This is a genomic window from Amycolatopsis lexingtonensis (assembly GCF_014873755.1).
Classification (GTDB): Bacteria; Actinomycetota; Actinomycetes; order Mycobacteriales; family Pseudonocardiaceae; genus Amycolatopsis; species Amycolatopsis lexingtonensis.
The window spans coordinates 4,388,807-4,444,646 of record NZ_JADBEG010000001.1; the positions used below are offsets into that span (position 1 = coordinate 4,388,807).

59 protein-coding genes (2 of these 59 cut by a window edge) are annotated in these 55,840 nt (G+C 72.1%); 12 read left to right on the forward strand and 47 right to left on the reverse strand.

Annotated elements, in window-relative coordinates; translation table 11 throughout:
• The 15 genes from H4696_RS19370 to H4696_RS19440 form a co-directional block, all read right to left on the reverse strand.
• A protein-coding gene (locus H4696_RS19370; protein ID WP_086856342.1) for a putative quinol monooxygenase crosses the window boundary here: on the reverse strand, nucleotides 1-547 show its 5' portion. 98 nt of this gene lie to the left of the window's left edge; the window shows 547 of its 645 coding nt (coding positions 1-547); its start codon is at nucleotides 545-547; the stop codon falls past the left edge of the window.
• On the reverse strand, nucleotides 544-1,425 hold the full coding sequence (locus H4696_RS19375; protein WP_086856343.1) for an SDR family oxidoreductase: 882 nt from the start codon (nucleotides 1,423-1,425) through the stop codon (nucleotides 544-546). Before H4696_RS19375 ends, H4696_RS19370 begins: the two co-directional genes overlap by 4 nt.
• A gap of 32 nt (nucleotides 1,426-1,457) precedes the next feature.
• Nucleotides 1,458-2,558 (reverse strand): carboxyl transferase domain-containing protein, encoded by a 1,101-nt coding sequence (locus H4696_RS19380; protein WP_211299594.1) that lies wholly within the window; start codon nucleotides 2,556-2,558, stop codon nucleotides 1,458-1,460.
• Nucleotides 2,555-3,748, reverse strand: coding sequence for an MFS transporter (locus tag H4696_RS19385; RefSeq protein WP_086856345.1), 1,194 nt, complete (start codon nucleotides 3,746-3,748; stop codon nucleotides 2,555-2,557). The genes H4696_RS19380 and H4696_RS19385 overlap by 4 nt, the downstream gene beginning before the upstream one ends.
• Nucleotides 3,749-3,753: 5 nt before the next feature.
• Nucleotides 3,754-5,712 (reverse strand): SDR family oxidoreductase, encoded by a 1,959-nt coding sequence (locus H4696_RS51285; RefSeq protein WP_086856346.1) that lies wholly within the window; start codon nucleotides 5,710-5,712, stop codon nucleotides 3,754-3,756.
• Nucleotides 5,709-6,638, reverse strand: a complete 930-nt coding sequence (locus tag H4696_RS19395; RefSeq protein ID WP_086856347.1) for an aromatase/cyclase — start codon at nucleotides 6,636-6,638, stop codon at nucleotides 5,709-5,711. Before H4696_RS19395 ends, H4696_RS51285 begins: the two co-directional genes overlap by 4 nt.
• Before the next feature lie 27 nt (nucleotides 6,639-6,665).
• Nucleotides 6,666-7,451 carry an SDR family NAD(P)-dependent oxidoreductase gene (locus tag H4696_RS19400; RefSeq protein WP_086856348.1) on the reverse strand — a complete coding sequence of 262 codons (786 nt, stop codon included), beginning with the start codon at nucleotides 7,449-7,451 and terminating at the stop codon, nucleotides 6,666-6,668.
• A 32-nt stretch (nucleotides 7,452-7,483) separates the two neighbouring features.
• On the reverse strand, nucleotides 7,484-7,744 hold the full coding sequence (locus H4696_RS19405) for an acyl carrier protein (protein WP_086856349.1): 261 nt from the start codon (nucleotides 7,742-7,744) through the stop codon (nucleotides 7,484-7,486).
• Nucleotides 7,745-7,753: 9 nt separating this feature from the next.
• Nucleotides 7,754-9,022, reverse strand: a complete 1,269-nt coding sequence (locus H4696_RS19410; RefSeq protein ID WP_086856350.1) for a ketosynthase chain-length factor — start codon at nucleotides 9,020-9,022, stop codon at nucleotides 7,754-7,756.
• Nucleotides 9,019-10,287, reverse strand: coding sequence for a beta-ketoacyl-[acyl-carrier-protein] synthase family protein (locus H4696_RS19415; RefSeq protein WP_086856351.1), 1,269 nt, complete (start codon nucleotides 10,285-10,287; stop codon nucleotides 9,019-9,021). The genes H4696_RS19410 and H4696_RS19415 overlap by 4 nt, the downstream gene beginning before the upstream one ends.
• On the reverse strand, nucleotides 10,284-10,610 hold the full coding sequence (locus H4696_RS19420; protein ID WP_086856352.1) for a TcmI family type II polyketide cyclase: 327 nt from the start codon (nucleotides 10,608-10,610) through the stop codon (nucleotides 10,284-10,286). The genes H4696_RS19415 and H4696_RS19420 overlap by 4 nt, the downstream gene beginning before the upstream one ends.
• 23 nt (nucleotides 10,611-10,633) lie before the next feature.
• Complete coding sequence (locus H4696_RS19425) at nucleotides 10,634-12,097, reverse strand: FAD-dependent monooxygenase (protein WP_086856353.1); 1,464 nt, start codon at nucleotides 12,095-12,097, stop codon at nucleotides 10,634-10,636.
• Between the two features lie 259 nt (nucleotides 12,098-12,356).
• Nucleotides 12,357-13,034 (reverse strand): response regulator transcription factor, encoded by a 678-nt coding sequence (locus H4696_RS19430; protein WP_211299595.1) that lies wholly within the window; start codon nucleotides 13,032-13,034, stop codon nucleotides 12,357-12,359.
• A 142-nt stretch (nucleotides 13,035-13,176) separates the two neighbouring features.
• The gene (locus H4696_RS19435; protein ID WP_143264917.1) at nucleotides 13,177-13,410 is read right to left on the reverse strand and encodes a hypothetical protein; all 234 of its coding nucleotides are present in this window, start codon (nucleotides 13,408-13,410) and stop codon (nucleotides 13,177-13,179) included.
• Between the two features lie 157 nt (nucleotides 13,411-13,567).
• On the reverse strand, nucleotides 13,568-14,893 hold the full coding sequence (locus H4696_RS19440; RefSeq protein ID WP_086856355.1) for an MFS transporter: 1,326 nt from the start codon (nucleotides 14,891-14,893) through the stop codon (nucleotides 13,568-13,570).
• Nucleotides 14,894-15,021: 128 nt separating this feature from the next.
• On the opposite strand from H4696_RS19440, the gene H4696_RS19445 reads away from it, so the two are divergent.
• Nucleotides 15,022-15,900 carry a PaaX family transcriptional regulator gene (locus H4696_RS19445; protein ID WP_249026837.1) on the forward strand — a complete coding sequence of 293 codons (879 nt, stop codon included), beginning with the start codon at nucleotides 15,022-15,024 and terminating at the stop codon, nucleotides 15,898-15,900.
• A gap of 9 nt (nucleotides 15,901-15,909) precedes the next feature.
• Here H4696_RS19445 and H4696_RS19450 read toward each other — a convergent pair whose 3' ends face one another.
• The 15 genes from H4696_RS19450 to pyrR form a co-directional block, all read right to left on the reverse strand.
• On the reverse strand, nucleotides 15,910-18,006 hold the full coding sequence (locus H4696_RS19450; protein WP_086856356.1) for a primosomal protein N': 2,097 nt from the start codon (nucleotides 18,004-18,006) through the stop codon (nucleotides 15,910-15,912).
• A gap of 105 nt (nucleotides 18,007-18,111) precedes the next feature.
• Nucleotides 18,112-19,314, reverse strand: a complete 1,203-nt coding sequence (metK, locus tag H4696_RS19455; RefSeq protein ID WP_169734812.1) for a methionine adenosyltransferase — start codon at nucleotides 19,312-19,314, stop codon at nucleotides 18,112-18,114.
• A 93-nt stretch (nucleotides 19,315-19,407) separates the two neighbouring features.
• Nucleotides 19,408-20,628, reverse strand: coding sequence for a bifunctional phosphopantothenoylcysteine decarboxylase/phosphopantothenate--cysteine ligase CoaBC (gene coaBC, locus H4696_RS19460; protein WP_169734808.1), 1,221 nt, complete (start codon nucleotides 20,626-20,628; stop codon nucleotides 19,408-19,410).
• The gene (gene rpoZ / locus H4696_RS19465) at nucleotides 20,621-20,890 is read right to left on the reverse strand and encodes a DNA-directed RNA polymerase subunit omega (RefSeq protein WP_072480291.1); all 270 of its coding nucleotides are present in this window, start codon (nucleotides 20,888-20,890) and stop codon (nucleotides 20,621-20,623) included. The genes coaBC and rpoZ overlap by 8 nt, the downstream gene beginning before the upstream one ends.
• Nucleotides 20,887-21,540: a guanylate kinase gene (gmk, locus tag H4696_RS19470; protein WP_143264918.1), complete on the reverse strand. Its 654-nt coding sequence runs from the start codon at nucleotides 21,538-21,540 to the stop codon at nucleotides 20,887-20,889. Before gmk ends, rpoZ begins: the two co-directional genes overlap by 4 nt.
• The gene (gene mihF, locus H4696_RS19475) at nucleotides 21,537-21,854 is read right to left on the reverse strand and encodes an integration host factor, actinobacterial type (protein ID WP_003096398.1); all 318 of its coding nucleotides are present in this window, start codon (nucleotides 21,852-21,854) and stop codon (nucleotides 21,537-21,539) included. The genes gmk and mihF overlap by 4 nt, the downstream gene beginning before the upstream one ends.
• Nucleotides 21,855-21,961: 107 nt before the next feature.
• Nucleotides 21,962-22,810 (reverse strand): orotidine-5'-phosphate decarboxylase, encoded by an 849-nt coding sequence (gene pyrF, locus H4696_RS19480; protein ID WP_086856358.1) that lies wholly within the window; start codon nucleotides 22,808-22,810, stop codon nucleotides 21,962-21,964.
• Nucleotides 22,807-26,121 (reverse strand): carbamoyl-phosphate synthase large subunit, encoded by a 3,315-nt coding sequence (gene carB, locus H4696_RS19485; RefSeq protein ID WP_086856359.1) that lies wholly within the window; start codon nucleotides 26,119-26,121, stop codon nucleotides 22,807-22,809. Before carB ends, pyrF begins: the two co-directional genes overlap by 4 nt.
• A complete protein-coding gene (locus tag H4696_RS19490; RefSeq protein ID WP_086856360.1) occupies nucleotides 26,121-26,717 on the reverse strand; it encodes a DUF4276 family protein in 597 nt (198 codons plus the stop codon). Before H4696_RS19490 ends, carB begins: the two co-directional genes overlap by 1 nt.
• Entirely contained in the window at nucleotides 26,714-27,886 is a 1,173-nt protein-coding gene (locus H4696_RS19495) for an AAA family ATPase (protein ID WP_086856361.1), read from the reverse strand. The genes H4696_RS19490 and H4696_RS19495 overlap by 4 nt, the downstream gene beginning before the upstream one ends.
• Nucleotides 27,883-29,004: a glutamine-hydrolyzing carbamoyl-phosphate synthase small subunit gene (gene carA, locus H4696_RS19500; RefSeq protein ID WP_086856362.1), complete on the reverse strand. Its 1,122-nt coding sequence runs from the start codon at nucleotides 29,002-29,004 to the stop codon at nucleotides 27,883-27,885. Before carA ends, H4696_RS19495 begins: the two co-directional genes overlap by 4 nt.
• A complete protein-coding gene (locus H4696_RS19505) occupies nucleotides 29,001-29,495 on the reverse strand; it encodes a PH-like domain-containing protein (protein ID WP_086856363.1) in 495 nt (164 codons plus the stop codon). Before H4696_RS19505 ends, carA begins: the two co-directional genes overlap by 4 nt.
• A complete protein-coding gene (locus H4696_RS19510; protein WP_086856364.1) occupies nucleotides 29,495-30,781 on the reverse strand; it encodes a dihydroorotase in 1,287 nt (428 codons plus the stop codon). The genes H4696_RS19505 and H4696_RS19510 overlap by 1 nt, the downstream gene beginning before the upstream one ends.
• Entirely contained in the window at nucleotides 30,778-31,710 is a 933-nt protein-coding gene (locus H4696_RS19515; protein ID WP_086856365.1) for an aspartate carbamoyltransferase catalytic subunit, read from the reverse strand. The genes H4696_RS19510 and H4696_RS19515 overlap by 4 nt, the downstream gene beginning before the upstream one ends.
• Nucleotides 31,707-32,306, reverse strand: coding sequence for a bifunctional pyr operon transcriptional regulator/uracil phosphoribosyltransferase PyrR (gene pyrR / locus H4696_RS19520; protein ID WP_086856366.1), 600 nt, complete (start codon nucleotides 32,304-32,306; stop codon nucleotides 31,707-31,709). The genes H4696_RS19515 and pyrR overlap by 4 nt, the downstream gene beginning before the upstream one ends.
• A gap of 249 nt (nucleotides 32,307-32,555) precedes the next feature.
• Between pyrR and bldD the strand changes: the two genes are divergently transcribed.
• Entirely contained in the window at nucleotides 32,556-33,044 is a 489-nt protein-coding gene (bldD, locus tag H4696_RS19525) for a transcriptional regulator BldD (protein WP_003096372.1), read from the forward strand.
• A 100-nt stretch (nucleotides 33,045-33,144) separates the two neighbouring features.
• Here bldD and nusB read toward each other — a convergent pair whose 3' ends face one another.
• The 3 genes from nusB to H4696_RS19540 are packed head-to-tail and all read right to left on the reverse strand — an operon-like array spanning nucleotide 33,145 to nucleotide 35,297.
• Entirely contained in the window at nucleotides 33,145-33,600 is a 456-nt protein-coding gene (gene nusB / locus H4696_RS19530; RefSeq protein WP_086856367.1) for a transcription antitermination factor NusB, read from the reverse strand.
• Nucleotides 33,600-34,163 carry an elongation factor P gene (efp, locus tag H4696_RS19535; protein WP_086856368.1) on the reverse strand — a complete coding sequence of 188 codons (564 nt, stop codon included), beginning with the start codon at nucleotides 34,161-34,163 and terminating at the stop codon, nucleotides 33,600-33,602. Before efp ends, nusB begins: the two co-directional genes overlap by 1 nt.
• A gap of 45 nt (nucleotides 34,164-34,208) precedes the next feature.
• Complete coding sequence (locus H4696_RS19540; protein WP_086856369.1) at nucleotides 34,209-35,297, reverse strand: M24 family metallopeptidase; 1,089 nt, start codon at nucleotides 35,295-35,297, stop codon at nucleotides 34,209-34,211.
• Between the two features lie 62 nt (nucleotides 35,298-35,359).
• Between H4696_RS19540 and H4696_RS19545 the strand changes: the two genes are divergently transcribed.
• A complete protein-coding gene (locus H4696_RS19545; protein ID WP_169734809.1) occupies nucleotides 35,360-35,782 on the forward strand; it encodes a B-4DMT family transporter in 423 nt (140 codons plus the stop codon).
• Nucleotides 35,783-35,941: 159 nt separating this feature from the next.
• Here H4696_RS19545 and H4696_RS19550 read toward each other — a convergent pair whose 3' ends face one another.
• The 6 genes from H4696_RS19550 to aroC form a co-directional block, all read right to left on the reverse strand.
• Nucleotides 35,942-37,459 carry a glycoside hydrolase family protein gene (locus H4696_RS19550; protein ID WP_086856371.1) on the reverse strand — a complete coding sequence of 506 codons (1,518 nt, stop codon included), beginning with the start codon at nucleotides 37,457-37,459 and terminating at the stop codon, nucleotides 35,942-35,944.
• 199 nt (nucleotides 37,460-37,658) lie between these two features.
• Nucleotides 37,659-38,570, reverse strand: a complete 912-nt coding sequence (locus H4696_RS19555) for a GNAT family N-acetyltransferase (RefSeq protein WP_086856372.1) — start codon at nucleotides 38,568-38,570, stop codon at nucleotides 37,659-37,661.
• The gene (gene aroQ / locus H4696_RS19560) at nucleotides 38,567-38,998 is read right to left on the reverse strand and encodes a type II 3-dehydroquinate dehydratase (RefSeq protein WP_086856373.1); all 432 of its coding nucleotides are present in this window, start codon (nucleotides 38,996-38,998) and stop codon (nucleotides 38,567-38,569) included. Before aroQ ends, H4696_RS19555 begins: the two co-directional genes overlap by 4 nt.
• On the reverse strand, nucleotides 38,995-40,104 hold the full coding sequence (aroB, locus tag H4696_RS19565) for a 3-dehydroquinate synthase (protein WP_086856374.1): 1,110 nt from the start codon (nucleotides 40,102-40,104) through the stop codon (nucleotides 38,995-38,997). The genes aroQ and aroB overlap by 4 nt, the downstream gene beginning before the upstream one ends.
• An 8-nt stretch (nucleotides 40,105-40,112) precedes the next feature.
• Nucleotides 40,113-40,634, reverse strand: a complete 522-nt coding sequence (locus H4696_RS19570) for a shikimate kinase (protein ID WP_192782417.1) — start codon at nucleotides 40,632-40,634, stop codon at nucleotides 40,113-40,115.
• On the reverse strand, nucleotides 40,631-41,818 hold the full coding sequence (gene aroC, locus H4696_RS19575; protein ID WP_086856376.1) for a chorismate synthase: 1,188 nt from the start codon (nucleotides 41,816-41,818) through the stop codon (nucleotides 40,631-40,633). Before aroC ends, H4696_RS19570 begins: the two co-directional genes overlap by 4 nt.
• Nucleotides 41,819-42,092: 274 nt before the next feature.
• On the opposite strand from aroC, the gene H4696_RS19580 reads away from it, so the two are divergent.
• Complete coding sequence (locus tag H4696_RS19580; RefSeq protein ID WP_086856377.1) at nucleotides 42,093-43,487, forward strand: IS4 family transposase; 1,395 nt, start codon at nucleotides 42,093-42,095, stop codon at nucleotides 43,485-43,487.
• A gap of 98 nt (nucleotides 43,488-43,585) precedes the next feature.
• Here H4696_RS19580 and H4696_RS19585 read toward each other — a convergent pair whose 3' ends face one another.
• Genes H4696_RS19585 through H4696_RS19595 form a run of 3 tightly spaced genes read right to left on the reverse strand, consistent with a single transcriptional unit; the run spans nucleotide 43,586 to nucleotide 45,109 of the window.
• The gene (locus H4696_RS19585; RefSeq protein WP_086856378.1) at nucleotides 43,586-44,227 is read right to left on the reverse strand and encodes an anti-sigma factor family protein; all 642 of its coding nucleotides are present in this window, start codon (nucleotides 44,225-44,227) and stop codon (nucleotides 43,586-43,588) included.
• Nucleotides 44,224-44,736, reverse strand: a complete 513-nt coding sequence (locus H4696_RS19590; protein ID WP_086856379.1) for a sigma-70 family RNA polymerase sigma factor — start codon at nucleotides 44,734-44,736, stop codon at nucleotides 44,224-44,226. The genes H4696_RS19585 and H4696_RS19590 overlap by 4 nt, the downstream gene beginning before the upstream one ends.
• 4 nt (nucleotides 44,737-44,740) lie before the next feature.
• A complete protein-coding gene (locus tag H4696_RS19595; protein ID WP_086856380.1) occupies nucleotides 44,741-45,109 on the reverse strand; it encodes a hypothetical protein in 369 nt (122 codons plus the stop codon).
• A gap of 105 nt (nucleotides 45,110-45,214) precedes the next feature.
• Between H4696_RS19595 and H4696_RS19600 the strand changes: the two genes are divergently transcribed.
• Nucleotides 45,215-45,652: a QcrA and Rieske domain-containing protein gene (locus tag H4696_RS19600; protein WP_086856381.1), complete on the forward strand. Its 438-nt coding sequence runs from the start codon at nucleotides 45,215-45,217 to the stop codon at nucleotides 45,650-45,652.
• Nucleotides 45,653-45,722: 70 nt separating this feature from the next.
• Here the strand turns inward: H4696_RS19600 and H4696_RS19605 are convergent, their stop codons facing one another.
• On the reverse strand, nucleotides 45,723-46,178 hold the full coding sequence (locus H4696_RS19605) for a PTS sugar transporter subunit IIA (protein WP_086856382.1): 456 nt from the start codon (nucleotides 46,176-46,178) through the stop codon (nucleotides 45,723-45,725).
• Nucleotides 46,175-46,414, reverse strand: a complete 240-nt coding sequence (locus tag H4696_RS19610; RefSeq protein WP_033262862.1) for a PTS sugar transporter subunit IIB — start codon at nucleotides 46,412-46,414, stop codon at nucleotides 46,175-46,177. Before H4696_RS19610 ends, H4696_RS19605 begins: the two co-directional genes overlap by 4 nt.
• A gap of 243 nt (nucleotides 46,415-46,657) precedes the next feature.
• Between H4696_RS19610 and H4696_RS19615 the strand changes: the two genes are divergently transcribed.
• The 5 genes from H4696_RS19615 to H4696_RS19635 all read left to right on the forward strand — a co-directional run bounded on the left by H4696_RS19615 (nucleotide 46,658) and on the right by H4696_RS19635 (nucleotide 51,353).
• Nucleotides 46,658-47,446: a GntR family transcriptional regulator gene (locus H4696_RS19615; protein WP_086856383.1), complete on the forward strand. Its 789-nt coding sequence runs from the start codon at nucleotides 46,658-46,660 to the stop codon at nucleotides 47,444-47,446.
• A complete protein-coding gene (locus H4696_RS19620; RefSeq protein WP_086856384.1) occupies nucleotides 47,443-48,678 on the forward strand; it encodes a PTS transporter subunit EIIC in 1,236 nt (411 codons plus the stop codon). Before H4696_RS19615 ends, H4696_RS19620 begins: the two co-directional genes overlap by 4 nt.
• 41 nt (nucleotides 48,679-48,719) lie before the next feature.
• Entirely contained in the window at nucleotides 48,720-48,986 is a 267-nt protein-coding gene (locus H4696_RS19625; protein ID WP_086856385.1) for an HPr family phosphocarrier protein, read from the forward strand.
• A gap of 76 nt (nucleotides 48,987-49,062) precedes the next feature.
• On the forward strand, nucleotides 49,063-49,878 hold the full coding sequence (locus tag H4696_RS19630) for a serine hydrolase domain-containing protein (RefSeq protein WP_086856386.1): 816 nt from the start codon (nucleotides 49,063-49,065) through the stop codon (nucleotides 49,876-49,878).
• A complete protein-coding gene (locus H4696_RS19635) occupies nucleotides 49,875-51,353 on the forward strand; it encodes an alpha/beta hydrolase (RefSeq protein ID WP_086856387.1) in 1,479 nt (492 codons plus the stop codon). The genes H4696_RS19630 and H4696_RS19635 overlap by 4 nt, the downstream gene beginning before the upstream one ends.
• Before the next feature lie 190 nt (nucleotides 51,354-51,543).
• Here the strand turns inward: H4696_RS19635 and H4696_RS19640 are convergent, their stop codons facing one another.
• A complete protein-coding gene (locus H4696_RS19640) occupies nucleotides 51,544-52,476 on the reverse strand; it encodes a D-2-hydroxyacid dehydrogenase family protein (RefSeq protein WP_086856388.1) in 933 nt (310 codons plus the stop codon).
• 4 nt (nucleotides 52,477-52,480) lie between these two features.
• Nucleotides 52,481-53,674, reverse strand: coding sequence for an endonuclease/exonuclease/phosphatase family protein (locus tag H4696_RS19645; RefSeq protein WP_086856389.1), 1,194 nt, complete (start codon nucleotides 53,672-53,674; stop codon nucleotides 52,481-52,483).
• 79 nt (nucleotides 53,675-53,753) lie between these two features.
• On the opposite strand from H4696_RS19645, the gene H4696_RS19650 reads away from it, so the two are divergent.
• Both H4696_RS19650 and H4696_RS19655 read left to right on the forward strand, forming a co-directional pair.
• Nucleotides 53,754-54,158: a hypothetical protein gene (locus tag H4696_RS19650; protein ID WP_086856390.1), complete on the forward strand. Its 405-nt coding sequence runs from the start codon at nucleotides 53,754-53,756 to the stop codon at nucleotides 54,156-54,158.
• A gap of 25 nt (nucleotides 54,159-54,183) precedes the next feature.
• Nucleotides 54,184-54,843, forward strand: a complete 660-nt coding sequence (locus tag H4696_RS19655) for a TetR/AcrR family transcriptional regulator (protein ID WP_086856391.1) — start codon at nucleotides 54,184-54,186, stop codon at nucleotides 54,841-54,843.
• Here the strand turns inward: H4696_RS19655 and H4696_RS19660 are convergent.
• Nucleotides 54,830-55,840 carry the 3' portion of a GrpB family protein gene (locus H4696_RS19660; protein ID WP_086856392.1) on the reverse strand. The gene runs 234 nt beyond the window's last position, so the window shows 1,011 of its 1,245 coding nt (coding positions 235-1,245); its start codon lies off the right edge, out of view; the stop codon is at nucleotides 54,830-54,832. The two genes, H4696_RS19655 and H4696_RS19660, sit on opposite strands and share 14 nt — an antisense overlap.

Below are 55,840 nucleotides of genomic sequence, written 5' to 3' on the forward strand. Positions count from 1 at the left end.
CGTTGCGCGGATCCGCCATGTAGGCGTCGAACGCGGCGACGTCGGTCCACTGTGGATAGTTGACGAAAGTGGTGTGGTCGGGGCCGATCGCGGCGTCCGCGGAGATGAACCCGGGGAACTCCCGCTTCCAGTCCCCGCTGCGTTCCAGCAGCTCGGTCAGCGCGAGGGCGCTGCGGCGGCCGCCGACGTGCCGGACGGCGAGCACGGCGACCCCGGGCGCGGCACCGGCGTCCGGGCCTTCGATCCGGGCGACGAGCTCGCCGCCGTAGCACCGCGGGGTGCGGATGGCCGCGCGGCCGGCGACCCCGCGCAGCCGCTGGGCGAAGGGCCCGTCGCGGAAGGCCGCGTGGTCGGCGGCGCTGCGCCAGCCGTGGCGGAGCACCACGGTCCGCCCGTCGACGCCGAGGTGCAGGCGCGCCGAGCGGAACCCGGCCGCGTCGCGCAGGCTCAGCAGCTCGTCGTCGAGCTGCGCGGAGAGGGCCCGCGCGGCCGCGGCGTCGGCCGCCGACAGCACCCAGAACCCGGCGAACCCCTCGTCGCCGGTCATCGCGCCGCACCGCGCCGGAAGCGGTGTGCGTGCTCCTCGGCCCAGTCACGGAACGTCCGGGCGGGCCGGCCGAGCACCTCGGCGACGGTGTCCGTGCGCGTCTCCGGCGTCTCGACCAGGGTCGCGAAGTACTCGAGCGCACCGTCGGCGTAGGTCGGCGGCCAGCCGGCCCCGACCATCGCGCGCCGCGCGTCGTCGTGCGCGACCTCGGCCCACGCGAGCTCGCGCCCGGCCGCCGCCCCGATGATCCGCAGCTGTTCGGCCTGCGACAGCGCTTCGGGACCGGTCACGACGTACCGGCGATTCTCGTGGCCGTCCTCGGTGAGCGCGCGGACGCCGACGGCGGCCAGGTCGGCTTCGTGGACCGGCGTGCGGACGGCGTCACCGTAGGGGAACCGCACGACGTCGCCGCCCTCGAGCTGGCCGGCCCAGCCGAGCGCGTTGCAGGCGAACCCGGTGGTCTGCAGGAAGGTCCACGTCAGCCCGGCCTTCTCGATCTGCTGCTCGAGGTAGGCGTGGCAGTTGTTGTCCACCGGCTCCAGTCCGATGTGGACACCGATCGACGAGACGAAAGCGACCCGCCCGGTGTACCGGCTGATCACCTCCAGCACGGCGGGCGCGGTGCTCACGTCGAGGGTGAAGAACGGCCACATGAGGAACACGCCGGTGACGCCGTCGAGGGCGGGCACCAGGCTTTCGGGTTCCGCCAGGTCGCCTTCGAAGACCTCGGTGCCGTCGGGGATCCGGTCCACGGCGGGGTCACCGGGCGGCACCAGCGCGCGGGCCGTCACCCCGGCTTCGAGGAGCTGGGCCAGCGCGTGCGGCCCGACGTTGCCGGTGGGCCCGACGACCAGGACGGTCCGGGATTTCTCGGACACGGCTTTTCCTTTCCCTGAAGAGGATTCCGGTTTCACCGCGGCACCGCCCGCGCGCGCAGCACCGCGAGCCACCGCACCAGCACCCGCCGGGTCTGGGCCGGCTGGATCACCTCGTCGGCCGCCGGGGGCGGGCCATCGTGGCGCCAGGCGAGGCAGACGTCGGCGCCGAGCGGGCGGGAGTCCAGCGTCAGGCCGGTGCCGGCTTCCGCCGGGCGCAGCAGCAGCGAGACGCGGGGCGTGGTCGCCGCGCAGTACGCCGCCAGCAGGGCCGGGTGCGGCCGGACCGGCGGCACGTCCGCCACCGTGACGAGGGGGATCCCGAAGGTGTCGCAGAACCCGACGAACCGCGCCGCGTCGCCGGCGCCCGCCGCGCGGTCGCACGCCGCCACCAGGCCGACCGGGTGGCCGCCGATCCGGGCCAGCGCGCACCGGGTGCCCGGCCCGGTCCCGACGGTGACGCATTCGCCGTCGTCCACGACCTCCGCGATGAGATCGCCGACGTCGAGAGCGGACCGGTGGCGCACCAGGCGCTCCGGCGGGTCTTCGCACGGCTCGCCGCGGGGTGGTTCGCGCCGGTTCGGCGGCAGCAGGGCCAGCAGCCGCCGGACCTCCTCCAGGCACGTCGGCTCGTCGTCGTGCACGAACTGCGCCGTGGCCGGTGCCGCGGCACCGCGGACGGCGAACACGAAGTCGGCCAGTGCCGCGCCGTAGGACGTGCCACCCGGGCAGGGCCCGAGCAGGACGGTGATCTGCGGGACGGTGCCCGCCAGCGCGGCCGCCCGGCGCAGCGTGCCGCCGTAACCGTCCGGTGCGGCGACGTCCTCCCGCACCCCCGCGCAGTCGTCGAGCGCCACGACCGGGGTGCCCTCGGCCAGCGCAGTGTCCAGGAGCCGCTGGATCCCCGCGGCGGACGCCTCGCCCAGCGCGCCGCCGGCGAACCGCAGGTCGTGCGCCCACAGGTGCACCAGGCGGCCCTCGACCTCGCCGCGCCCGGTGAGCACGCCGTCCCCGCGCTCGAGCTCGGTGAACGAGCCAGGGTCCAGCAGCAGGGAAATCCGTTCCCGGGCCGTGAGCAGGCACCGGTCGTGCCCGCGCGCCACGGCGCCGGGGTGTTCGAGCGTGTTCAGGCTCATCTGCTTCCTCCTCGAGACTCCGCGGCCGGGTGCCGCCATCCCGCTAGGGCGACGCCCGCGCCCGCGCCCCCCACCACCGCGACCACCATCCACACCGGACCGTCCAGGCCGGCCACCGCCACGCCCGCGAGCAGCACGGTCACCGCGCCGAACTGCACGCAGCTCTGGTAGACCGGGACCGCCCTGGCCCGGGCCGCGGCCGGCAGCGCGGCCACCGCCTGCACGTTGAGCGCGCCGAAGGCGAACACGAACCCGATACCGGCGAGCACCAGCGTCGGGGCCAGCCGCGGGTAGCCGTCCCCCGGCAGCGGCAGCAGCTGCCAGGCGTAGCCCGCCGCGGCCGCCACCGCGCCGGCGGCGATCAGCCGGGCCGTGCCGATCGCCGCGACCAGCCGCGCGGTGACCGGCGAGGTCAGCGCGACCGGCAGGCACGCGGGCAGGCAGCCGGCGGCGACGGCGAGCGGGCTCCAGCCGCGTTCGTGCAGCGCGTAGGTCGTGACCAGCAGGGTCGTCAGGTACGTGCCGTTGAGCACCGCCGCGCCGAACGCCGAACGCGTGAACGGGCCGTTGCGCGCCAGTCCCCGCGGGAACGCCGCGACCGGCGCCCGCGGCGCGTCCGGGGGCACCACCGCGGCGGCGAGCCCGGCGAGGACCAGCGCGACGGGCGCCGGGAACAGCAGCACCCACCGCGGTCCGGCGCCGGCGAGCGCCCCCGACACCAGCAGGCCGGTGGTGAAGCCGGCCGCGCCGAACGCCGCGTACAGCGCCACCGCCCGCCGCTGCCGTTCGCCCTCGGGGACCGCGGCGGTGAGCACGGCCAGCCCGCCGGGCGCGGTGAGCGCGGCGCACGCGCCCTTGACCAGCCGGGCGGCCACGAGCACCGCGAAGTCGCCGGTCACCCCGGCGACCGCGGACGCGGCCGCGAAGCCGAGCAACGCCGCCAGGTAGACCCGCCGGGTGCCGAACCGGGCCGCGAGCCACGGGCCCGCGGGCAGCACCGCCCCGAACCCGGCGGCGAACGCGGTCAGCAGCCACTGCGCCTGCCCCGGCCCGGCACCGAACGCCCCGGCCAGCGCCGGGAGCACGGGCACGAGCACCGACACCTCGAGCGCGTCGAGCAGCATCGTGCCGGCGAGCACGAACACCAGCGGCCGCGGGGCCGCGCGGACCGGACCTGCCGTCTGCGCCACGGTCCTCAGCCGCCCAGCAGGGTACCGCCGCTGGCGTCCACATAGGACCCGGTGATCCAGCGGGCGCCGGGGCCGGCGAGGAACTCGACGACGGCGGCGACGTCGTCGGTCTCCCCCACCCGGCCGAACGCCGAGAGCGACGCCATCTGCGCGACGGCTTCGGCGTTGCGGAAGACCGGCGACCCGTTGTCGGTGATGCCCGGCCCGACGCTGTTCACGGTGATCCCGCGCGGGCCGAGGTGCTTGGCGAAGTGCAGGGTCAGCTGGTCGACCGCGCCCTTGGTCATCGCGTACGCGACCTCCTGCGGGTTCGCGAAGCGGGTCAGGCCCGACGAGATGTTCACGATCCGGCCGCCGTCGGGCAGGTTCCGCAGCGCGCGCTGGACGAGGAAGAACGGCGCCTTGGCGTTGACCGCGTAGAGCCGGTCGAACTGCTCGGGCGTGATGTCCTCCGGGGCCACCCCGCCCATCACGCCGGCGTTGTTGACCAGGATGTCGAGGTCGGTACTCCCGGTGCGCTCCTTGAGCCCGAGTTCGAGCGCGAGGAACAGTTCGTGGACGCCGCCGGGCGCGGCCAGGTCGGCGCCCACCGCGAACGCGCGCCCGCCGTCGCCCTCGATGGCCGCCACGACCTCGGCGGCCGCGGCCTCGTTTTCCGCGTAGTGCACGGCGACGAGCGCGCCGGCACGGGCGAGGCGCTCGGCGGTCGCGCGGCCGATGCCGCGGCTCGACCCGGTGACCAGCGCGGTCTTTCCGCTCAGCTGAGCCATTTCCGTCCTCCTGGGGGTGGTGGGGCCGGCGCCGGGGCGCGCGGCCGGGCGTGGGGTGTCGAGCGAGCTGATCGCCGCGGCGAGGTGCCGGCGCACCGGCCCGAGCTCGAGCAGCTCCCCGACCACTTCGCGCAGCGCCTCGACCTCCGGGCCGCCGAGCAGCAGGTTCGCCTGTGCTTCGATGCCGGCGAGCGCGCGCCGCCCGACCGCGTGCCGGACGTCGTGGTAGCCCGCCAGCAGCGCTTCATCGGGCTCGCCGGTGAACTGGGCCGCCAGCCGCGGGGCCAGCTCCGCGGCGTCCTGGAGGCCGAGGTTGATCGCCTGGCCGCCGACCGGGAGCTGCGCGTGGGCCGCGTCGCCCGCCAGCACGATCCGGCCCGCGCGGTACCGCTCCGCCTGCCGCCGGACGTCCCCGAAAGCGTTGACCCACAAGGCTTCGCCGTGCGAGACGTCCTCGCCGGTGACGTGGCGCCACACCTCGGCGAACTCGGCGAACCCGGGCTCCCCCGGCGACGTGCGCGGGGCGCGGCCGTACTCGTGGACCATGAGCCGGGTCGTCCCGTCCGGCCCGCGCGAGGCGATCGCGAGCCCGGCGGGCCGCCGTTCGAAGCGCCGGTCCGGCACGTCGATCCCGCGGACGTCGGCCCGCAGCAGCTCCCGCTGGGCGTCGTGGCCGGGGAAACCGATGCCGGCCAGCCGGCGCACGGTGCTGTCCTCGCCGTCGCAGCCGGCGACGAAGGCCGCCCGCCACCGGACCGGCCCGGCCGGGCCGATCGCGGTCACCTCGACGTGGGTCCCGTGCTCGGTCAGCGCGGTGACCCGGTGCCCGCGGCGCAGGTCCGCGCCGCGGGCCACCGCCCGCCGGGCGAGCACGGCTTCGACCTCGGTCTGCGGCGCTTTCCACTGCCCCGCATAAGGGTGTGCCGGATCGGCCTCGGCCAGGTCGAGCCCGAGCCCGCCGAAGTGGCCCGCCCCGCCGCGCGATGGCGGTCCCAGCTCGTCGAGCAGCCCGCGTTCGGCGAACAGCTCCATCGTGCGGGCGTGCAGCGTCGACGCGCGGGACTCGGTGTGCGGCGCGGTCCGCTGCTCCAGCACGGTCACCGCGACGCCGGCGGCGCTCAAGTCGTGCGCCAGCAGCAAACCGGCCGGGCCGGCGCCGACGACGAGGACGTCGGCGGCCTCGGGGCGGGTCACGGCCGCGCTTCCGCGTGGTCCTTCGCGAAGCCGAGCGTGGCCCGGCTGTTGGTGCTCAGCGCGGTCCGGACGAACTCGCGGGCCTCGGCGACCCCCGCGCCGTCCCCGAGCACCTTCGCGATGTTCGCCGTGTTGAGCACGACGGTGTGCTCCGACGACGCCGTCGTGCCGCCACCGGGCTCCTCGGCGAAGTCCCAGCGGCCGGTGTGCAGCGTCATCAGCGCGGGCAGCGTGGTCTGCTTGTAGACGATCCGGTGGTGCGGGAAGCACACCCGGACCGACTCGGTGGTGTGCACCGAACCGTCCTTCGCGCGGGTGTCCATCCGCAGCACCTGCAGGCCGGGGCTCGGCTCGCGCAGGTCGACCGACGAGACGTGCGGCAGCCGCTCGGCCCACAGCGCGGCCTGGTCGACGAAGTCGTAGACGTCCTTGGCCGGGGCGTCGATCCGGACGGTGTCGGTGAAGGAGAACGTCAGCTCGGGGTTGGTCACCAGCTCGACGTTGTGCTTGAGCGCGGCCAGTTCCGACCGGCTGTTGGTGTCCACCGCCCGGTCGATCCACGCCAGGCCGCCCGGGTCGTCGCCGACCGCGCGGTAGGCGTGCAGCAGCCGCACCTTCGCCGTCGCCGCCGACACCGGTTCGACGATCCACGTGCCGCTCATCTCGGCGACCGGCGGCGTGGAAACCTCTTGGTGGAAGGAGATCCGCCGGGCCGCCGGGTCGAGTTCGCGGCGCGAGGTCCAGTTCTTGGGCTCGCCGTTGGCGGTCGCCCAGATCCGGATCCGCTCGGTGCCCTCGCCCCGCTCGACGTGGTCGACGAAGACCGTCGGCGGGAAGATCCGCGGCCAGTTCGCCACTTCCGCGACGAGCCGGTAGACCTCGTCCGCGGGCGCGTCGACCAGGATCTCGTGTTCCGCTTCGCGCATGGTCGTCCTCCAGTCCCTCTCGCCGGATCAGAAGTTGCCGAGCCCGCCGCAGACGTTGAGCGCCTGCGCGGTGATCGAGGCCGCGGTGTCGGTCACCAGGTAGCCGACGAGGCCGGCGACCTCGTCCGGCGTCGAGTAGCGGCCGAGCGGGATCTTGGCCTCGAACTTCTTCAGCACCTCGTCCTCGGACGTCCCGTACGCGGCCGCGTAGCCCTGCCGCACCCGTTCGGCCATCGGGGTTTCCACGTAGCCGGGGCACACCGCGTTGACGGTGATGCCGGTCGGGGCCAGCTCGTTGCCCAGCGCCTTGGTGAACCCGACGACCCCGTGCTTGGACGCCGAGTACGGCGCGCCCAGCACGACGCCTTGTTTTCCCGCGGTGGAAGCGATGTTGACGATCCGGCCGTGGCCGGCCGCCGCCATGCCCCCGGTGGTGAGGACCTCGCGGGTCATCCGGAACACGCTGGTGAGGTTGGTCTCGATGACGTCGAGCCACAGCTCGTCGGCGATCTCCGCGGTGACGCCGCCGCCCGATCGGCCGGCGTTGTTGACGAGCACGCCGACCGGGCCGTACCGGTCGACGGCGGCGCGCACGAACGCGGTGACGTCCTCGCCGGACCGCACGTCGCACGCGGCGCCGTCGGCCTCGAAGCCGGCGTCGCGCAGTTCCTTCACGGTGGTGGCGACGTTCTCGGCGGTGCGCGCGCCGAGGAACACGCGCAAGCCCTGGCGAGCCAGCAGCTTGCTCACCGCGAGCCCGATCCCGCTCGTGGCGCCGGTGACGACCGCGGTGCGGCCTTCCTGGTCGGTCATTCCTGCTCCCGTCGTCGTGGGGGTGGCCCGGTTCAGGCGTGGACCTTCGCCAGGTGCTCGTTCACCAGCTCGACCAGCGCCCGGGGCGTCGTGGCCTCCGCCAGCGCGGACTCGTCGAGGGTCAGGCCGTACTCGCGCTCGATCCGGCCGGCGGTTTCCAGCAGCGCCAGCGAGTCGTAGCCCAGCTCGGCGAACTCGACGCCGGCGGGATCGCCGGCCGGCTCTTCGGTGTCCCCCGAACCCTCGCGCAGGATCCGCATCAGGTCGTCGAGGGTGAATCCCTTGTCGGACATGCCTTCCTCTCACTTCTTTCCACTGTGGACGGTGCGGACGAGCAGCGCCGAGTTGAACCCGTTGCCCCGGGCGAGGACCAGTGCCGACCGCAGCGGGCGCTCGCGCGCCTCGGTGACCAGGTCGAGGTCGAGCCCGGCGGCCGGGCGGACGCCGGTGGCCGGCGGGATGACGCCGTGGCGCAGGGAAAGCAGCGCCGTGGCGAGGTCGAGCGCGCCCGCCCCGGAGCACAGGCGCCCGGTCAGCGTCTTCGGCGCGGTCACCGGTACGCCGTGCGGGCCGAACACGGCGCGGATCGCCGCCGCCTCGGCGCGGTCGAGCTCCGGAACGGCGGCCGCGTCGGCGAACACGACGTCGACCTCGGCCGCGGTGGCGCCGGCGTCGGCCAGCGCGAGCTCGATCGCCCGTCGCAGCCCGGGTTCGCCGCCGCTGCCGGGCGGCGGGTCGAAGGTCGCCGCGTGCCCGGCGAGCTCGCCGTAGACCCCGGCGCCGCGGGCTTCGGCGGCCGCGAGCGGCTCGACCACCAGCAGGGCACCGCCCTCGCCGGGCACGTGCCCGGCCGCCGCGGCGTCGAACGGCAGGTAGGCCCGCCGCGGGTCGTCGCTCGTGCTCAGCGTGCCGGCGGCCAGCTGCGCCGCCCAGCCCCACGGGCAGATCGACGCGTCCATCCCGCCGGAGACCACCAGGCCGGTGCCCTTGCGGATCTGGCGGCGGGCCTGCGCGACGGCGTCGAGGCCGCCCGCCTGGTCGCTCACCACCACGCCGCTGGGCCCGCGCATCCCGTGCCGGATGGAGATCTGGCCGCTGTTGACGGCGTAGAACCACGCGAACGACTGGTAGGCGCTGACGTACTTGCCGCCGCGGGACCACAGGTTGCGCAGCTCGTTCTGCCCGAACTCGAAGCCACCGGACGAGCTCGCGGTGACCACGCCCATGCTGAAGGACGGCTGCTCGGCCGGGTTCACCCCGGCGTCGGCCAGTGCCTCGTCGGCGGCGACCAGCGCGAGCTGGGTCATCAGGTCGGTCTGCGGCAGCAGCCGTCCCGGCAGGTGCTCGGCCGGGTCGAACCCGGTGACCTGCCCGGCCAGCCGCGCCGGGTAGCGGGCGGGGTCGAAGCGGGTGATCCGGCGGATCGCGGACTCGCCGTCGCGGGTGGCGCTCCAGTGCCGTCCCGCGTCCAGCCCGGTCGGGGCCGTGACGCCGATCCCGGTCACGACGACCGGCCCGGTGCCCGTGTGCTCCGCCGCGTCGGGCGCCGGCCGCGGCTCGACCGCGGTCACGCCGCCGCCCCGGGCCGGGTCAGCACGATCGCGCTCTGGAACCCGCCGAAGCCGCTGCCGACCGACAGCACGGTGTCGGTCCGGTGCTCGCGCGCGGTCACCGGGACGTAGTCGAGGTCGCACTCGGGGTCGGGGGTGTGCAGGTTCGCCGTCGGCGGCACGACGTTTTCGCGCATCGCCAGCACCGACGCGGCGACCTCGATCGAGCCGATCGCGCCGAGCGAGTGGCCGACCATCGACTTCACCGAGCTGACCGGGACCCGGTGGGCGTGCTCCCCCAGGCTCAGCTTGAAGGCGGCCGTTTCGTGCCGGTCGTTCTGGCGGGTGCCCGAGCCGTGCGCGTTGACGTAGTCGACGGCTTCGGGGGCCAGCCGGGCTTCGCCGAGCGCCACCCGGATCGCCTCGGCCATTTCGCGGCCGTCCGGGCGCAGGCCGGTCATGTGGTAGGCGTTGCACCGCGAGGCGAACCCGGCGACCTCGGCGTACACCTGGGCGCCGCGGCGGCGAGCGCTTTCCAGTTCCTCCAGCACGAACATCGCGGACCCCTCGCCGAGCACGAACCCGTTGCGGGTGCCGTCGAACGGCCGCGAAGCGTGCTCCGGGTCGTCGTTGCGCGGGGTGGTCGCCTTGATCGCGTCGAAGCAGGCGACCGTGATCGGGCTGATCGGCGCGTCGGTGGCGCCGGCCAGCACGACGTCGGCGCTGCCTTCGCGGATCAGCTCGGTCGCGTGGCCGACCGCGTCGAGCCCGGACGTGCAGCCGGTGGACACCACCGAGACCGGGCCGCCCGCCCCGACCGTCCAGGCCACTTCCGCGGCGAAGGAGCTGGGGACGAAGTAGTTGTACAGGTGCGGCACGGCGTACTCGTGGTCGACGAGCTCCAGCCGGCCGCCGTCGGACACGGTCCGGTACTCCTGGTCCAGCCCGGTCGTCGCGCCGACCGCGCTGCCGACCGTCACGCCGAGCCGGTGCGGGGGCAGGCCGGCGAACTCCAGCCCGCTGTCGGCCACCGCTTCGCGCGCGGTGACCACGGCGAGCTGCGCCGCGCGGTCCATCCGCCGGATCTCCTGCGGGCTCAGCCCGAGCAGCTCCGCGTCGAAGTCGATCTCCGCGGCCACCTGGGACCGGAACGGCGACGGGTCGAAGAAGCTGATCCGCCGCGTCGCGGTCCGCCCTTCGGACAGCAGGCTCCAGAAGTCCTTCACGCCGACGCCGCCGGGCGCGGTGACCCCGACGCCGGTCACGACCACGCGCCGGGCCGTCACTCCGCGCTCCAGCGGTAGAAGCACTCCGCCATGGCGTCCTTGGGCGAGCGCCAGGTGTCCGGGTCGTAGGCATCGATGTGCGGCTTGAGGTCCTCGCTGATCCGGACGAACCGGGGGTCGCCCTTCGCCGTCTCGATCCGCTCGCCGCCGTCCTCGGCGTCGAAGTCCTGCAGGTGGAAGTAGAGCCCCCGGTAGCTGAACAGCTGGCGCCGCCGGGTCCCCATCCGGTGGGGCATTTCGCCGGCGTCGAACTCGCCGAACAGCTCGGCGACCGCCTGGCCCGCGTCCGGGCGCATGCGGGCCACGATCAGGGTGCTGTGCATCGTGCGTCTCCTTCTCGGGTTCTCTAGCGGTGCGCCGGCCCGAACCAGCGCTCGAGCGCCATCGGCAGGTCGGCGTGCGTGCCCGGTGCCGCCCAGGCCACGTGGCCGTCCGGGCGGACGAGGACGGCGGTGGTGCCGCCGGGGACCGGCCCGGCGACCGGGCGGGCGGTGACGACGTCGATCCGGCCGGTCCAGGCCGCCGCCCGGTCGCGCAGCGTCGCGTTGCCGGCGAAGTCGAGCAGCAGGCCGCGGGCGGGGCGCAGCAGTTCGGCCGTGGACGAGGAACGGCCCCCGCGGTCGAGCTCCAGCCGCGGCAGCCGGCGCCCGAGCCACGGGTGGCTCCCGCCGCCGACGTCGTAGGTGATCTCCAGTCCGCTGACCATCGCGGCGAGGTGCCGGGCCACGTCGGGGTAGCCGGTCAGCTCGGCGAGCACGTCGCGCAGGGGCTGCATTTCCGCGCCGTTGAGGAAAAGCAGCCCCTGCGCCCGGGTGTTCATCAGCAGCCGGACGCCGACCGGGTGCCGCTCGCCGTGGTAGGTGTCCAGCAGGTCCGCTCGCGCGGTGCCGCGCACGACCGCGGCCAGTTTCCAGCCGAGGTTCACCGCGTCCTGGATGCCGGCGTTCATGCCCTGCCCGCCCGCGGGGAGGTGGACGTGCGCGGCGTCGCCGGCGAGCAGGACGCGGCCGCGCCGGTATTCGGTGACCTGCCGGGTGGCGTCGCCGAAGGCGCTCAGCCAGACCGGTTCGGCGGCCGAGATGTCGATGCCGGTGATGCGTTTCCACGCGTCGGCGACCTCGTGGAACGGCGGCGGGCCGGTCCGCCGCCGCGGTGGTGCTTCGCGCTCGCAGACGATGATCCGGGTGACCCCGCCGGGCAGCGGCCCGACCATCACCATCCCGCCCGGCAGGCTCTCGCCGATCATCCGGGGTTCCAGGTCGACGCCGCGCAGGTCGGCGAGGAACATCTCCCGCGTCGCGGCGGTGCCGGGGAAGTCGAAGCCGACGGCCTTCCGCACGGTGCTGCGGCCGCCGTCGCAGCCCACGAGCCACCCGGCCCGCAGGACGTACTCGCCGGCCGGGCCGCGCACGGTGACCGTCACGCCGTCGCCGTCGTCGCGGACCCCGGTCAGCTCGTGCCCGCGCCGGATGTCGGCGCCGAGTTCGCCGGCCCACGCCTCCAGGACCGCTTCGGTCGCCGACTGCGGGATGGTCTTCGCCGCCTGGTGCGCGCCGTCCAGCAGGCCGAAGTCGACCGGGATGCCGCCGAAGTGCCCCTGGTCGCTGGTCTGGACCTCGCCGAACCGGCGGAGCAGGCCGCGCTGGTCGAACACCTCCATGGTGCGTGCGGTGAAGCCGAGCCCGCGCGATTCCCCGGTGCGGGCGGGCAGCCGTTCGAGCACCACCACGCCGATCCCGGCCAGGCGCAGCTCACCGGCCAGCATGAGACCGGCGGGGCCGGCCCCGGCGATGACGACGGGCGCGTCCATGTCTCCTCCTCGGGTCGAGCGCGGGAAAGCCGAATGTGCGAAAAGGACACCGGCGCCATTTCTATTTGCCGGGCCCCGGCATTGGTGGCTGCATTCGAAGTATCAACGCGCCCGGTCGAGGCAGTCAAGAACGCGACTGACAGGAGAACTACAAGAAAAAGTCAACTCGGCAATTCGACGGGAACCGGGCAATCCGGCGGGAACGCAGGAAAAGGCCGCCGCGGTCGAGCCGCGACGGCCTGTTTCCGGGAATGCGCTTTCAGTTTCCGGTGAAGCAGAACCCCACGCCGTGGACGGTGCGGATCCACCGGTTCGAGCCCAGTTTCCGGCGCAGCACGCTGACGTGCGTGTCGATCGTGCGGCTGACCTTCGTGTCGGCCGTGTGCGTCATCGGGTCGCCCCAGATCTCGGCCATCAGCCGGCGCCGCGAGAACACCACGCCCGGCTCGCTGGCCAGGCGGTACAGCAGGTCGAACTCCTTGCGCGTCATCTCGATGGACGCGCCGCCGAGGCGCACCCGCCGGGTGGTCGCGTCGATCCGCAGCGGGCCGCGCACGACCAGCGCCCCGTCCGAACCGGCCCGGCCGCGCACCCGCCGGGTGACCGCTTCGATGCGGGCCATCAGTTCCCAGAAACCGCACGGCTTGTCCAGGCAATCGTCCGCGCCGGCCCGGAGCCCGAGCACCCGGTCGGCTTCGGTACCGCGTTCGGTGAACGCGATGATCGGCGCGTCCCTGGCATTCCTGATCCGGCGGCAGACCTCGAACCCGTCGATGTCCGCGATGCCGAGATCGAGCAGGATCAGATCGGCGTCCCAATGTTTTTCGAGCGCTTCGGCCCCGGTCGAGACCCCGGTGGCCTCGTGCCCGGAGCGGCGCAGTCCGTCGACCAGGACGGCCGCGCCTTTTTCGTCGTCCTCCACCACCAGCACATGCATGACCAACCCCCACAGAAAGGCCGTGGAACCACTCGACCCGGCCGGCATCCACCGTCCCCAGTCCGTCGGTCGTGGCACCCCGATGTGCACACCCGGCGCCCGAACGAGCACGCACCGCACGCGCAACGCTCGTTGTACCTACTCAGACTAACAGGCGGACATCTGCTGTCAAGTCGAAGGAAATCCCATCGAACCGACAGCGAAAGCCGCCGTGCGCCCAGGATTTCGCCGTTTCGGCGCGCAAATCGTGCGTGATCCGAAATTCGATCATCCGCCCCGCGTACCCCCGTTCGGCCGCGGATTCCCCGCCGCCGGCGGGCCCGCGGCCGGAGCAATCGTTTTCCCGCACGGCCGCCCCAAGATCGCCGACGACCACGACATTACCGAGCCCGTCGACGCGGCAAACCGCCGATCAGGTGACGTCGGCACCATCACATTCCACTTAGGACAATTCCGGGTCCGCCACCGCGAAAGTCCACAGTGGACAAAGCGGTGGCCGGGAGCGCTCCCCGCGCGCGCTCCCGGCCCAAGGCTCACCTGGTCCCGCGGATCCCCTCCGGCGCGGGCACCTCGGCGCCGTCCGGGTCGGCGAGATCGCTGCGGTGGCTTTCGGCCAGCGCGAGCACGCTGAGCACGGTGAGCAGGCAGCACGCGGCGATCACCACGGAGATCACCAGCGTGCCGGCGCCGGCGATGCTCGCGAACACCACCGGGGCGACGCCGGCACCGAGCCCGGCGATCTGGTAGCCGAGCGACGCGCCGGTGTAGCGGGCGCGCGTGCCGAACAGTTCGGTGCACAGCGCGGCCAGCGGCCCGTACATCGCCGGGTGCGCGATCGACTGCCCGAGCACGAGCGCCAGGAGCAGCAGCCCCGCCGAGTGGCTGTCGACCATCGGGAACAGCAGGAACCCGACGATCGCGGTGGCCACCGCGCCCCCGACGACCACCGGGCGGCGCCCGACCCGGTCCGAAAGCGCCGAGAACCCGATGATCCCGGCCACCGCCCCCACCGACGACACGGTGATCGCGTTGAGCACGGTCTGGCGCGCGAAGCCCTGGCCGACCGCGTAGGCCAGCACGTAGGTGGTGAGCGTGCCCTGCGCGACGAACGCGCCGAAGCCGACGCCCACCGCCAGCAGCAGGTTCTTCGGGTGCCGCCGGAGCACCTCCACCAGCGGGGCGCGCGACGGGCGGCTCGTCGCAGCGAAGACCGGCGTCTCGGTCACCTTCAGCCGCACGAACAGGCCGATGGCGAGCAGCACCACGCTGAGCAGGAACGGGACCCGCCAGCCCCACGCCAGGAACTGCGCGTCGGTCGTCACCGCGGCCATGAGCGTGAGCATCAGCGTGGAGACGACCATGCCGCTGGGGGCGCCGGCGTTGGTGAAGCTCGCCCACAGGCCGCGGCGGGTGGTGGCGTGCTCGGCCGACATCAGCACCGCGCCGCCCCACTCCCCGCCGACCGCGATGCCCTGCAGCACGCGCAGCACGACCAGCAGGATCGGCGCCAGGGCGCCGGCCTGGGCGTAGGTGGGCAGCACGCCGATCAGCGCGCTCGCGATGCCCATCATCGTCATGGTGATCACGAGCATCCGCTTGCGGCCGAGCAGGTCCCCGAAGTGCCCGAACACGATCCCGCCGAGCGGGCGGGCCAGGTAGCCGGTGGTGAAGGTGCCCAGGCTCGCGATCGTGCCGACCACCGGGTCCAAGCCGGAGAAGAAGACCTTGGAGAACACCACGGCCGACGCCGTGGCGTAGAGCAGGAAGTCGTAGTACTCGATCACGCTGCCCAGGTAGCTGGACAGCACCGCCCGGCGCAGCTGCACGGGCGAATGGTGGGGGCCCTGGGTGTCCGTCATCGCGTGTCCTGCCTCGTCGCCGACCGCCGGATGCGGACGTGGCCTGCGCCACATCCGGCGAGAACATTAAGCACATCGGTGACCGCGGTCAACACCATGCCCAACATCGACTCGCTTATGCTGGCCCGGTGACCACCGTGGCCGAGCACGCGACCGAGCAGGGTGACGACCTCTCCCCCGGCGGGACGCCGCGCCCGCAGGCGCTGCTGCTCGCGTTCCTCGGCGCGCACGTCCTCGGCCACGACGTCCAGGTGGCCACGGCGAGCGTGCTCGAGGTGCTGGGCCGGGCCGGGGTCTCCGAGCACGCGGCCCGCTCGACGCTGAGCCGGATGGCCCGGCGCGACCTGCTGCGGCGCACCCGCCGCGGCCGCAACGTCTACATCGGACTGACCGGCCGGTCGCGCGCGATCCTGCTCGACGGCGCGCACCGCATCTGGCACCTCGGCGCGGTCGACCACGAGTGGGACGGCACGTGGACCCTGCTCGGCTTTTCGATGCCGGAGTCGTGGCAGCGCCAGCGCCACGTGCTGCGCTCACGCCTGCTGTGGGCCGGGTTCGGCAGCCTGCAGAGCGGCCTGTGGATCGCACCCTCCACAGTGGACACGGCACCGCTGCTGGACGGCCTGGGCACCGACGGTCACGTCAAGGTGTTCCAGGCCCGCGCCCTGCCGCCGACGGAGGTCGCCGAGATCGTGCAGGAGGCGTGGGACCTCGAGCGCATCGCGAGCCAGTACCGCGGTTTCCTGAGCCGCTGGAACGAAACGGGCGAAGCGGCGGCACAGGCGCCGGACAGCCTGGCCCGCCACCTCCGCCTGGAAGCCGACTGGCTGCAGACGATCCGCACCGACCCCCGGCTCCCCCGCGGCCTCCTGCCCGACGACTGGCCCGCGGAGCCGGCCCAGGACCTCTTCCGCGGCGCGAGCACCGAACTGAAGCGCGCGGCGCAAACGATCGCCGCCGGCATCCTCGACACGATCCCCGAAGAGCAGGACGGAGAAGACGGCTAACGGCCTTCCTCAGATGAGCTCCAGCGGGTCCAGCTGGACGCGGATCGGTTCCGTCGCCTTCTTCGCGTCCCGCCGGGCCGCCGCCGCGTGGATCGAGGCCGCCAGTGCCTTGCCGTCGGCGCGGGACACCCGGACCAGTGCCCGTTCCCGTTCCGCGTTGCCCTCGTCGTCGATCTCGCCCAGCGGGACCGGGCCCAGCACCTCGCCGGTGTCCGGCAGCGGGAGGTCGGCCAGGAAGCCGGCGACGGCGTCCGGGGTGCCCTCCACGCTCGCCATCCGCATCGACGGCGGGAAACCCAGCTCGCGGCGCTCGCCCAGCTCCTGGCCCGCGTGCCACGCCGGGTCCCAGCGGACCAGGGCCTGGACCACCGGCAGGCCCGCCTCCGCGCCGACGATCACCCGGCCGCCCTCGGCCGACGGCCGGACCAGGGCCGCCGCGGCCATCCAGCGGCGCAGGGTTTCCTCCGCCGCCCGCAGGTCCTGGCGGCCGAGGAGGGCCCAGCCGTCCAGGAGCAGCGCCGCGCCGTAGCCGCCTTCGGCCACCGGTTCCGCTCCCGGGGTGCAGACCACCAGTGCCGGTTTGCCCGGGACCGAGGACAGCACCTCCGCCGCGCCCGAGGTGCGGACCGGAATGCCCGGGAACGCGCGGCCGAGCTCCTCCGCCGTGCGCTTGGCGCCGACGATCACCGCCCGCAGCCGCACCGAACCGCACGCCGTGCAGCGGAACGCCGTTTCCGGGACGCCGCACCAGCGGCAGGCCGGGGGTTTCGGCTGCCCGTCGATCGAGCCGCCCGGCAGGGACAGCGGGCCCGCGCAGCGGCGGCAGTGGGCGGGCGTGCGGCAGTTCCCGCAGGCCAGGCCCGGGACGTAGCCGCGGCGCGGGACCTGGACCAGCGCCGGGTGCCCGGCCGCGAACGCCTGGCGCGCGGCCTCGAACGCCACCGCCGGGAGGCGCGCCACCCGCGCGGCTTCGTCGCGGGCGACGTCGAAGTCCTCGCCGACCGGCGTGACGCGCGGGGCGGCCGCCCGCAGCACCGTGCGGTCGGCCAGGACCGGCTGCGCCCAGCCGGACTCGACGAGCAGCTGGGCCTCGGCCGTGCGGGCGAACCCGCCTACCAGCAGGGACGACTTCGTCGTGTGCGCGCGGTCCATCAGCACGTCCCGGACGTGCGGGTACGGCGCGTGCTGGTCGAGGTGCAGGTCGTCGCCGTCGTCCCAGACGACGAACAGGCCGGGGTCGTGGACCGGCGCGAACATCGCCGCCCGCGTGCCGACCACCACCCGCACCGCGCCGCGCAGCACGGCCAGCCACCGCCGGTACCGCTCGGCGGGCCCGAGCCCGGCGATCAGCGCCACGACGGCTTCTTCGCCCAGCAACTCGGCGCACGCGTCGTGCACGCGGGTCAGGTCGCGGTGGTCCGGCACGACCAGCACCGCGCCGCGGCCGGACGCCGCCACCGTGCCGGCCGCCTCGGCCAGCCGGCGCGGCCAATCCTCGCCCGGCAGGGCCTGCCAGACGGCGTTCGCGGGCTTCCCCTCGGCGAGCGCCTCCAGGAACGCCGGGCCACGCTGGTACCGCGTCCAGGCTTCGGTGTCCGGCGCGTCCGGCACAGCCGCGGGCGCCACCGGCGGCTCCGCCTCGGCCTTCGCGTGCCGGGGCGGGATGGCGAGCCGCAGGACGTCCGACAGCGTGCCGCCGTAGCGGTCGGCCACCGCCCGGCACAGCGCGTGCAACGACGGCGGCAGCACCGGCTCGGCCGAGGTCACGCGGTCCAGGAACGCCAGCTTCCGGTCGTACTCGCTGGATTCGCCGCGCTCGATCAGGTAGCCGTCGACGAGCTGCCCGGCGAACCGGACGCGCACCCGGCACCCGGGCACCGCGGTCTCGTGCAGCTTCTCGGGCACGAGGTAGTCGAAGGTGCGGTCCAGGTGCGCCAGCGGGATGTCGACGACGATCCGCGCGACCGGCCGCTCGGGCGCCGGAGATTGCGCCCCCTTGGCCTTCTCCCCCGGCTTCGGCTTCTTCCGGGCACGCGAAGGCGCCGCCTTGCTTGCAGGCGGCTTCTCGGGAAGCTCCCAGAGAGCGGCGGGCTCGGAACTACTCACGCCACTGATCTCTACCAGACCCCTCCGACAACCCCGACGCCGAACGCCGTGAAGGCCTCCTTACCGGGCATAAAAGCCGGTAAGGAGGCCTTCACGGACTTCAGGTCAGGCGCCCGCGGCGGCCTTGAGGGCCTCGGCGCGGGCCGTGCTCTCCCAGGGGAGGTCCAGCTCGGGACGGCCGAAGTGGCCGTACGCCGCGGTCGGGGCGTAGATCGGGCGCAGCAGGTCGAGGTCGCGGATGATCGCCGCCGGCCGGAGGTCGAAGACCTCGGTGATGGCCTGCTGGATCTTCGACGGGTCGACCGTCTCGGTGCCGAACGTCTCGACGAACAGGCCGACCGGGGCCGCCTTGCCGATCGCGTACGCGACCTGCACCTCGGTCCGCTGGGCCAGGCCCGCGGCGACGACGTTCTTGGCCACCCAGCGCATCGCGTACGCGGCGGAGCGGTCGACCTTGGACGGGTCCTTGCCGGAGAACGCGCCGCCACCGTGGCGGGCCATGCCGCCGTAGGTGTCGACGATGATCTTGCGGCCGGTCAGGCCGGCGTCGCCCATCGGGCCGCCGATGACGAAGCGGCCGGTCGGGTTGACCAGCAGGCGCGCGCCGGAGGTGTCGATGCCCAGGCCCTCGAGCTCGGGGCCGACGACGTGCTCCTTGACGTCGACGCTGAGCATCTTCTCCAGGTCGATGCCGTCGGCGTGCTGCGACGACACGACGACCGTGTCGAGCCGGACCGGCTGGTCGCCGGCGTACTCGATGGTCACCTGGGTCTTGCCGTCCGGGCGCAGGTACGGCAGCACGCCGTCCTTGCGGACCGCGGTCAGGCGCTTGGAGAGCCGGTGGGCCAGCGCGATCGGCAGCGGCATCAGCTCGGGGGTGTCCGAGCAGGCGTAGCCGAACATCAGGCCCTGGTCGCCGGCGCCCTGGCGGTTGATCTCGTCCTCGTCCGACTCGACCCGCGACTCGTACGCGGTGTCCACGCCCTGGGCGATATCGGGCGACTGCGAGCCGATCGCGACGTTGACGCCGCAGGAGTTGCCGTCGAAGCCCTTGGCGGAGGAGTCGTAGCCGATCTTCAGGATGACGTCGCGGACGATCGTGGGGATGTCGGCGTAGGCCTCGGTCGTCACCTCGCCGGCCACGTGCACCTGGCCGGTGGTGATCAGGGTCTCGACCGCGACGCGGCTGCGCGGGTCCTTCGACAGGAGACCGTCGAGGATCGAGTCGCTGATGGCGTCGCAAATCTTGTCGGGGTGCCCTTCGGTCACCGACTCCGAGGTGAACAATCTGCTGCTAGACGCGGTCACGGTGGCCGTCACTTCCTCACCTAGACGTCGGATGCCCGGAAAGTTAGGCACCCCTTACCAGTGCAAGCGTACTGACTATCGCTCCAGGGACAGTCAACGCTTCATGAAGCTCACAACAGCGTCCCACACCATGGACGCCAGTTCCGCTTTCTGCACGAGAGGTAGGGGTTTTTCCGTGGAATCGGCCCCTAGGAGCCAGCCCGAATTGTCCTCGGTGCCGAACGCCTTGCCGTCCCCGACGGCGTTGACGACCAGCAGGTCCGCGCCTTTGCGCTTGAGCTTCGCGCGGGCGTGGTCGAGGACGCTGCCGTGCTCGTCGCCGGTTTCCGCGGCGAAGCCGACGACGACCTGCCCGGCTCGCCGGTTTCGCACCAGTTCGGCCAGGATGTCCGCGTTGCGGTCGAGGGTGATCACCGGGTCCGGCTGGTCGTCGGACTTCTTGATCTTGTGGTCGGCCCGGTTCGCCGGCCGGAAGTCGGCGACGGCGGCGGCCATCACGACGACGTCCGCGGACTGGGACGCGGCGTGCACGGCCTGCCGCAGCTCCTCGGCGGTCGACACGTGCTGCACGGTCGCGCCCGCCGGGTCCGGCAGGGCGACGGTGTGCGCGGTGACCAGGGTGACGTCGGCGCCGCGCTGGGCGGCGACGCGGGCCAGCGCGTAGCCCTGCTTGCCGGAGGAGCGGTTGCCCAGGTAGCGGACCGGGTCGAGCGGCTCGCGGGTCCCGCCGGCCGACACGACGACGCGGACGCCTTCGAGGTCGCGCGGGAGGGCGTCCGGGCGGGCCAGCAGCAGCTTGGCGAGGTCGACGATCTCGGCGGGGTTCGCCAGGCGGCCCTTGCCGGTGTCGACGCCGGTCAGCCGGCCGGAGTCCGGCTCGGTGACGATCACGCCGCGCGAGCGCAGCAGGGCGACGTTGTCGCGGGTCGCGGGGTGCTCCCACATCTCCGTGTGCATCGCCGGGAAGAAGGCGACCGGGCACCGGGCGGTGAGCAGGGTGTTCGTCAGCAGGTCGTCCGCGAGGCCGTGGGCGGCCTTGGCGAGCAGGTTCGCCGTGGCCGGGACGACCAGGACGAGGTCGGCTTCCTTGCCGACGCGGACGTGCTGCACCTCGGGCACCTCGGTGAACACGCCGGTGTGCACCGGGTGCCCCGAGAGAGCCTCGAAGGTCGCCGCGCCGACGAAGTTCAGCGCGGCTTCGGTGGGGACCACGCGGACGTCGTGACCGGATTCGGTCAGCCCGCGCAGCACCTCACAGGCCTTGTAGGCGGCGATGCCGCCGCCCACGCCCAGGACGACGCGGGGCTTACTCACCCTCGGTGTGCTCGAGCAGGCCGCCGTGGATCTCGCGCAGCGCGATCGAGAGCGGCTTCTCGCGCGGGCCCGGCTCGACGAGCGGGCCGACGTACTCCAGCAGGCCCTCGCCCAGCTGGGCGTAGTAGTCGTTGATCTGGCGGGCGCGCTTGGCCGAGTAGATCACCAGCGCGTACTTCGAGCTGACCTTCTCGAGCAGGTCGTCGATCGGGGGGTTGGTGATGCCCTCGAGCTCTTCGGTCAAGGCCACTTGGCTGGTCACTCGTGGTGCTCCGCATCTTCGGAAGACTGATCAGTAATCAAGTTTAGCAAGTGCTCGGCGGCCTCCCGCACGTCGGCGTTGACGACGCGGTGGTCGAACTCCCCCGCCGCCGCCAGCTCGCGCTCCGCTTCGGCCAGCCGGGCCTGCACGGCGGCCTCGCTTTCGGTGCCGCGCCCGGTGAGCCGGCCGACCAGTTCCTCCCAGGACGGCGGCATCAGCATCACCAGCCGGGCCTCCGGCATCGCCGCACGGACCTGGCGGGCGCCCTGCAGCTCGATCTCCAGGACGGCCGGGCGGCCCTCGGCGAGGGCCTTCTCGACCGGTTCGCGCGGGGTGCCGTAGCGGTTGCCCGCGAACTCGGCCCACTCCAGGAGCCTGCCGTCGGCGACCATGGCGTCGAACTCCGCCCGGTCGACGAAGTGGTAGTGCGCCCCGTCGATCTCACCGGGGCGTGCCGCACGCGTGGTCACCGAGACGCTGAACCAGACGTCGGGCTCCAGCTTCCGCAGCTCGCCCACCACGCTCGACTTCCCGACCCCCGAAGGCCCCGATACGACGGTGAGCCGGTGCCGGGGGAGGTCCCCCGTCACCGGCTCACTGCCGCGGTCGGCGCCCCGGTTCACCGGGTAGTCACGACCGGCGCCGTTCACTCGCCGCTGAACTCGGCCAGCAGCGCCTTGCGCTGCCGGTCGCCGAGGCCGCGGAGGCGACGGCTGGGGGCGATCTCCAGTCGTTCCATGGTCTGCTGCGCGCGGACCTTGCCGACGCCCGGAAGGGCCTCGAGCAGAGCCGAAACCTTCATCTTGCCGAGGACTTCGTTCTCCTCGGCCTGCTTCAGCACGTCGACCAGAGTGGTACCGCCCCGCTTCAGCCGCTCCTTCAGCTCAGCACGGATGCGGCGGGCGGCGGCGGCCTTCTCCAGCGCCGCAGCGCGCTGTTCCTCTGTCAGCTGGGGAAGTGCCACGTTTTCCTCCGGTAGTTCTCAAATCTGGGTGGGTGACGCGACGGTACCCACCCGTGAGCACCGGCCACAATGCGGGGGTGCCTGGTGGGGGCCCGTTCCGGGCCCTGCTATTGGCCGTTTTCCTGCGGGTCGGCCAGCACTTCGGCGACCCGTTCGACCGCTTGGCGCAAAGCCTGTTGCTCCGGACCGTGCTTCAGGATGTCGCGGGACGACGCGGGCAGCACGCCGGGCAGCGAAGGGCCGAAAAGGGCCTTCAAATCGGCCGCAGTGGCTCCCTGAGCCCCGAAACCGGGCGCCAGCACCGGTCCGTTCAGCCGCGAGAGATCGAGTTCCCCCGGCGAAATGGTGGCCCCGACGACGACACCCACATCGCCGAGCGGTTCCGCTCCGTCGTTGAGCGCCGCCGCCGAGTCGACGATCGCCTGCGCCACCGTGCGCCCGTCGGGCAGCTTCGCGTTCTGCACTTCGGCCGCTTCGGGGTTCGAAGTCCGGGCAAGCACGAAGATGCCGCGCCCCGCCGAGACCGCCGTGGCGGCGCACTGCTCCAGCGAGCCGAACCCGAGGTACGGCGAAACGGTGATGGCGTCGGCCGCGATCGCGGCGCCGTCGGCCACGTATGCCGCGGTGTACGCCGCCATCGTGGAGCCGATGTCGCCGCGCTTGACGTCCAGCAGCACCAGCGCGCCCGCCGCACGGGCGGTCTCCACCACCCGTTCCAGCACCCGGACACCGGCGGAGCCGAAACTTTCGAAGAACGCCGACTGCGGCTTCACGATCGCCGTGCGGGCCGCCAGCACCTCCGTGGCGGACAGCGCGAACCGTTCCAGGCCCGAAGCGTCCACCGGGAGCCCCCAGGCCTCGAGCAGGCCCGGGTGGGGGTCGATGCCGGCGCACAGCGGGCCGCGGGCCGCGACGGCCTTGGCCAGCCGCGCCCCGAACCGCTCCCCCGCCGTCACGACTTCGCCTTCAGCGCCGCCTGCAGCTCCTGCAGCGACTTGACCCCGATGTCGCCCCGGATGAGCGCCTCGATGCCGTGCACGGCCGCCGCGGCGCCCTGCACGGTCGTCACGCACGGGATGTCGCGCGACACCGCGGCGGTGCGGATTTCGTAGCCGTCGACGCGCGGACCGCTGTTGCCGTACGGGGTGTTGATCACCATGTCGACTTCGCCCGCGAGGATGACGTCCACGATGTTCGGCTCGGCTTCGGTCGAGCCCTCGTAGTGCTTGCGCACCACGGTGCACGCGACCCCGTTGCGCCGCAGCACTTCCGCGGTGCCGGACGTGGCGAGGATCTCGAACCCGAGGTCCGCCAGCCGCTTCACCGGGAACACCAGCGAGCGCTTGTCGCGGTTGGCGACCGAGACGAACACGCGCCCGGACGTCGGCAGCGAACCGTACGCGCCGCTCTGCGACTTGGCGAACGCCTTGCCGAAGGAGACGTCGACGCCCATCACCTCGCCGGTGGACTTCATCTCCGGGCCCAGCAGGGAATCCACGCCGTGGCCCTCGGGGGTGCGGAACCGGTGGAAGGGCAGCACGGCTTCCTTGACCGCGACCGGCGAATCGGCCGGCATCTGCCCGCCGTCGCCGTCGGCCGGGAGGACGCCGCTGTCGCGCAGGTCCTTGATCGTCGAGCCGGTCATGATCAGCGCGGCGGCCTTGGCGAGCGGCACCGCCGTCGCCTTGGACACGAACGGCACGGTGCGCGACGCGCGCGGGTTGGCCTCCAGGACGTACAGGACGTCGTCCTTGAGCGCGTACTGGACGTTCAGGAGCCCCCGGACGCCCACGCCCCGCGCGATCGCCTCGGTGGAGCGGCGGACGGCCTGCAGGTCGGTGTGCCCGAGCGTGATCGGCGGCAGCGCGCACGAGGAGTCACCGGAGTGGATCCCGGCTTCCTCGATGTGCTCCATGACGCCGCCGAGGTAGAGCTCCTCGCCGTCGAACAGCGCGTCGACGTCGATTTCGATGGCGTCGTCGAGGAAGCGGTCGACGAGCACCGGGTGCTCGGGGGTGACCTCGGTGGCGCGGTGGATGTAGCCGGCCAGGGTTTCCTCGTCGTAGACGATCTCCATGCCGCGCCCGCCGAGCACGTACGACGGGCGGACGAGCACCGGGTAGCCGATCTCGTCGGCGATCCGCTTGGCGCCCTCGAAGGACGTCGCCGTGCCGTAGCGCGGCGCGGGCAGGCCGGCGTCGGTGAGCACCTCGCCGAACGCGCCGCGGTCCTCGGCCAGGTGGATGGCCTCCGGCGGCGTCCCGACCACCGGGACACCGGCGTCGGCGAGCTTCTTCGCCAGCCCCAGCGGGGTCTGCCCGCCGAGCTGGACGATGACGCCGGCGACCGTGCCGGACGCCTGCTCGGCGTGCACGACCTCGAGGACGTCCTCGAAGGACAGCGGCTCGAAGTACAGCCGGTCCGAGGTGTCGTAGTCGGTGGACACGGTTTCCGGGTTGCAGTTGACCATGACGGCCTCGAAACCCGCCTCCCGCAACGCGATCGCCGCGTGCACGCAGGAGTAGTCGAACTCGATGCCCTGGCCGATGCGGTTCGGGCCGGAGCCGAGGATGAGCACCTTCGGCTTGTCGGACTGGACGGCCACTTCGGACTGCGCGTCGGGGTCGGACTCGTAAGCCGAGTAGTGGTACGGCGTCTTGGCCGCGAACTCGGCCGCGCAGGTGTCGACGGTCTTGAACACCGGCCGCACGCCGAGGCGGTGGCGCAGCGCGCGGACGCCGTCCTCGCCCGCCAGTTCCGGCCGCAGCGCGGCGATCTGGCGGTCGGAAAGGCCCGTGCGCTTGGCGCGGCGCAGCAGGTCGCCGTCCAGGACCGGCGCGTCGCGGACTTCGGCGCCCACTTCGCCGATGAGCGCGATCTGGTCGATGAACCACGGGTCGATGCCGGAGGCTTCGTGCACCTGCTCGACGGTGCCGCCGAGCCGCAGCGCGCGTTCCACTTCGTACAGCCGGCCTTCGTGCGGCGTGCGCAGCGCGTCCAAAGTGGACTCCAGCGTCGCGCCCTCGGGGTCGGGCAGCGTCCAGAACCCGGTCGCCTTGGTCTCGATCGACCGCATCACCTTGCCGAGCGCCTCGGGGAAGCTGCGGCCGAACGACATCGCCTCGCCGACGCTCTTCATCGTCGTGGTCAGCGTCGGGTCCGCGCCCGGGAACTTCTCGAAGGCGAACCGCGGCATCTTCACGACGACGTAGTCCAGCGCGGGCTCGAACGACGCCGGCGTCTCGCCGGTGATGTCGTTCTGGATCTCGTCGAGGGTGTAGCCGATGGCGAGCTTCGCGGCGATCTTGGCGATCGGGAAGCCGGTCGCCTTCGACGCCAGCGCAGAAGACCGCGACACCCGCGGGTTCATCTCGATGACGACCATCCGGCCGTCACGCGGGTTGATCGCGAACTGGATGTTGCAGCCGCCGGTGTCGACGCCGACCTCGCGCAGCACGGCGATGCCGACGTCGCGCATCACCTGGTACTCGCGGTCGGTGAGCGTCATGGTCGGCGCCACGGTGACGGAGTCGCCGGTGTGCACGCCCATCGCGTCGACGTTCTCGATCGAGCAGACGACCACGACGTTGTCGCTCTTGTCGCGCATCAGCTCGAGCTCGTACTCCTTCCAGCCGAGCACGCTCTCCTCGATGAGCACCTCGGTGACCGGAGATTCGGTGAGCCCGGTCGACGCGAGCCGCTCCAGGTCCTCGGGCGTGTGCGCCATGCCGGACCCGAGCCCGCCCATGGTGAAGCTCGGCCGGATCACGACCGGGAGCCCGAGTTCCTTGACGGTGTCGCGGACCTCGTCCATGTCGTGGCAGACGCGGGAGCGCGGGACCTCGGCGCCGATGGTGCGCACGATGTCCTTGAACTTCTGCCGGTCCTCACCGCGCTGGATCGCGTCGATGTCGGCGCCGATCAGCTCGACGCCGTACTTGTCGAGCACGCCGCGCTCGTGCAGGGCGACGGCGCAGTTGAGCGCCGTCTGCCCGCCGAGAGTGGCGAGGATCGCGTCGGGGCGTTCCTCGGCGATGACCTTCTCGACGAAGTCCGGCGTGACCGGCTCGATGTAGGTGGCGTCGGCGAACTCGGGGTCGGTCATGATGGTGGCCGGGTTCGAGTTCACGAGTGACACGCGCAGGCCTTCGCTGCGCAGCACCCGGCAGGCCTGGGTACCGGAGTAGTCGAACTCCGCGGCCTGCCCGATCACGATCGGCCCGGAGCCGATCACCAGCACGTGCTGGATGTCCGTCCTCTTCGGCATCAGTTTCCTTCTTTCACCAGGCGCCGCAGACCGTCGCGGAAGACCTGGAAGCTTTTGGATCGGTTGTTCTCGATGTCCATGTGGGGCGCGATCGCTTCGGCCGCTGCCACCTTCGGCAGGCGATCCCGGAGGTATCCCTTGGATCGCAGAAGATCCTCCAGAGCGCGTGACGCCTTACCGGTGTCGTCGGGATCGCGGTAGCGTGCCTGTTTGCCCAGGTCCTTCGGCACTCTGTCGTATGCCGCGCACAGGGCAGGGACATCACCGAGAAACCAGGACTCCAGCTCATCGATCACCACGCGGTGCAGGACGAACTCAGACGGAAGTCCCGCCTCCTCGCCCACCTCGACCAGGTGGCGCTTGAGCTCCCGGCAGTCTTCGGCGTCCCGGTCGACGAGCACGACGACCCGAAGCGCTTCCCAGGAAATCCGGGCCGCGAACCCCCGCAGAATTCCGGGCAACCGCTTGAGCAGGTCCTGTTTGCCCTGAAAGCGCCGGACGGTGCAGGACACGTCCTCACCGACGATCTTCGGAACCAGCGTCTTCAACGCTGCTTCCGCCGATTGCTCTTCCACCAGGATCTCGACGTGGATCACCGGGGCCGCCCCGACCCGTCGAGAGGATCACCGAGGCCGAAGAACCCCTCGGTCCAGAGACTTCCCAACAGGCCTCCGCTGTCGACCATGGCCATCAGCTGAGGGATGTCCGCCGCTCGCCTGGCCCGGGCGAAGCCGAACTCGTCACGGAACAGCATCCAAACCTCGTCGGGGTGCAGAGCGTCGACGAACTCGGGGGCGTGCGTGGCGATCATGACCTGACCAGTCGCCTCCGCGCGCCGCGCATCTTCGGCGAGCCGGTAGTGCAGTTTCGGGTGGACCTGCTTCTCCGGCTCCTCGACCAGCAGCACCGAAGTGTCGGACAGGAGCGAGACCAAATAGCCGAGCAGTTGCAGCGTTCCGTCGGAGATGTTCTCCGGGGCGATGAGGTCTTTCTTGCCGTGCTCGCGCAGCCGAACGATCCAGGCGCCGTTACCCTGCTGGAACGGTTCGATGTCGTCGAAGCCCGGGACATACCGCCGCAGCGAGGCCCGGATATTCTCCCAGTCCCGGGGATACCCGTCGCGGAGGCGCTGGACCAAAACTCCCACGTTGCGGCCGTCCGGCTTGAGCATGAACGTCCTGTCGTCCTTCGCGCCGTTGCGCATCGCGTCGAGATTCAGGTCCGACAAGCCGATCTCGGCGATGAACCGGTGGAACTCACCGACTTCAGCCGTGTTGGCGAGCTGGCTGACCACACTCACGCCCAGCAGGTCCGGGGTAGCCAGCGAAAGCTGCGCCCCGATAGCACCGATCCCGGTGATCGCTCCGACCCCACGCCGAAGATCCAGGGTCTCGGATGGTGCCTCAGCACCCTCCCGCCACCAGACCAGCTTCTCCTCGGCCACGACCAACTCGTCGTTGTCGTGCTCGATGACGAGCCGGTACTCGCCCACCGCACCTCCGACACGGCAGGTCACCTCGATCTCGACCGGCCCGGCTGCGCCGTGGGTGACGATGTCGGCAGCACCTCCGCGCCGGTCCCAAGCCGAACGCAGCCCGACCCGGAACGACTCGGCGAGGAAGTCCAGCGCGTCGAAGACCGTGGACTTCCCGCTCCCGTTCGGCCCGAGCAGCGCCGTCACCGGCGTCAGCCCGTCCAGCTCGACGTCCCGGAGCACCCGGAAGTTCCGGATCCGGAGCCGCTCGATGCCGGTCGTCAGACTCACGACCGCTTCTCCATGAGCGAAACGAAATCGTCGAACAGGGGGGCCGCGTCGTGCGGGCCGGCCGCGGCTTCGGGGTGGTACTGGACCGAGAACGCCGGGACGTCGAACGCCCGCAGGCCCTCGACCGCGCCGTCGTTCGCGCAGTAGTGGCTGACCTGAGCCGCGCCGAAGGGCGACTCGAAGCGCTGCCCGGGCTCGCCTTCGAGGGCGAAGCCGTGGTTCTGCGCGGTGATCGCGACCTGCTTGGTCGCGACGTCGATCACCGGGATGTTGATGCCGCGGTGGCCGTAGCGCATCTTGTACGTCGACAGGCCGAGCGCGCGGCCCAGGACCTGGTTGCCGAAGCAGATGCCGAACAGCGGGATCTCGCGGCCGAGGACCTGCTTGGTCAGCTCGGTGGCGTGCGTCGTCGTGGCCGGGTCGCCCGGGCCGTTCGAGAGGAACACGCCGTCCGGCTCGACCGCCAGCAGCTCGTCCAGCGTCGACGTCGAGGGCAGGACGTGCACCTCGATGCCGCGCTTGACCATCTGGCGCGGGGTGTTGGACTTGATGCCCAGGTCCAGCGCGACGACCCGGAAGCGCGTCTCGCCCTCGGCCGGGACGACGTACGGCTTGGGCGTGGTGACCTGGCCGGCCAGGTCGGCGCCCTCCATCTTCGGGCTGGCCAGCACCTCGGCGACCATGTCGTCGACGGTGCCCAGTGCGTCACCGGAGAAGACCCCGGCGCGCATCGCGCCGAGCTCGCGCAGGTGGCGGGTCAGCGAGCGGGTGTCGACCTCGGCGATGCCGACGATGCCCTGGCGCACCAGTTCCTCGTCCAGCGTGCGCTTGGAGCGCCAGTTGGACGGCGTGCGCGCGGGGTCGCGCACCACGTAGCCGTTGACCCAGATCCTCGAGGACTCGTCGTCCTCGTCGTTCCAGCCGGTGTTGCCGATCTGCGGCGCGGTCTGCACCACGATCTGCCCGTGGTAGGACGGGTCGGTCAGCGTTTCCTGGTAGCCGGTCATGCCGGTGCAGAACACCGCCTCGCCGAGGGTTCGCCCCTGCGCGCCGTAGGCAGCGCCGCGGAACACCCGGCCGTCTTCGAGTACCAGTGCGGCCTGAGCGCGCGCGTTCACTGGGCACCTCCCTTGATCTTGAGCTGTTCGATCCACTGTGGATAGTCGTCGAGGTCGTCGCCCCGGAAGCCGGTGTCGAGGTCGGCGTCGCCGAGCCGCCAGGTGAGCACCAGCAGCGCGTCCGTGCCCATCACCTTCCCGGCGATCTTCGAGTCGCGCCGGACACCGGCGACCGCGTCGCGCGGGATCCAGAAGTCCGGCGCCCCGCCACGCTCGACGGCGACGCCGCCGTCGTGGAGCCGCCAAGAAGCCGAAGTCCGCAGCCCCGCGCCGCGGGTGACGACCCGGTTCTGCCACTCCCCCGCGAACGTCGTGGCGACGTAGACGCCGGTGGACTCCAGCAGGACGGCACCCGGCTCCGAGGGGATGGCGGGGAACGGCGGCACCTGGGCGCTCTGCGAGCGGGACTTGCGGCGCCAGCCGACGTACATGCCCCACAGGCAGAGCAGGAAGAAGGCGACGATCGCCAGCACCAGCCAGAAGCGCTCCATCAGCAGACCTTCCCGTCCCGCGCGGTGAGCCGCCCGCGCAGCAGGGTCGCGGTCACCACACCGGGGAGCCGCATTCCCTCGTACGGGGTGTTGGCGGCGATACTGGCGAGTTCCGCGCCCCGGACCGTCCACTCGGCGTCCGGGTCGACCAGGGTCAGGTTCGCCGGCTCGCCCGCCTCGATCGGCCGGCCCTGGTCGGCCAGGTTCCCGATCTCGGCGGGGCGCTCGCTCATGACGCGGGCGACGCCGCGCCAGTCGAGCAGGCCGGTGCGAACCATGGTCTCGGCCACGATGGACAGCGCCGTCTGCAGGCCGAGCATGCCCGGCCGGGCCGCGCTCCACTCGGTGTCCTTGTCCTGCACCGCGTGCGGCGCGTGATCCGTGGCGACGCAGTCGATGACGCCCTCGGCCAGCGCCGCGCGCAGCTTCTCGGCGTCGGATTCCGTGCGCAGCGGCGGGTTCACCTTGTTGACCGGGTCGTAGGTGGCCAGGCGTTCGTCGGTGAGCAGCAGGTGGTGCGGGGTGACCTCGGCCGACACCTTGGTGCCGCGGTCCTTGGCCCAGCGCAGCACGTCCGCCGTGCCCGACGTCGAGACGTGGCAGACGTGCAGCCGCGCGTTCGCGTGCAGTGCCAGGAGGCAGTCGCGGGCCACGATGGACTCTTCCGCGGCGGCCGGCCAGCCGGTGTAGCCGAGCCGGGCCGCGCGCTCGCCCTCGTGCGCCTGGGCGCCGACGGTCAGCCGCGGCTCCTCGGCGTGCTGCGCGATGACGACGTCCAGCGCGGTCGAGTACTCCAGCGCGCGGCGCATCAGCAGCGGGTCGGCGACGCAGAGGCCGTCGTCGGAGAACACCTTGACCCGCGCCTGCGAGTTCGCCATGGTGCCCAGCTCGGCGAGCTTCTCGCCCTTGAGCCCGACGGTGACCGCGCCGACCGGGTGGACGTCGACCAGGCCGACCTCCTGACCGCGCCGCCACACGTGGTCGACGATCACGGCGTTGTCGGCGACCGGGTCGGTGTTGGCCATGGCGAACACGGCGGTGTAGCCGCCGAGCGCCGCCGCGGCCGAGCCGGTGTCGATGGTCTCGGTGTCTTCGCGGCCGGGTTCGCGCAGGTGCGTGTGCAGGTCGACGAAGCCGGGCAGCAGCACTTGGCCGCCCGCTTCGATGATTTCGGCGTCCTCGGGAACGGCCACGGCGCCGATCGCGGTGATCACGCCGTCCTCGATCAGGACGTCGACCGGGTCACCCTCGCCGTACGGGCGGGCGCCCTTGATCACGGTGGTCACGCGGCGGCTCCTTCACTGGCCAAGAGGTGGTAGAGGACCGCCATGCGCACGTGGACGCCGTTGCGGACCTGTTCGGTGATGGCCGAAGCCGGGGAGTCGGCGACCGCGCTCGCGATCTCCATCCCGCGCAGCATCGGGCCGGGGTGCAGCACGACCGCGTGGTCCGGCAGCAGCTTCTGCCGCTTTTCCGAGAGGCCGTAAGCGATCGAGTACTCGCGCGCGCTCGGGAAGAACCCGCCGTGCATCCGTTCGGCTTGGACCCGCAGCATCATCACCGCGTCGACCGCGGGCAGCTCGGCGTCCAGGTCGTGCGAAACGGTCACCGGAAGGCTTTCGACACCGTAAGGCAGCAACGTCGGCGGCGCGACGAGCACCACCTCCGCGCCGAGCGCCGAGAGCAGGTGGATGTTCGAGCGCGCGACCCGGCTGTGCAGGACGTCCCCGACGATCGCGATGCGACGGTCCTTCAGGGACCCCAGCCGCTCCCGCAGCGTGGCCGCGTCGAGCAGCGCCTGCGTCGGGTGCTCGTGGGTGCCGTCGCCGGCGTTGACCACCGACGTGCCCGGCTCGGCGAGCCACTCCGAGAGCCGCTGGGCGGCGCCGCTGGCGGGGTGCCGGACGATCACGCAGTCGGCGCCCGCGGCGGCCAGCGTCAACGCCGTGTCGCGCAGCGATTCGCCCTTGTTGACCGAGGAGCTGGACGCGGAGACGTTGATCACGTCGGCGCTCATCCACTTCCCGGCGATCTCGAACGAGACCCGCGTGCGCGTCGAGTTCTCGTAGAACAGGGTGATCACCGTGCGGCCGCGCAGCGTCGGCAGCTTCTTGACCTCGCGGCCGAGCAGCGTGTGCTTGAGCTCGTCGGCGGTGTCGAGCACGGCCGTGGCGACCGCCGGGTCCAGGCCGTCGGTGGCGAGCAGGTGCTTCACGAGTCCTCTCCAGCAGCTTCGGAAGGGCGCAGCAGGACCGCGTCGCGGCCGTCGATCTCGGCCAGCAGGACGGACACGCCCTCGGTGCGCGCGGTCGGCACGTTCTTGCCCACGTAGTCGGCGCGGATCGGCAGCTCGCGGTGGCCGCGGTCGACCAGGACGGCCAGCTGCACCGCGCGGGGGCGGCCGTGATCACGGAGGGCATCGAGCGCGGCCCGGATCGTGCGGCCGGAGAAGAGCACGTCGTCGACCAGGATCACCACCCGGTCGTCGATGCCGTCGGCGGGCAGCTGCGTCTGTTCGAGCGCGCGCGGCGGGCGGCGGCGGAGGTCGTCCCGGTAGAGGGTGACGTCGAGGGCGCCGGTCGGCGGGCGGACCCCGGAGAACTCGCCGATCTTGTCGGCCAGCCGGACGGCGAGCGGGGTGCCGCGGGACGGGATCCCGAGCAACACGGGCGGCGTAGTGCTCTCCGCACCGTTCGCGGTCTTTTCGATGACCTGATGGGCCATTCGGGCGATCGTGCGCGCGACATCGCCGGCCGTCAGGAGCTCGCGCTCCCCGGCCGAACCAGCCGCGCCACGCGGACGTGACGACACTTCGGACTCCTTCCCCGCCTCACCGGACGGGTCCTTAAAGGACGTCTGTTCCCCTGCTGGTCGGGGCTTTCGCACCGACAGTAGCAGGCACTTTGCTCAGTCTTACGGGTGGTGTGGCGTGATTCGCGGCAAGCTTCTGCTTGACCTGGTGACAACAATGCGTAACCATTACTCTGAGTATTCGACTCAGCGAGTCCCCTGGACCGGTCACCCCGACCGGTCGGGGGGTGAAGAACGGAGAACGACCAGATGGGCGATTACGCCAAGGCGCTCGGGGCCAAGCTCCGCGGGATCCGCCAGCAGCAGGGCCTGTCCCTGCACGGGGTCGAGCAGAAGTCCGGTGGGCGCTGGAAGGCCGTCGTCGTCGGCTCGTACGAGCGTGGCGACCGTGCCGTCACCGTGCAGAAGCTGGCCGAGCTGGCCGACTTCTACGGTGTACCGGTGGTCGAGCTGCTGCCCGAGGGCCGGGTCCCCTCCGGTGCCGAGCCCGCCACCAAGATCGTGATCAACCTCGAGCGCCTGCAGCAGCTGCCGGCCGAAAAGGTGGGCCCGCTGGCCCGCTACGCGGCGACGATCCAGAGCCAGCGCGGCGACTACAACGGCAAGGTGCTCTCGATCCGCACCGAGGACCTGCGGTCGCTGGCGATCATCTACGACATGACGCCGGGCGAGCTGACCGAGCAGCTCATCGACTGGGGTGTCCTGCCGCCGGAGGCACGTCCCTCCAAGGAAGACTGATCGCACGATGTACTGCACCGACGCAGTGAGCGTTTCCAACGGGGCACTTGGAGACGCTCACTGAGCCGTCGGGGGGCTTGCAGTACGGGAGAACAGCGACTCAGAGCACCGCGCGGAGGCGGTCGGCGATCGTGCCGATCCGGCCCAGCACGCCGTTCACGAACCGCGGCGAATCGTCCGTGGACAGTTCCTTCGCCAGGCCGACGGCCTCGTCGATCGCGACCGGGTCCGGCACGTCCTCGGCCCAGAGCAGCTCGTAGACACCGACCCGCAGCACCGCGAGGTCGACCTTCGGCATCCGCTCCAGGGTCCAGCCCTGTGCGTGCTCGGCCAGCAGCTCGTCGATCTGCGGTTTCCGGCCCGTGACGCCCTCGACCAGGCTGATCGTGTAGTCCGCGATCGGGTCGACCTCGGTCGCGCCGACCCGGTCGGCCAGCAGCGTCACCGCGTCGGTGTCGCGCTGCGCGGCCTCGTAGAGCATTTCCACCGCGCGACGGCGCGCCTGCCTGCGGCTGATCGCGCCGCCGCGGTTCGGGTGGGGTTTCGAAGTCGGCATCAGCTGGAGACGCGGCCCAGGTAACGGCCGTCGCGGGTGTCGACCTTGATCTTCTCGCCGGTGGACAGGAAGAGCGGGACCTGGATCTCCGCGCCGGTCTCCAGCGTCGCCGGCTTGGTGCCGCCGGTCGAGCGGTCGCCCTGCAGGCCCGGGTCGGTGTGCTGGATGACGATCTCGACCGACGTCGGGAGCTCCACGTACAGCGGCTCGTTCTCGTGCACCGCGACCTGGACCTCGGTGTTCTCGAGCATGTAGTTGGCGTTGTCGCCGACGACCTCGGCCGGGACCGTGATCTGGTCGTAGGTGTCGCCGTCCATGAACACGAAGTCGGCGCCGTCCTTGTACAGGTACGTCATGTTCCGGCGGTCCACCGTGGCCGTCTCGACCTTCGTGCCCGCGTTGAACGTCTTGTCGACCACCTTGCCGGTGAGCACGTGCTTGAGCGTCGTGCGCACGAAGGCGCCGCCCTTGCCCGGCTTGACGTGCTGGAACGCGGTGACGGTCCACAGCTGGCCCTCGAGGTTGAGGACGAGCCCGTTCTTCAGGTCGTTGGTCGTGGCCACGAGCTTGCAGTCTCCTGTGTCGAATCTTCGGGTTCGGGGCCGCTGTCAGACGACCACGAGGTTCTTGGTGCTCAGGGTGAGGAGTTCGGGCTCCCCAGCCCGCACGACGAGCGTGTCCTCGATGCGCACGCCACCGCGCCCCGCGAGGTACACGCCGGGCTCGACGGTGACCGCCATACCGGCGGACAGTGTACCGACGCCCGTCGCGGCGAAGCTGGGCGCCTCGTGGATCTGCAGGCCGACGCCGTGGCCGAGACCGTGGGCGAAGTGCTCGCCGTGCCCCGCGTCGGCGATCACCTTCCGCGCCGCGGCGTCCACTTCGGACACCTCGGCGCCCGGGACGACGGCGGCGACCCCGGCCGCCTGGGCGGCGTGCACGAGGTCGTAGACCTCCCGCTGCCAGTCCGCGGGTTCGCCGAGGACGAAGGTGCGGGTCATGTCCGAGTGGTAGCCGTCGACGGTGGCGCCGAAGTCCATCTTGACGAAGTCGCCGCGCTTGAGCTCGGCGTGCGTCGGCTGGTGGTGCGGGATGGCCGAGTGCGCGCCGGCGGCGATGATGGAGGCGAAGCTGAGCGCCTCCGAGCCGTGCGCCAGCATCCGGTTCTCCAGGTCACGGGCGATTTCCAGCTCGGTCCGCCCGGGCCGGAGGCCGCCGGCGGCGACCAGGTCGTCCAGTGCCCGGTCGGCGGCGGCGCACGCCTGGCGCAGCGCCTCGATCTCGGCCTCGTCCTTGACCACCCGCAGCCGCTCGACCAGGCCGGGGGTCCGCGTGAGCGCCACCCGCTGCCGGAGCGCTTCGTACTCCTCGACGCTCATGTGCTGGCTCTCGAACCCGACCCGCGAATAGGTCTTGGGGTCCTTCTCGGCCTTCGCGACGAGGGCGGCGGCGCTGGCCCGGTCGACGACGGTCTCGAGGTCGGGCACCTCCCGGGCCGCCTGCGTGGTGTAGCGGCCGTCGGTGCAGAAGAGGGTCTGCCCGTCCCCGCCCGCGTGCAGCAGCACTGCCGCGTTCGACCCGGTGAACCCGGTCAGGTAGCGGATGTTCAGCAGATCGGTGATCAGCAGCGCGTCCACACCGGCTCCGGTCAGGAGCCCACGCAGCGCGGCACGACGTCGTCCATGGGTTTCGGGCACGCGCCCAGCCTAGTGCGCGCCAGCCAAGCGACTCGCCGGTAACCTGGCCTACACTCCGCAGGATGAGCGCTTGGGTGATCCGCGGACTGGGGATGGCGGTGCTCCACGGCGTCGCGCTGACGCTGGTGGCGAAGTACGCCGTGTACCACCCGACGGACCAGACCCTGGTGGTGTCGCTGACCCTGGCGGTCCTGGTCGGCGCGGCGGCGCTGTGGAGCGCGCTGGACGGCTGGCGGGACGTGCCGGACCGCGGCCGCGCGTGGTTCATCGCGGCGCTCGTCACGGGGGTCGTGTCGGGGATCCTGTACGTGATCGGGCGCGCGGTGTTCGTCGACCAGACGGGCGTGTCGGAGCTCGGTGGCGCGCTGACCGGCGGTGCGGCGTTCTCGGCGCTGCTGGTGCTGATCCCGGCCGGGCTCGGGTTGTTCGTCGGCGGGCGGATCGGGCGTTCCCGGCCGCCGGGCGAAGACGGCGTGGGCACCTAGTGTCGCGCGTCCGATGTTCGTCGACAGCCGCCCGGCGTGCGCCCCAATGTGGCGTTGGTTGCGTCTGACGCACCGAACGCCACATTGGGTGCGCTGGACGCACCGAACGCCACATTGGGGCGCTCGTCCCCAGCGTCAACCAACTTTCGACGCGTGACACTAGCCGACCAGGGAGCGGCCCTTCGGGTAGCCGTCCCACTGGGCGACCGTGATCGCGCGGGCCGTCGAGCCGTTGTTGCCCGGGATCCCGCCGTCGGGGACCCGCCAGCGCTTCTTGTCGTCCAGCACGAACGCGAACCCCTTGCCCGGCGCCTGCACCGCCTCCGCGCCCGAGCGCAGCCGCGCCGCCAGTGGCAGGGCCGTCACCGCCGCCGGTGCCTTGTCCAGGACCTCGCCGGCCAGCGCCACCGCCACGGCGCGGCGGTCCACCCGGACCCGCACGCCCGCGCGGACCAGGTCCATCGTCCGCTCCGGCGAGGGCATCGTGACGCCGTCGAAGGTCGCCGCCGTCCGGCCGGGGTTGCCGCACGCCTGGCTGCCCAGCAGGTCGAGCCCGAAGTGGCGCAGGTCGGTCGGGGCGTTCGCGCCGCCGATCGCGCTCGCGCGCACGACGTCGAACGGCACCCGGTCGCACGGGTCGGCCGACGACAGCGGCGCGTGGCCGTCCGCCCGGCGCACCAGGCCCGGCCCTTCCTTCCACGGGCCGGGGATCAGCACCGGCTGGAAGGGGTTTTCGGTGAAGTCCGGCGTCCAGAAGGTGAGGGTCGTGCCGCCGTCGGTCTCGTGGGCGACGACGAACGCGTCCAGCGCGCCGACCCACATCAGGTCCGCGCTGAACCCGTCGACGATCGACCGGCCGCGCGGCGCCGACGTCGAGGTCACCGGCACGAACCCGCCGACGTCCAGCGCCTGCACCCCGGAGCCGAACGCCGGGTCGGCCGAGCGCAGCACGAACTGCCCGGCCCCGTTCCAGCCCGCGGCGCGGCCGGTGGTGTCGGTGAACATCAGGTAGAACCAGCCGTCGAGGTAGACCACCGACGGCTGGCCGGCACCGTAGACGTTCGCGCGGTGCACGTCGTGCGACGGCCCGAGGATCGGCTTCCCGCCCGCCGCGCGGGTCCAGTGCACGCCGTCGGGGCTGGTCGCGAGCCCGATGGCGTTGCCGAGCGCGTGGTCGCCCGCCGCGCCGGTGTAGTACAGGTAGTACGTGCTGCCGACGCGCAGCACGGACGGGTCACAGGTGTGCATGCCGTCGAACTGCCCGGGCGCGCCGGAGAAGACGGCCGCCGGGATCCCGCCGCCGGGCCCGGTGAACGGGCCGTCCATCGACTGCGCCTGCGCGTAGAGGATGTCGTCGCCGGCCGGCCCGGCCCCGCCGTACTGGCTGCACCACCACATCCGCGTCTGCCCGCGGTCGAGCATCACGGTGGGCCCGTAGTTGTAGACGGCGTCCGCGCCCCCGGCGGCGATCACGCCGCCGCTCTGCCGCGGCTCACCGGAAGCGAGCTTGACGTCGGCCGGGCGCGGCGCGGTTTCGCCGCCCGCGATGGCGGGCTGCTCCCCGGCGGCCTGCGGCTGGGCGTACCCCTCGGTGCAGCCCGCGACGAGCAGCCCGGCCAGGACACTGGCGAGGAAGGCACGAGCGGGTCGCCGACCCCCACGACGAAACGGGTGCACGACATCGGAGTGTAGCGAGAGCGACCCTGTCCGAGTGACGGCGCTCCCGGTCGACGGTCCCTCGATCGCGCAAGGCTTCCCGCGGCACGGACTCAGGTGATCGAGACCCGGCTACCGGGTGTCACCCTCAGCGGTGGCGGCAGCCCGGGGAGTGTCTTGAATGAGTCATTCAGGACCTCCGAAGACCTGAATGACTCATTCAAGACGTCGCGGGCGGCGGGCCTTCCAGGGCGACCAGCTCCACCTCGAAGCCCGCCTCGTTCTCGAGGTAGGCCGCGTAGTGCGCGCTTCCGCCCGCGTACGGGTACCGGTCCGCGAACAACGGCCGCCACCCGTGCTCCGCGGCCCGAGCCGCCAGGTCGTCGACCTCCGCGCGGGTGGCCACGTGCAGGGCCAGGTGGTTGAGGCCCGGCCGGGTGCGCTCGTGGTCCGTCGCGCTCACCGCCGGTGAGGCCTCCACCACCAGGTACGTGCCGCCGAGCCGCCAGCTGACGCCCGCGGGCCAGCGCTGGAACTCCCGCCAGCCCAGCTCGCCCAGCAGCCAGCCCCAGCTCCGCTCCGCCGCGGCCAGGTCCGGGACCCACAGCTCGAGGTGGTGCGGCCGCCCGTGCGCGGTGGGAAGTGCGACCAGCACGCGGTGCAGGTCGCCGTAGTGGACGCCGGTGCCGACGTCGAGGAAACCCAGCCGGGCGGCCACTTTGCGGCTCGCCGCGTTGTTTTCGTGCACCAGCGCCCAGATCGCCGGGAGGCCCAGCGTGCCGAAGCCGTGGTCCAGCACCGCACGGGCGGCTTCGGTCGCGAGGCCCTGCCCGGCGTGCGCGCTCGCCACGTAGTAGCCCAGCTCCGGCACCCCGCCGGGCAGTTCCCACGACGGGCGGAGGTGCGCGACGCCGATCACCTCGCCGTCGCGCTCGATCACCCAGTGGCCCTGGCCGGGCGGGCCGCGAAAAGCGAGGCGGCGGTCGACCATCGCGCTCGCCGCCGCCGGGTCCGAGAAGTCCGCCGCGAAGTACCGGCTCATCTCCGGGTCGGCGAAGACCTTCACGACGGCTTCGCGGTCGGCCTCGGTCAGCGGCCGCAGCGTCAAGCGCGGAGTGGCCGGCAGCGTCATCCCGGGTGCGCGGCGAGCCAGCGCAGGGCGAGCGGGTAACCGTCGACGCCGAGGCCCGCGATCACCGCCGTCGCGATGTCCGAAAGCACGCTGTGGTGCCGGAAGGCCTCGCGCTTGTGCACGTTCGAGATGTGCAGCTCGATCAGCGGCGCGGACAGCTGCGCGGCGGCGTCGCGCACCGCGATCGAGTAGTGCGTCCACGCCCCGGCGTTGAGAACCACCGGGTTGCCCCCGTCGGCGGCTTCGTGCAGCCAGCCGACCATCTCACCTTCGTGGTCGGTCTGCCGGACCTCGACCTCGATGCCCAGCTCCTCCCCCGTCTTGACGCACAGCGCCGCGAGGTCGTCGTGGGTGGTCGAGCCGTAGACCGACGGCTCCCGCTTGCCGAGCCGCCCGAGGTTGGGGCCGTTGAACACGAACGCCTTCACAGCAGCACGCTCCCGCCGCTCGCCGGGGCGTCCGCCGCGATCGCCGAGTACGCGGCCGCCAGCAGCGACGGGTCCGGGCCCTCGAGCCGGCCGGGCTTCGCGAGCCCGTCCAGTACCACGAACCGCAGCACGCCGGACCGGGTCTTCTTGTCGCCCTTCATCGTCTCCAGCAGCTGGGCGAGCGCGTCGGCGTCGTACGTCGTCGGCAGGCCGAGCAGCTTGAGCACCGACGCGTGGCGCTCGGCCGTCGCGTCGTCGAGGCGCCCGGCCAGGCGCGCCAGCTCGGCGGCGAACACCAGCCCGACGCTGACCGCGGCGCCGTGGCGCCACCGGTACCGCTCGCGGCGCTCGATGGCGTGCCCGAGGGTGTGGCCGTAGTTGAGGATCTCCCGCAGGTCGGACTCGCGCAGGTCCGCGGCGACGACGTCGGCCTTGACCTGGATCGAGCGGCGGACCAGCTCGGCCAGCACGTCGCCGGTCGGGTCGAGCGCGGCGGCCGGGTCGGCCTCGATCAGCTCGAGGATCCGCGGGTCGGCGATGAAGCCGGTCTTCACGACTTCGGCCATGCCGGCGACGAGCTCGTTGCGCGGGAGCGTCTCCAGCGTCGCGAGGTCGACGAACACCGCGCTCGGCTCGTGGAACACCCCGACGAGGTTCTTGCCGGCCTCGGTGTTGATGCCGGTCTTGCCGCCGACCGCCGCGTCGACCATGCCGAGCAGCGTGGTCGGCACGTTGACCAGCCGGACCCCGCGCATCCACGTCCCGGCGACGAACCCGGCGAGGTCGGTGACGGCGCCGCCGCCGAGGCCGACGACGACCCCGCGGCGGTCCAGCCCGATCCGGCCGAGCACCTCCCAGCAGAAGCTCGCGACGGTCAGCGCCTTGCCGTCCTCGGCGTCCGGGATCTCGACGCGGTGCGCGTCCAGGCCCGCCGCGTTCAGCTCGTCGCGGATGGCCTCGGCCGTGGCGGTCAGCGTGGGCGGGTGGATCAGCGCGATCTTCGAGGCGTCGGCCAGCTGCGTGGTGAGGTCGCCGAGCAGGCCGCGCCCGACCACGACGTCGTACGGGTGGGCGGTGGCGACGGGGATGCGCACCGGATCGGACACGGGGTGATTCACTCCTTGGCTTCGGCGGGGGCGAGCCGCGCGGCGAGGTCCGCGACGATCTCGGCCGGGGTCCGCTCGTCGGTGACGACCTCGACGGTGGCGACCTCGCGGTAGACGGGCACGCGTTCGTCGAGCAGTTTCTTGAACGTGGCGCGGGGGTTCACCCCGGCCAGCAGCGGTCGTGCGCTCGACAGGCCGGTGCGCTGCACGCCGGCGGCGAGGCCGACGTTGAGGAACACGACGGTGTGCTCGGCCAGCCGGGCGCGGGTGCCAGGGGTGAGCGGCGCGCCGCCGCCGAGCGACAGCACGCCGTCGTGCTCCGCGAGCGCGGTGGCGACCGCTTCTTCTTCGAGCGCGCGGAAAGCGGGTTCGCCGTCGTCCGCGAAGATGTCGGCGATGCTGCGCCCGGTGCGCGCGACGATGTCGTCGTCACTGTCCCGGAACGTGACGCCGAGCGCGGCCGCCAGCAGCGGGCCGACCGTGCTCTTGCCCGAGCCGGGCGGGCCGACGACCACCGCGCGAGGGCTCACCAGCGCTCCTCGAGGGCCTTGAGGTACGCCTCGGCGTTGCGCTTGCCCTCGACGAGCGAGTCGCCGCCGAACTTCTCCAGCGCGGCGTCCGCGAGGACCAGCGCCACCACGGACTCCAGCACGACACCCGCGCGCGGCACGGCGCAGACGTCCGAGCGCTGGTGGATCGCGACCGCGGGCTCGCCCGTCTTGACGTCCACTGTGGACAGTGCTTTGGGGACGGTCGAGATCGGCTTCATCGCGACGCGCACGCGCAGCGGCTCGCCGTTGGTGATGCCGCCTTCGAGGCCGCCCGCGCGGTTGGACCGGCGGGTGACGCCGACCGGGCCGGTGCCGCGGTCGATCTCGTCGTGCGCCTGGCTGCCCCAGCGGCGTGCGGTGGTGAAGCCGTCACCGACCTCGACGCCCTTCATGGCCTGGACGCCCATCAGCGCGCCGGCGAGCCGCGCGTCGAGCCGGCGGTCCCAGTGGACGTGGGAGCCGAGGCCCGGTGGGAGGCCGTAGGCGAGGACCTCGATCACGCCGCCGACGGTGTCGCCCGCCTTCCGCACGGCGTCGACCTCGGCGACCATCGCGTCGGTGCCCTCCTGGCTGAAGGCGCGCACCGGGCTCTCGTCGATGGCGGCCAGGTCGGCCGCGACCGGCAGCGGGCCCTCGGGGGCGTCCGCGCCGCCGATCGAGACGACGTGGCTGAGGATCTCGACCCCGAGCAGCTGCTTCAGGTAGTTGCGCGCCACGGTGCCGAGCGCGGTCCGCGACGCCGTTTCGCGCGCGCTCGCGCGCTCCAGGACGGGACGGGCCTCGTCGAAGCCGTACTTCTGCATGCCGGGCAGGTCCGCGTGGCCCGGGCGGGGCCGGGTGAGCGGTTCGTTGCGCGCGAGCCCTTCGAGCACCTGCGGGTCGACCGGGTCGGCCGCCATGACCTGCTCCCACTTCGGCCACTCGGCGTTCTCGATCTGCACCGCGACCGGGCCACCCTGGGTGAGGCCGTGGCGCACGCCGCCGAGGAACTCGATGTGGTCGGTCTCGAAGCCCATCCGCGGGCTGCGGCCGAACCCGAGGCGGCGGCGGGCCAGCTGCTCGGTGACGTCGGCGGTGGTGACGGCGACCCCGGCGGGCATCCCTTCGAGCACGGCGGCCAGCGCGGGTCCGTGCGATTCACCTGCGGTGATCCAGCGCAACATGGGCTCAATCCTGTCACGGCGGCAAGCCGGCCCGGGACGTGCCTCCGGTCATACCCGCCCGGGCCGGGACCCTGGCCAGGGTCCCGGCAAAGTCGCGGCGGCGGCTTCGCCGGCGTCTTGAATGAGTCATTCAGGTCTTCGGAGGTCCTGAATGACTCATTCAAGCAAGGCCGGGTAGTTAAGGCTTGCGGTGTGGTGTCAACCCCCTGACATAAGGCAACGGAGCTTCCGCTAGAACATCGTCGACCAAGATCAACGTTCGGCGGGAGCTCCGTTGTCCGCGCAGTCTGTCACAACCCGGATCACCCACACCGCGAGCGGGGTCTTCGCCCCCGGCCACCTCGGTGAACTCACCCAGATCGTGCCCTTCGACATGGTCGATGCGGTCCTGGCCGAAACCGCACCCGCCGCGCAGCGGCGGGTGCGGTTGTTACCGGCCCGGGTGACGGTTTACTTCCTGCTCGCAATGGGCTTTTTCCCCGAACGCGGCTACCACGGGGTGTTCTCGGCCCTGATCGCCGGCCTGGGCGGGCAGGGCCTGCGGACACCGACACCCTCGGCGTTGCGCCAAGCCCGCTCCCGGGTCGGCCCGGGCCCGCTGGCCGCGTTGTTCACCCTGCTGGCCGGACCTGTGGCCTGGTCCCGCACCCCCGGCGCCTGCTGGCGGGGCCTGCGGCTGGCCGCGATCGACGGAACACAGGTCGCCATCCCCGACAGCGACCCCAACCGGGCCTGGACCGACAAGACCCGCACCGCATCCCACCCAGCCGCCGGGTATCCGCTGCTGCGGCTGGTCACGCTGGTCGAATGCGGCACCCGCGCCCTGATCGCAGCGGTGTTCGGCAGCCCCGCCGAGGGCGAACTGGCCTACGCAGCCCGGCTCACCGACCGGCTGCGCCGGGGAATGGTGCTGCTGGCCGACCGCAACTTCGATGCCGCCCCCTTCATCGCCGACACCGCCAAAACCGGCGCAGACCTGCTGATCCGGCTCAAAGGCAACCGACGCCCACCACTGCTGGGCCAGCACACCGACGGATCAATCCGTTCGGTTATCGGCGGGATCGAAGTCCGGATCATCGAAGCTCTGATCACCGTCACCGGCGCCGCCGGGTCCCGCCGCAGCGAGCACTACCGGCTGGTCACCACCCTGCTCGACCCCCAACGCTATCCCGCTGCGGACCTGATCGAGCTCTACCATCAGCGCTGGGAGATCGAATCGGCTTACCTCGCGCTCAAACACACCCTCATCCGCGGGCGGGTCCTGCGTTCGCAGACCCCGGCCGGAGCCGAGCAGGAACTCTGGGCGTTGCTGGTCACCTATCAGATCCTGCGGATCGCGATGACCGACGCCACCAGCTCCCGCCCCGGCCTCGCCCCCGACCGGGCCGGGTTCAGCGTCGCCCTGCACGCCGCCCGCGACCAGATCATCACCGCCCGGTCGGTGATCGCCGGCACCCGCATCGACCTGATCGGCACCATCGGCGCCCAGGTCCTGTCCAGCCTGCTCCCCGCCCGACGGGCACGCACCTGCCCCCGGACCGTCAAACGACCCCTGTCCAAATACGCCTACAACAAACCCGGCCAGCCCCGCGCCTGCCTCAAGATCACGATCGAGACAACCATCACCAACGCCGCAACAAGCCCCTTGACACGACCCGCCCCGCCCTAACTACCCGGCCTTGCTCATTCAAGACATCGCAAGCCGGGGCGCGCGGGGGAGCGGGTGGCTCATCCGGGACCCCCTGCGGCCCGGATGAGCCACCGCCCTCACAGCGTCAGCCGCAGCAGGGGCCGCCCGCTGCCCCCGCGCACCTCGAGCGCCGCCAGGTCCGCGCGCCGCAGCGCCGTCCCGATCACGATGCGGGCCGTGTTGTCCGGGACCGCCTTCCACGTCGCCAGCTGCGTCTCGGTGCCGGTTCGGGAGATCGCCACCAGCACGTAGTCCCCGCCGCTGCGGCCGCCGGTGTAGCTGCACGACATGTCGACCTGCGTGCCCCACTCGAACGCGTCCAGGCGGGCGTCGGCGCGGACCGGGAACTGGCCGAGCGACGTCATCGCGATCGACGGCGGCGGGGCCGGCGCGGGCCACGACGCCACCACCGCCAGCGCCACGCACGCCGACACCGCCAGCGCCGCCGAGACCGACGTCACCGCCAGCCGGACGCGGCGGCCGCGGCGGACCCGCCCGAGGATCGAAGGCAGCAGGTCCGGCGGGGGCGGCCCGGGGTCGGGCACGGCCGCCGGGGCGTCGACCCTGGCCAGCAGGCCCGGCAGCCCGGCCAGCTCGCGGACCGAAGCCGCACAGCGGTCGCACGTGCGCAGGTGCTCCTCGAAGCGCTGGCGGTCCTCGGGAGACAGCGCTCCCAGCACGTAAGCGGCGTCGAACGTCGCGAACGGGTCTTCGCTCACTGGGTCACCCCCCTCTCCTCGAGCACCAGCCGCAGGGCGCGCAGCGCGTAGTGCGTGCGCGACTTGACCGTCCCTTCGGCCACGCCCAGCCGCAGCGCCGCGTCCGCAACGGAATAGCCCTGGAAGTAACACAGCACCAGGACCTCGCGGTGCCGGTCGGACAACTCGGCCAGCGCCTCCGCCACCAGCCAGCCCTGGACCGCGCGGTCGGTCCCGTCGCCGACGGCGCGTTCCGGCGGCTCGTCGGTCACCACCTCCGACCGGGCCGACGCCGAGCGCCAGCCGTCGATCGCGATGCGCCGCGCCACCGTGAACAGCCACGCCCGCGCCGAGCCCTGCGACTGGTCCAGCACCGCCGTCGAGCGCCAGGCACGCAGCAGCGTCTCCTGGACGACGTCTTCGGCGCGGATCCGGTCGCCGGAGGTCAGGTGGAGCGCGTACGACCAGAGCGCGGCCGCGTGCTCCTCGTGCAGCGCGCGCATCAAGGCCTCTTCGGCGACTTCTCCCACGGGCTCAGGCCGAGACGCGACGCCGGTCCTTCACGAACAGCAGCGCCAGGCCGCCCACGATGCAGACCGCCTCGGTGATGACGCCCCAGTACTCGGGCTGGCTGTTGAACTGGTCGTGGTTGCCGGCGAAGCCGACGGTCGCGGCGAGCACGTACGCGCCGAGCGTCAGCACGCCGAACCCGAGCGCGCCCAGCGCCGGCAGCCAGTGCCGCCAGGCCAGCACCGCGATCGCGATGACCAGGCCGCCGATCGCGTCCAGCAGGAACAGCGGGCCGACGATGCCCGGGTAGTCCTCGGTCCACAGGAAGTAGTGCACGCCCGCCGAGCCCAGCAGCGCGGCCGCCACGACGATGCGCAGAACCCAACCCACCATGATCGTTCCTCCACTCCACACCCACTCGGCTACATACACGGAGCAGGGGCCGATCCGGTTCACCGCGGATTGAACCGATGCGGTGCCGATCCCGTTCATAAGGGCATGACTGCCGAACTGCACTCCCGCCGCACCGTCCTCACCACGGGTGCCGCCGTCGCCGGTGCCGCCGTCGGCGCCGTCGCGCTCACCGCCTGCGGTTCCTCCGACGACGCCAAGTCCGGCACCGCCCAGGCCCCGATCGCCGCCGGGACGCCGCTGATCGCGCTCGCCGACGTCCCGGTCGGGGAGGCCAAGGCCGCCAAGGCCCCGGACGGCTCCGACGTCATCGTGGCCCGGTCGTCCGAGTCGGCCTGCGCGGCGTTCAGCGCGATCTGCACGCACCAGGGCTGCACGGTCACCCCGAAGGGCGCCGACCTGGTCTGCCCCTGCCACGGCTCGGTCTTCAACGCGCTGACCGGCGAGGTCAAGCAGGGCCCGGCGAACAAGCCGCTGCCCAGCGTGCCGGTCAAGGTGGAGAACGGGAAGGTCGTGACCGGCTGACGAGCCGGGCGCACGCGAAGGGCCCTTGTGGACGGTCGTCCGCAAGGGCCCTTCGTGTGACAGAAAGAACTCAAGCGTCCCAGGCGAACAGCTTTTCGCCCGCCGCGACGTCGCGCTCGGCGTCCAACGCGGACAGCACGTCCGCCGAGGCGTCCAGAGCGACGACCGGGACGATCGCCGAGTAACCCGCGGCGGTCACCGCCTCCGGGTCCCAGCTGACGACCGGCTGGCCGGCCCGCACCTGCTCGCCCTTGACGACGTGCAGCGTGAAGCCCTCGCCCTTCTCCTTGACCGTGTCGATGCCGAGGTGGACCAGCACGGCCTTGCCGTCCTCGGTGGCGATGACGTAGGCGTGCGGGTGCAGCGTGGCGACCGTGCCGTCGACCGGCGCGACCGCGTCCGAACGCCCGCCCGAGGGCTGCACGGCGATGCCCGGGCCCACCATGGCCTGCGCGAACACCGGGTCGGGGACCTCGGTGATCGGCACCACGTGCCCGGCGACCGGGCTGAGCACCTCGAGGCTCACAGCAGGTCCTCGATGTCGCTGGCGATGGTGTCCGCCTCCGGCCCGACGATCACCTGCAGGGCCGTCGACCCCATCTTCACCACGCCCATCGCGCCGGCCTTCTTCAGCGCCGCCTCGTCGACGAGGCTCATGTCCTCGACCTCGCAGCGCAGCCGCGTGATGCACCCCTCGACCTCGGTGAGATTGCCCGCGCCGCCGAGTGCCGCGAGGATCTTTTCGGGCCTGTCATCCGCCATCGCGGTCTCCTTGATCACTGTTTGTTCCCAACCTGACGCGAACCGCGTGTCCACCTGTACTACGCCGTTCGTCGGCATGCACCCCGCCGCGGGCCACGAACGGATAACGGTGGTTGACACCCGTCCGCACGGCGGAGCATCCTGCCCCATCAGATCATTGGTCTAGACCGGAACGTACCAATGTTCCGGCCCGGACGCGAGCACCGGTCCCCCGGTGACACGAGAACGAGGAGGGTGACGCCGATGAGCGCGGCCGCGCACGTCCCGCCACCCGACCGGGTCGTCAACGGGCCCACGCCCAAGCACGCCCAGCTGCGGGAAATCCTCCGCCGCACGGTGGAGCGAGAGCTCCCGCCGGGTGCACCGATCCCGTCGGAACGCGAGCTGGCCCAGCGCTACGGCGTGTCGCGGCTCACGGTCAGATCGGCGATCGGCAAGCTGGTCGAAGAGGGTCTGCTCGCCCGGGTCCGCGGCAAGGGCACCTTCACCGCGGCCCGGCGGATGGAACTGCAGCTGTACCTCATGTCGTTCACCGACGACATGCGGCGGCGGGGGCTGGCCCCGACGACCGAGGTGGTGTCGGCCGCCACCGAGGTCCCGCCCACCGCCTCGGCCCACGCCCTCGGCCTGGCCGAGGGCACCCCCGCGCACCACCTGGTGCGGCTGCGCCACGCCGACGGCGTGCCCCTGGCCGTCGAGCGGGGCTGGTACCACGCGGGCCGGGCTCCCGGCCTGCTCGAGCTCGACCTGACCCAATCCATTTACGCGCAGCTGGCCGAGACGTACGGTGTGCGTCCCGACCAGGCGTGGCAAACGGTCTGGGCCGAAGGAGCGGACCGCGAGACGGCCCGGCTGCTCGGCATGCGCGCCGGCAGCCCGCTGCTCGTGTTCCGCCGGGTCTCCAGCGCAGGCGGCGACCCGATCGAAGACATCACGTCCTGGTACCGGGGAGATCACTACCAGGTGACCATGCAGTTGGACCGGAACACCCCGGAACCCGGTCAACCACCCCACTATGGAGGATCCAGATGAGCTCCACCACCGCGGAGGGGGCGAAGAAGAGCGGCAGCGGTCTCGCCGGTCTTCAGCGCTTCGGCCGTAGCCTCATGCTCCCCATCGCCGTGCTCCCGGCGGCGGGCATCCTGCTCCGGTTCGGGCAGGACGACATGCTCGGCAAGGACGGCCTCGGCTGGAACAAGGTCGCTTCGGTGCTCGGCGCCGCGGGCGGCACGCTGTTCAACTGGCTGCCGCTGCTGTTCGCGGTCGGCATCGCGGTCGGCTTCGCCAAGAAGGGCGACGGCTCCACCGCCGTCGCGGCGGTCGTCGGCTTCTTCGTCTTCAGCTCCGTCGTCCAGGTCTTCGCCCCGCTGAGCGACCTGCCGAAGTACACGGCGGGCGTCACCGAGCTCCAGCCGATCAAGTGGCCGTACTCGGTGCTCGCGGGTGTCGTGGTCGGCGTCGTGGCGGCGTTGCTGTGGCAGAAGTACCACCGCATCAAGCTGCCCGCCTACCTGGCGTTCTTCGGCGGCCGCCGGTTCGTCCCGATCATCACCGCGGGCGTCATGGTGATCCTCGGCGTGATCTTCGGCCTGGTCTTCCACTGGGTCAACAGCGGCATCGAGGCCGCCGGTGACGCGGTCACCGCCGCCCCGGTCGTCGGTGGCGGCATCTACGGCGCGCTGAACCGCCTGCTCATCCCGGTCGGTCTGCACCAGCTGCTGAACGTCCCCGTCTGGTTCATCTTCGACGGCGGCGACATCAACAACTTCGTCGCGGGCAAGATGTCGGCGGGCTCGTTCACCACGGGCTTCTTCCCGATCTTCATGTTCGCGCTGCCCGCGGCCGCGCTCGCCATCTGGCAGACGGCCCGCCCGGCGCAGAAGAAGGTCGTCGGCGGTGTGATGATCGCCGGCGCGCTGACCTCGTTCCTGACCGGTGTCACCGAGCCGATCGAGTTCTCGTTCATGTTCGTGGCGTGGCCGCTGTACCTGTTCCACGCGATCATGACCGGCACCTCGCTGGCGATCTGCAACGCGCTGGGCATCCACCAGAGCTTCAACTTCTCCGCCGGCGCGATCGACTACCTGCTCAACTTCGGCGCCCCGGCGGCGCAGAAGCCGTGGCTGCTCATCCCGATCGGCCTCGTCTACGCGGTGATCTACTACTTCGTGTTCCGGTTCGCGATCGTCAAGTTCAACCTGCGCACCCCGGGCCGCGAAGACGACTCGATCGAGGCCGACCTCGACCGGACCGCCGCCGCGTAACATTCCCTACGACGTAGAACCCCGTTAGCGAGAGGACGAACATGCCGGAGAAACGCGTCGCCGTGGCGAGCAAGGTGGGCCTGCACGCCAGGCCGGCCGCGCTGGTGGCGAAGGCGGCCGCGGCGCAACCCGTCGCGGTGCAGATCGCCAAGGCCGGCGGGAGCCCGGTGGCCGCCGGCAGCGTGCTCAACCTGATGACGCTCGCCGCCGGGTACGGCGACGAGGTCATCATCAGCGCCGAGGGCGAGGGTGCCGAAGCGGCCGTGGAAGCGGTCGCGGAGCTCGTCGCCACCGACCTCGACGCCTGAGACGGCGAAACCCGCGAAGGCCCCCGCACCGATCCCCGACACCGGTGCGGGGGCCTTCGTTTCGTAGGGTGGGCGCATGGAGAGCCTGCGCCTGATCGACGAGTGGCCGGTGGACAACGCCGCGACGGCCGTGGTGGCGGCGGACGGGAGCGTCGCGGGGCGCCACGGCGACGCCGCCCGGAAGTTCCGGCTGGCCTCGGTCAGCAAGCCGCTGACCGCCTACGCCGCGCTGATCGCGGTCGAAGAGGGCGTCGTCGAGCTCGACACTCCGGCCGGGCCCGAAGGCTCGACCGTGCGGCATCTGCTGGCCCACACCTCCGGGCTCGCGTTCGACGCGCACAAGGCGATGGCCGAGCCGGGCACGCGGCGGCTCTACTCCAACGCCGGGTTCGAGCAGCTGGCCGACGCGCTGGCCGAGCACTCCGGCATCCCCTTCGCGCAGTACCAGGCCGAAGCGCTGTTCGCCCCGCTCGGCATGACCTCGACCACGCTGACGGGTTCGCCCGCCTCCGGCGCGGAGTCCACTGTGGACGACCTGGTGGCCTTCGCCGCCGAGCTGCAGGCGCCCAAGCTGCTCGACCCCGCGACGGTGGCCGAGGCCACGAACGTCGTCTTCCCCGGCCTGTCCGGCGTGCTGCCCGGGTTCGGGCACCAGAAGCCCAACGACTGGGGCCTCGGCTTCGAGATCCGCGACCACAAGAGCCCGCACTGGACCGGCGCGAACAGCTCGCCGCGCACCTTCGGGCACTTCGGCCAGTCGGGCACGTTCCTCTGGGTCGACCCGGACGCGGGCGCGGCCTGCGTCGCGCTGACCGACCGCGCGTTCGGCCCGTGGGCGGCCGAGGTCTGGCCGCGCTACACCGACGCCGTGCTGGCGGAATTGGGCGCGTGAAGCGGGTCCTCCTCGCGGCCGTCCTGCTGGCCGCCGCCTGCAGCGCGCCTCAAGCCGCCCCGGCGCCCGCACCGACGTCTTCGCCGGAAACCGCTCCACCGGCGCTGGGCACGAACGGCGCCGCCGTGCCCGCGCTGCGCTGGACGCCGTGCCACGGGCCGTTCCAGTGCTCGGGCGCGGCCGTGCCGCTGAGCTACCGCGAGCCGAAGGGCGCCACGATCACGCTCTCGGTGATCCGGCTCCCGGCGAGCGACCCCGGACGGCGGCTCGGCTCGCTGTTCTTCAACTTCGGCGGCCCGGGCGCCGACGGCGTCGGCGAGCTGACGCGGTTCGCCGCCCGCTACCCCGAGGAGCTGCGCGCCCGCTTCGACCTGGTGAGCTTCGACCCGCGCGGGATCGGCGGGTCTTCGCCCATCAGCTGCCCGGGCGCCGACCACCTCCCGCCCGCCGGGTCGCCGCTGCGGCAGCCGGACGCGTTCTTCGCGGCGAGCGCCGCCACCGGCCGGGCCTGCGCCGCCTCCGGTGCCCTGCTGAGCCATTTGTCGACCGCGAACGTGGCGCGGGACCTGGAGCTGCTGCGCCAGGCCGTCGGCGACCCTTCGCTGAACTTCTACGGCTACTCCTACGGCACGTACCTGGGCGGCACGTACGCGAACCTGTTCCCGGACAAGGTGCGCGCGATGGCCCTCGACGGCACGCTCGACCTCGTCGCGAACGCCACCGGCAAACCCGGCCAGGAGAAGCAGCCGGTGGACGTCCGCGCCGACGTCGCCGGGGCGCAGCAGCGCGAACTGGACCAGTTCTTCGCGGTGTGCGCCGCGGCCGGGCCCCGGTGCGCGTTCTCCGCGGGCGACCCGAAGCAGCGGTTCGCCGGGGTCTTCTCCCGGGCGTCGCACGGCCAGGGCGTGGGATCGCTGATGCGGACGGTCGACAGCGCCCTGTACCAGTCCGGCCGGTGGAAGCGGCTGGCGCAGACCCTCGCGGCGATGCCCGCGGATCCGGGTCCCGCGGCGCCGGTCCTGGACCCGTACGTGCCGACGCACTCCCCCGGGTTCCTGGCCGTGCAGTGCGTCGACAGCGACAACCCTGCTTCGGTCGCCGACTACACCTCGCTGGCCGCTCGTGAGAGTGCGCGTCAGCCGTATTTCGGGCTGGGGTCGGTGTTTTCGATGGCCCAGTGCGTGGGGTGGCCGGCACACGACGAGGACCGGTACACCGGGCCGTGGAACCGGCCGCGGAAGAACCCGGTGCTGGTGCTGAACAACCGCTTCGACCCGGCGACCCCGCTGCACAACGCGGAGGCGACGGCGGCAGAACTGGGCGACGGCCGGGTGCTCGTCGTCGAGGGGTACGGGCACACGTCGCTCGACGCCCCGAGCGCGTGCGCTTCGGCGGCCGTGGTGCGGTACTTGACGGATCTGGCGGCGCCGGCCGCCGGGACGACCTGCGCCCCGGACGCGGTCCCGTTCCCGTGAGCGGGGAACAACGTTCCGCCCCTGTTTCTCACTCACGACCAGCCGGGACTCGCCGTTCAGCCGAACGGCCGACACCGGCAGGGTCTTTGGACCCTGCCGGGCGAGATCCGCGGATGATGTCATGGTTCTCGTGCGGGCCCGCCGCTGGGCCGGTGCGGGGACCTCGGGCCCCGGCGGGCCGCACGCCCAGCTAGTCCATCAGCCGGATCGGTTCCCCCGCCTGGTAAGCCGCGATGTCCTCGACCGCGTCGCCGTAGAAGATCTCGTAGGTCTCGCGGGCGACGAAGCCGAGGTGCGGGGTCAGGACCGCGTTGTCGAGTGTCCGCAGTGGATGGTCGGCCGGGAACGGCTCGACGTCGTAGACGTCCAGCGCCGCGACCCGGATCTCGTTGCGGCGCAACGCGTCCACCAGCGCGGCCTCGTCGACGATCGGGCCGCGGGAGGTGTTCACCAGCATCGCGCTCGGCTTCATCGCCGCGAGTTCCGGCGCACCGACCAGGCCGCGGGTGCGGTCGCTGAGCACCAGGTGGATCGACAGCACGTCCGAGCGCGCGAACAGCTCCTCTTTGGACACCGCCGTGACGCCGTGCGGTTCCGCCTTCTCCGGCGTCAGGTTCTGGCTCCAGGCGATGGTCTCCATCCCGAACGCCTGCCCGATCTTCGCCGCGCCCGCGCCGAGCCGCCCGAGGCCGAGCAGGCCCAGCGTCTTGCCGTGCAGCATGGTGCCGACGGTCGTCTGCCAGCCACCCTCCCGCATGGACCGGAACTCCCGCGGCAGGTTCCGCGCCGCGGCGAGGATCAGCGCCCAGGTGTGCTCGGCGGTCGGCTCCCCCAGGTAGCCGGTCCGGGACACGACGACGCCGTTGCGCCGCGCCGCCGGGACGTCGATGGCCGCGTTGCGCGGGCCGGTGCTGACCAGCAGCTTCAGGTCCGGCAGCCGGTCGAGCACGTCCGCCGGGAACCGGGTGCGCTCGCGCATCGCGACGATCACTTCGAAGCCCTGGAGCTGCGCCACGACGTCGGCGAGGGGCTCGGTGAAGACCGTGATGTCGGCCTTCAGCGAGTCCCAGTCGCCGAACGTGAGCGCGACGTTCTGGTAGTCGTCGAGGATCGCGATGCGCATGATCTCACCGTAGTGGCACGCCGACGTCCACGCGGACCAAGTGGTGGTCGGAGGCGTCGTTGAGCCGGGCCAGCGGGTCGGACGGCACCGGCCAGAACACCTCGGCGTGCCAGGGCAGCAGGCCCTTCGACGGCAGCACGTAGTCGGTCCGCAGGTTGCCCGGGGCGACGTCGTTGAAGTCGCCGGTGTCGTAGAACGGGTCGCTCTTCTGGGTCAGGTTGGCCCCGCCTTGGGCCTCGGCGGCGAGCACCGCGCCACGGCTGCCCGGGTGCGTCTCGATCACCCGGCGCGCGTCCAGCAGCTGGTCGATGGCGCCGGGGACGCTGTCGCCGTCGAGCGGGTCGGAGTTGTTGTCGCCCGCCACCACGAAGCGTTCGGACGCGCCCAGACCGCCGCGGTGGCCGCGGTCGTCGTAGATGTAGCCGCCCTTGCCCGGTGTGACGTAGTCGGCCCAGAAGCGGATCTCGTCGTTGTTGCGGGTGCCGTTGCGGTCCTCCGGGCCGTCGAAGCTCGGCGGCGTCGGGTGCGAGACCAGGAAGTGCACGGTGGACCGGCCGATCTTCAGCGGCAGGTCCCAGTGCGACTTCGACGACAGCCGCAGCACGTCCAGCACGGCGGGGCCGTACCAGTCGTGCGGCGCCGGTGTGGCCGGGTCGTCGGGCAGCAGCGCGCCGGGCATGTCCTTCCACAGGAAGTGCTGGAACGTCCGGACGTGCGCGAGGTCGATCGGGTACTTCGACAGCACGAGCAGCCCGTACTGGCCCTCGAAGGCGCCGAAGCCCTGCGCGTCGTTGCCGCCGCCGACCGTGCCGCTGCGGTCGAGGTCGAACCCGGTCGGCACGCCCGTGTTGACCGGCGCGGTGTAGGCGTACGGGTAGTCGATGGGCTTCGCGCCGTTCTGGCCGACCGCCAGGTAGTTCTTCCGGAACAGGTCGGCGGCGGCGTTGCCGGGCACGTAGTCGAACTCGTTGATCAGCTGGACGTCGGCGCGGTTGCGCTGGACGACCTCGGCGACCTCCTGAGCCTGGGCGTTGCCCGGCGTCGAGAGGTCGGCGACGAGCTGGCCGGCGGCGGCGCGGTTGAGCGACGCGTTGAAGGTGGCGAAGCGGACGTTGGTGCCGAAACCGGCCTCGGCGGTGGCGGGCACGAAGAGCGCGGCGAGGGCGGCGATCGACAGCCCGGCGGCGATGCGTTTCACGGTGGTGACCTTACCCTCTTGAACGTGTTCAAAATGCGCGCTACCGTCACCTTGAACACGTTCAAAACTTGGAGGAACCATGGACCGCATAGTCCTCGCGTACGCGCTCTACCTGCTGATCAGCATCCCGCTGACCGTCCTCGTGGCCCGGACGCTGAGCAAGCACGGCCGCACCTTCCTGACCGAGGTCTTCGCCGACAGCCCGGGCCTCGCCACCGCCGTCAACCAGCTGCTGGTCGTCGGCTTCTACCTGATCAGCCTCGGCTTCGTGACGCTGTTCCTGACCAGCCACGCGACGGTGCTCAGCGCGCGCGAGGTGTTCGAGCTGCTCTCGGTGAAGGTCGGCACGGTGGCGCTCATCCTCGGCGTGATGCACCTGGTGAACGTGCTGGTCTTCAACGGCATCCGCCGCCGCCACCTGGCCCCGAAGCCCGCGCCGGCGCCCATCCCCTATCCGGGGATGCCGCCCTTCCCGCAGCACTGACGGAACCGGCGCTAACGTGCAGCCCGTGGCCAAGAGCGAGGAAACGCGATCCCTGATCGTCACGACGGCGATGCGGCTGTTCACCGAGAACGGCTACGACCGCACGACGATGCGCGCGATCGCCGCCGAAGCGGGCATCTCGGTCGGGAACGCGTACTACTACTTCTCGTCGAAGGAACAGCTGATCCAGGGCTTCTACGACGAGATCGCGCGGCAGCACCTGGCCGCGTCCCGCCCCCTGCTGGCGGGTGAATCCGGCTTCGCGGCCCGCCTGCGGTCGGTGCTGCTGTGCTGGCTCGACGTCGCCGAGCCCTACCACCGCTTCGGCACCCAGTTCTTCGTCAACGCGGCCGACCCCGAGTCGCCGTTGAGCCCCTTCAGCGACGACTCGTCGGCCGCCCGCGAGGCGTCGATCGGCCTGATGCGCGAGGTGGTCGAGGGTTCGGACGTGAAACTCGATCCGGAGCTGCGGGGGCAGCTGCCGGAGTTGCTGTGGCTGTACCAGATGGGCGTGGTGTTGTTCTGGGTGCACGACCGGTCGGCGGGGACCAAGCGGAGCCGGATGCTGGTGGAGCGGAGTGTGCCGTTGCTGGCCCGGGTGGCGGCGTTGTCGAGGCTGCGGGTGTTCCGGCCGGTAAGCCGGGAGATCGTGGACCTGATCCAGGACCTGACTAAGCGGGACTGACCGCCCGGAAGTACAGGAACCTCGGTTTCGTCCGCAGGTTCGCCGTCCACTTCGGGTCGGCTTCGTCGGCCTCGGGAACCGGCATCGGCTCCTCCAGCCGGTCCACCACGAAGCCCGCCTCCCGAACCGCGTTGAACGTCCAGCTCAACGGGCGCCGGTAAAAGCGCACCACCTGACCCGCCGGGAATTCATCCTCCAGCAGCTCCAGCTCGAAGTAGTTCTCCCGCTCGAACCACCGCCAGTCCTCACCCGGGTGATGCACCGAAAACACCAGCACCCCGCCAGGCCGCAGCACCCGCCGGAACTCCGCCAGCGTCGGCCCCCAGTCCTTCAAGTAGTGCAGCACCAGCGAAGCAGTGATCACTTCGAAAGAACCGGACTCGAAAGAAAGCGGCTGAGTCACATCCGCAACCTCGAACCGCGCGACGTCACCGAACTTCCGCTGGGCCACCGAAACCATCCCCGGGCTGGCATCCACCCCCAAGACATCCGCACCCCGCGCAGCCAGCAACGCGCTCAAATGCCCAGCAGCACAACCAACATCGAGAACACGTCGACCCGAAACCTCACCCGCCAGCGAAACGATCGCCGGCCGGTCGTACAACGCGTTCGTCACCGACGTCTCCGCGTGCGACGCGTACGCCTCACTGAAAGCGTCGTACTGCTCGGCCCGAGCCCGGCCGAGGATCTCCTCCACCACCTCGGTCTTCGCGTCCGCGTAGTTCTGGATGTACTGCCACTCCCGCGCCGCGAGTTCCCGCTTCTTCGCCGCGTACAGCGCCAGCTCCGACGGATGCGACCGCAGGCGATCCCGGAACAGCCGGTAACGCGGCGTCTGGCCGTTGCCCGGCGAATACACGTGCAGGTTGATGTTCGTGTCCGGCCCCTTGAACATCCGGTGCTTCTCCCAGTCGGGCTCCCGGATCGTCAACCGGTACCCCGCCGCCTCCAGAGCCGGGACGTACGCGTTCTCGTCGTCGGAATCCGGGACTTCCAG

What these genes read in the sequence shown, in the direction of transcription:
- H4696_RS19595 (WP_086856380.1), bottom strand. Translation starts at nt 45,109, where the DNA reads ATGGTGGGTTGGGTTCTGCGCATCGTCGTGGCGGCCGCGCTGCTGGGC.
- H4696_RS19395 (WP_086856347.1), bottom strand. Translation starts at nt 6,638, where the DNA reads ATGCGCGAAGCGGAACACGAGATCCTGGTCGACGCGCCCGCGGACGAG.
- nusB (WP_086856367.1), bottom strand. Translation starts at nt 33,600, where the DNA reads ATGCCGACTTCGAAACCCCACCCGAACCGCGGCGGCGCGATCAGCCGC.
- H4696_RS19640 (WP_086856388.1), bottom strand. Translation starts at nt 52,476, where the DNA reads ATGCGCATCGCGATCCTCGACGACTACCAGAACGTCGCGCTCACGTTC.
- H4696_RS19630 (WP_086856386.1), top strand. Translation starts at nt 49,063, where the DNA reads ATGGAGAGCCTGCGCCTGATCGACGAGTGGCCGGTGGACAACGCCGCG.
- H4696_RS19420 (WP_086856352.1), bottom strand. Translation starts at nt 10,610, where the DNA reads ATGCACAGCACCCTGATCGTGGCCCGCATGCGCCCGGACGCGGGCCAG.
- H4696_RS19625 (WP_086856385.1), top strand. Translation starts at nt 48,720, where the DNA reads ATGCCGGAGAAACGCGTCGCCGTGGCGAGCAAGGTGGGCCTGCACGCC.
- H4696_RS19615 (WP_086856383.1), top strand. Translation starts at nt 46,658, where the DNA reads ATGAGCGCGGCCGCGCACGTCCCGCCACCCGACCGGGTCGTCAACGGG.
- aroC (WP_086856376.1), bottom strand. Translation starts at nt 41,818, where the DNA reads ATGTTGCGCTGGATCACCGCAGGTGAATCGCACGGACCCGCGCTGGCC.
- bldD (WP_003096372.1), top strand. Translation starts at nt 32,556, where the DNA reads ATGGGCGATTACGCCAAGGCGCTCGGGGCCAAGCTCCGCGGGATCCGC.
- H4696_RS19620 (WP_086856384.1), top strand. Translation starts at nt 47,443, where the DNA reads ATGAGCTCCACCACCGCGGAGGGGGCGAAGAAGAGCGGCAGCGGTCTC.
- H4696_RS19430 (WP_211299595.1), bottom strand. Translation starts at nt 13,034, where the DNA reads ATGCATGTGCTGGTGGTGGAGGACGACGAAAAAGGCGCGGCCGTCCTG.
- H4696_RS19545 (WP_169734809.1), top strand. Translation starts at nt 35,360, where the DNA reads ATGAGCGCTTGGGTGATCCGCGGACTGGGGATGGCGGTGCTCCACGGC.
- H4696_RS19440 (WP_086856355.1), bottom strand. Translation starts at nt 14,893, where the DNA reads ATGACGGACACCCAGGGCCCCCACCATTCGCCCGTGCAGCTGCGCCGG.
- H4696_RS19555 (WP_086856372.1), bottom strand. Translation starts at nt 38,570, where the DNA reads ATGACGCTGCCGGCCACTCCGCGCTTGACGCTGCGGCCGCTGACCGAG.
- H4696_RS19600 (WP_086856381.1), top strand. Translation starts at nt 45,215, where the DNA reads ATGACTGCCGAACTGCACTCCCGCCGCACCGTCCTCACCACGGGTGCC.
- H4696_RS19405 (WP_086856349.1), bottom strand. Translation starts at nt 7,744, where the DNA reads ATGTCCGACAAGGGATTCACCCTCGACGACCTGATGCGGATCCTGCGC.
- H4696_RS19380 (WP_211299594.1), bottom strand. Translation starts at nt 2,558, where the DNA reads ATGAGCCTGAACACGCTCGAACACCCCGGCGCCGTGGCGCGCGGGCAC.
- H4696_RS19505 (WP_086856363.1), bottom strand. Translation starts at nt 29,495, where the DNA reads ATGGAGCGCTTCTGGCTGGTGCTGGCGATCGTCGCCTTCTTCCTGCTC.
- H4696_RS19425 (WP_086856353.1), bottom strand. Translation starts at nt 12,097, where the DNA reads ATGGACGCGCCCGTCGTCATCGCCGGGGCCGGCCCCGCCGGTCTCATG.
- H4696_RS19610 (WP_033262862.1), bottom strand. Translation starts at nt 46,414, where the DNA reads ATGGCGGATGACAGGCCCGAAAAGATCCTCGCGGCACTCGGCGGCGCG.
- H4696_RS19650 (WP_086856390.1), top strand. Translation starts at nt 53,754, where the DNA reads ATGGACCGCATAGTCCTCGCGTACGCGCTCTACCTGCTGATCAGCATC.
- H4696_RS19400 (WP_086856348.1), bottom strand. Translation starts at nt 7,451, where the DNA reads ATGACCGACCAGGAAGGCCGCACCGCGGTCGTCACCGGCGCCACGAGC.
- carB (WP_086856359.1), bottom strand. Translation starts at nt 26,121, where the DNA reads ATGCCGAAGAGGACGGACATCCAGCACGTGCTGGTGATCGGCTCCGGG.